Here is a 40,895-nt window from a genome sequence, read left to right on the forward strand (position 1 = left end):
CTTTATGACGCAAGAACAGTTCAAAGATCTGCATGATCTAAAAACAGATTGCCTCTATCTCAATCTTTAAAAGACATCTTAGTATTTTCAGAAACAATCCCTTGCAGTCCAATCTGAGTAAATAGTTATCTCTTAAAAACGCCAGTTCGACGTAAGAAAAGGCCAATGAATTTGTTTTCTGATTAGTGGTAAACGCCCAAAGAACGTGGATATTATGCTTGAAAAGCAGCGAATTATTTGTTTCTTAACAGTTAAAATCAATAAGATATGAACAAACAAAACGCTACTTTATGAAAACAAAATAACAATGTATAGTGCTACACTATCATAGAAAAGAGTTTGATTAGCGACTATCCCCTATTTTAATAAGAGCAATATATGAAATTAAAAATCAGTTTCTTGCTGTTATTTTTCACAATATCACAACAGCTGTCGGCACAAGAAATGGTCAAAGTAACAAGCCATTACGGAATTGGAAATGAAGAGATTCAAGATATAATCGACTTTGAAAACATTTATGTCGAAAAGCTGACCTTTCAAGGAAAACCGCTGAAAGGAAAATCTTATATAATAGATCTGGAAGAATACAAAGAGGGGAAACGAGTGAATACCTCTACCCTGTTTGACGGCACTGAAACAGACTATTTCCGGATCAAATCCGAGCATGAATCGATCAAGTTTTTCTTCAAAATCAATGAAGGGAAACTAAAAACTTATATTAGAGGAGCAAAATTTGCGAGCCAAAAGTTCTACTCCACCTTGCCCTATGATCCGGACAAATATGCTGTAAAAGATTTTTTCGGTGAAGAAAAAGAATTAACGGTCGATCTCGATAAACGAAATACCATTTTCGCCATTATCACTCCCACAATTCATGAAGACGGCTCCGGATCATACTGCGAAGTGGTGCAATCGGGTATTGCACCCGAAAAGTTAGGAGAACACTTTAGCATCCCCCATTACTATCTCGTCACGATACGATTCGAATAGATTAAATATTGGATCTCAATCCCTTTCAATATCACCTTATCGGGCTTATCATCTGCTTTCCCACGGGTGTTTATCAGGAATGAGTCCAAACCGATATTCCTTACTGAAGACTTCTTCGATATATGTGTCCGTAAGAAAGGAATAGGATTTATCAAACATCAATTTTTCGAGTAGCTCGTTTTACGATCCACTGCGTATGCTGGTTCTGTGAGGCCCTCCATCTATTTATAATAGGTTTTACCGCTTCCCTATTCACTTTCAGCCAATCCGTGAGGTGGTTGGCCACTGATTTTTTGACGAACAAAATCTCGTCCTCTTTCAAAAGCTCCAATATTTGGAAGACCGGTTCGGGATTGTTGATGAAAGTGTCCAATTTGGGTGCCCAAGGCAACTTGGGGCGTAGGCCCTCGCTTGCCAGTCTCCGCAGATGAAAATTAGGAGACACAGCCCATCGCTGCATCTTCTTCAGGGTTTCGGCCGGATACTTCCGAATGTAGGGACGAATAGCATATTCACCTGTATTTCTTTTGGTTACCTCTTCGATTGCATTGATGGAAAGCTCAAAGTGGTCGAGACCGTATTCCTGAATAAATTTCCCGATAGGCATGATCCAATAGTAATGGGTAAACATTCCCGTTTCGTTGGGATTTTCTTCTCCCAAAATACCTGTCAAAACGGATAAAGCCCTCTCATAATCTTCCGGAAGATGCTCTTTCAACAGTGAGGCGAAGATGGAGATTCGCTGGGTATATGTCTTTCCAATGACATGATTTTCAATACTTTGGACGAAGCTATCCCGATCGAAATCGGGATAGACTATCATGATCTTCTCTGATAATAATTCGGCCAAATTCCGGCCGAACATTTCGGTAATACTATACGTCGTTGCCATTTTGTTCGATATTGAATTCAGAATCTGCAACATTGGATGCACTCCAAAGAAGATCGAGATTCTGACGTCTATTTTCCCTAATCGGTTCCCCCTTTTATACAAACAAATATAAATATCATTTGCTCCTTGACAACTCCGGCTACCGACTTATTCAGCACGTACCGGTAGCTATAGAGTAAATAGAATTTCCCCTGTCGGCACCTTTGTCAAATTCAAAAAGGGCTGTAGCGAAAGTTCATTGCGGCACAGCCCACTGTCGTTCGTATTCGATCTATTCGGCCCTAACATATTATAGTACCGAACATCCCATACAACGAGGCAAGACCACCTGCACTCACCATGATGTCTTTGATTATGAGGCGTCCTACACCGGAGATTGAAGGAAATCCATGATGATGAATTGCAAAGGGATTCCTCCCCAAGCCGGCTACTCAAGCCCCGGGATTTACAATGAATAAATTTATTCAACAAAAAATTGCTTTTCACATTATTTTTTATCAGATTTGCGTAAAAGGAACCGATATTAGCAAGCTTATGGACAAATTAAGTTGTAGATTTTGTCTTATCCGGTATCATTTGCTACTGATGGTGATAATCATTGCCTGATTCACTTCGGATACAGCCACTGCTCTGAAAATTATTTTGACATCTCCTAAACGAAATTTTTCATTCAGAATTCGATAACTATTATTAATCAACTAAACGGAATAGGATATGAACAAAAAGAACATTATCATCGGATCAATCATCGCAGTACTCGCCATACTGCTTATCACCTCTTTCTTGTGGAATAGAAATGTACGTAACAAGCTGCGGATCGCTCAGCACAATGTGGAAGCAGCATTGGACTCCATTCGTTACCTCAAAGATGCCAATGGAAATCTCTATGCGGAAAAGAAATCGTTTATCGCCACTATCAGCGAATTGAGAGAACTGAACAATGAGATGTATGAGAATATCCGGTCATTGCAAAAGAAACTGCAAAAGAAAATTCTGACTGGTTCCGATATAGGCGTAGTCGTGACGGACACCATTTATCAGGACAAGATCATCGAATACACGTTAGACAGTCTGGTAAATATCCCCTTCTCCGATCAGACCATCAATGCCAACAGCCTCGTTCGCATACATCGGGACAATATCCGTCTGCAACAATTCACATACAACTTGGACATTCCGCTCGAAGTCTATTTCACAAAAGACTATCAGATCATCGCTCGCAGCAAGAATGAAAACGTGACATTCAGCAAGCTCAACAGCTTTATCGACCCCTCCATTACGAAGTATCGCAATCGCAAGAGATGGGGATTCGGTATTCAGGCCGGTATCGGCTTTATGCCGGGCTACGACCTCGTAAGCAAAGACATTGTACCTGCTGTAGGCCCCTACCTCGGCGTGGGCATCAGTTATCACATCCTACAATGGTAAGAGAGACCGGAAACCTCTTTAAAACAAGACTAAAAAAACAGGGCAACGCTAATTGATAGACGTCTGCCCTGTTTTTTTCATTAGTAGAGACCATTGCACGGCACTTTGCGTCTTTTAGGGGTTGTGGTTGTTGTATATCACTGATAAATAGCATATTTACACATAATTAACTGTATCAACATGGCAACTAAACCAACCGAACCGGCTCCCGGCTTCCTACAAGTATATACTCAGGTTCGTCGCGACCGTATGAAGCACTCCTTTCTCCGCCAAATCAATGCTTGTGTTGATTGGCGAGGTATCCGCACCCTACTGAACAAGAAGTACACCAAGACTCAGAATGCCGTAGGCAACCCTGCCTACGGTTTCGATATACTTATTTCATAACCCAATTAGGAGCCTAATCAAAAGGCTACTAAAAAGAAAAAGGAAAATACCTGACAGAGGTTCAACATGATAAAAGAAACGCCCCGAAATGCTGTATTTCGGGGCGTTTTCTTGTACACTTTCGTGTACTTGGTTTGTAGGTCCTTGGTTTTCAGGATTTATTGTGGTGCCACCAGGAATCGAATAAGATTGATAAGTGGCTGTATTTCTTTGAGTTTATATTCTACAAAAGACCTAATCTCCCGCTATTGCTCCACCGATTTTCTGCAATGCTTTGCTTCTTTTTTGTGGGTGATATTCTTATATATGCACAAAGGTAATAGGATCCACGGGAAGGAGCAATTATTTTCTGGTAGCAGTTCTTTCGGAGTTCTCCCTTCCTATTTCGCATAGTGACGGTAGTCTGACTTATGAAGAAATTTTGTGTTGATCTGTCTATTTGTATCCGACTCTAAGTTTGCCACGATATTCTTATATCGAGATCACTCTTTATTACTTATAATTTTATTCCGATGATAGCATGGTATGTAGTTTTATCTTCTTAATCTCTCTGTTACAACGGAATTTTATCTCCAAAACGTTGTAAGTTCCGAGCATGCAAGCGATAATATCATTCCCTTTTGTCTAAGGTTCATCATTGGGGAATAGTCCTATCAGTACTATAATGTTTTTCTCAGTCTTTCTTCTACTAATGGAGTGCGTAATGTTTATTCCCGCATTGCACATTTATTTTAGAATATTATGGTTCGGATAGAGAGAAAGTGTGGCGAGCTATGTGGTTGTTTTCAATAATAAAGATGCCACTCATGTATGTTGGAGGGAGTGGCAATGTCTTTTCACATGGCAAGACATTGCGATTTGTCTTTTCCTTTGAAAATGAATAGCTTACGGGGGTTTAATCTTGGCAGGCAACGATTTAGGAACGAGCTAAATTCTATATTCTATCTTGTTTTTCATTAAATCAAAAGAACACCTTTATGACTGCATAATGTATAAAAAAATCGCGAGGTACCTACATTAGTATAACGAAATACGTCCTAGAGTCCAATAACATACTTTTTTGTCAGTTGAAGAAAAACTTTTTCTATAATATCTGTGTATTCTCGCGTATTTGGTGTACCTTCGTGTGGTAAATTGGGTGTATTGGGCGTGTATAATGCCTGTATATCACATATGACTGAACTTAAAATATTATGAGTAGGCAAATATATCTACCAGAGTTGTTAAGTATAAACATTAAGAATTATACTTTATATCCTAATGGCTTGGATTACACCTTTGATTTTGTCAAAGGTGTAAATCTTGTGTTAGGCGGTAATGGTATGGGAAAAACAACTTTTGTCAATATTATTAGGTTTGCCATTCTTGGTTTATATAAAAAGCCTTTTGGATACACCCGTACTTACCAAGGGAATATTATAGAAAAACGCCAATTGTTTCCACAAAAGTATTTCAGCAATCGTATGGACGACAGTGTTCACACGGACGCTTCTCCTACCGTATCGATTAGCATGAAGATAAACAATGTCACAGTTGAATTGACGAGAGATTTATCTTCAATAACTTTGACCCAGCTAAAGGTTAATGGAACTGAAGTATCTGGGACCTTAGTCAATCAATTCAGCTACGAAAAATTATCGGATGCTGCAAAAGCTGATACGCTACCTTATAAATATGAGGAAATCATAAAGGTCAACACAAATCTGGAATTCGACGATTTAATTTTTTTTGTAAATGAAGTCCTTTTTTTTGGAGAAGACCACAAGACAATTCTTTGGAACGATGGCGACTTCTTTCCGGATGTACAAAGCGAACTGTTCAACAAATATTTTAACGATCCAGATCTTGACAAGAAACGGCAAGAGGCTATCAGAAAAGCTAAATATTTTGACAGTTTGTCTCGCCATAGTTCAGAAGATATGAGAGCCATCAATAAGGTTTTGAGCAAAATGAAGGACGCTCCAGTAACAGGCCACTCAATAACCAATAAGGAAAATACAGCACTTATTCTTATCGATTTGAAGGGGAGGCTTGTGGAAATGGATGCCAAACTGGCAGCCATACAAAAAGAACGTGCTTCGAAGAGTCAGGATATATCATTATTGCAGAATGATATCAATAAAATTAGCTTATCTACAAACGATATAGACAAGGAGTTAAAACAAATAGAGGATAAACTAAACAGCCATATATGGGAAACCCTTCACCCCTCATATCATGTTTTCATAAAGAATATTCAGCTGAACCGCATCTGTCCGATGTGCAATCAGCCGAATGATGACTTGGTTGCGAAAGTTACAAATGAACAAAATAACTGTTTCGCATGCAGTACTCCGATTAATACAAACACTGAGGCAGACATAATACTGAGAAAGCACTTTGATGAAATAAGCACACATAGAAAAACTTTGTATCAATCCATCAATAGCAAAAAACAAACGATACAAAATATTGAGCAGCAAATTATTAAATTAGACTCCGAGTTTTCCAAGATTGAATTGGAAAGAAGAACAATTCAGCAAAAAGTCAGGGAACTTGAGTATGAAAATGCCATGTCTGATAACAGTCAAAATTCCATTCAACCATTCTTGGATGAGGTAAATCGTCTGACACAACAAAAGGAGGCATACCAAAAACAACGTGACGAGCAGTATGATATAGTAACGTCCATCTCAAATGAGATAGAAGATGTCATAACAGCAAATGTTCATGTATTCTCTTCAATTTTTGCTCAATATGCAGGAAAGTTTTTAGGTGTATCTTGCGAACTGACATACATCAAACAGGCTGGAGATACCAACAAACGCTTTTATCCGGTTATTGACGGGAAAGTACGGTTTTACGAAGAAGAAATGTCGGAGTCACAACGATTCTTTGTAGACCATTCCTTCAGAATGAGTATTCTTACATTCTTCTATAGGACTCCATCTTTCTATATAGTTGAGACTCCTGATAGTAGTTTGGATATATCATACGAAAGGAATGCAGCAAGTGTATTTACTGAATTTCTCAAAAAGCCCAACTCATTAATTATAACATCAAATCTGAACAATAGTTTGTTCATAGAACATTTATTGAATCAGAAAGACATTGAACTTGGAATCGTTGGTTTATTGGAGATAGCAAAACAATCTACCATACAAAACACGAATGAGCAGTTAAAATCAATCTATCAACATATTAAAACCAGATTGGAATCATGTTAGAAAAGAATTTGATAAGAGCAAATGAAGATATAGTAACCGTCACAATCATAGCCAAAAGTATGGGTTGGGGGGCAGTTTCGGAACAATCTTTCCATCGGATATTGTATTTGGTCCAAATTCTCTATTCATTCAAACATGAAGGAGAAAACATATTCTCATATTACCATTTTACAGTAACGACTTTTGGCCCATATTCAGATTTGATACAACGAAGTTTAGTCTTTTTGAAAAGCCCTTCTATATTGCGTGAAGAAGAAGGAGGTTTGATTTTAAACTCTGAGAAAAAGTTTCCTTTGAATAAAGATAAAGTCGAATGGTTGAAGACTGTGATGTATATGTTAGGCAAGTACGGCGAGAAAAGGCTGTTTGGCTTTATTGTAAATGACCCTTCCTATGAGAATGCCACACAGACCAACAATATAGATGGCATTGATACTTCATCGCCTGATAGCGAAACTCTTAAAGTTCTGAAAGATTTCAAGGTGGCATTTGAACAGTCTATTGAAGACACATCGGCTATTAGTGATGAGAAATACATTGAACTGTATTTTGAATACATTTTTAGTGAAATCATAAAGTAGCAGGTTATGAAAAAAAGATTCAGCCAAAATACGAACTTTAAGGATTTGCTAAAACGAAATCAAAATGCAATAGTCAAAGCAGCATTGAACGGTTTAGAAGAGGATGAGAATTTTAAGCTAATTCTGTCCCTCATAAAAGCAATGTGCGATAAATATGAGGATAACAGTTTTAAATATATTGTCATATCAGAAGAAGATTTAAAGAATCTCACAAGTAATGCAGACAGTGCGATCGAACTGTTGTTTACTGCCCCATCGTTTATTCAGAATCGTCACATTATCATTGATTCTAATTTCAAGATTAAAGAAGTCAATAACGACCTGCACAATAATAACAATGAAACAAGACGTATGTTTACACAAATGTCAAAGGATGATGGTGTTGTTATATTCATGGTGTCACCAGAAGGCATTATTAATTATTTTGTCAACGGCCGCGATGGTGGAGATTCTATTTTTTACGAAAGTTCTACTTTGCATTCATTCATCAGCAAAAAGCCTATTTCTGAATTGAAGAACGTATTAGAAGAATATCGAAAGCGATTGAAAATCAGAGATACTTATTCTAAATTTTTTGTAGAAAAAAGTCATTTAAGATCTCTAAGAACCGATTTAAAATCAGTACTTAGTGAAGAACAGTTTATCAAAGCCAATAAGCAATTACTAAGGAATACCCCAGAAGATTGTTTCAGAGACGACCTACGTCTGTATTTGAAAGAAAAACTCAACATCTTCTTTGTACCCAAAGAAGGCATGCTGGAAAATTTAAAGAGGTTAGACATTGTTATGCTTGATGAAGATGGTCAGGGGCTATACTTTATAGAAGTCAAGTGGGTAGGTACCAGCATTCACCCCTTAGGTAAAAAAATAGGTATAACATACGATGCTAAACCGCGTATCGTGCCCGACGCATTCAAACAATCCACGGCATACATAAATGAGCTATTAACTGAAAACATCGATATAAAATTAGGATATTTAGCTGTGTTTGATGCTAGGAATGAAGACCTCCCCGACACAGGAAAAGAGATGTCTATCGACCTGATACCTGAAGAACACAGGACTGCATATAGCAGGCACATCAAATTAGATGATTTTAGGGTAATAAACGAACATCCAAATTAATTGCTGACACCTATGTACAGAGACTACAAATTCATAGATTGCACAGAAAAATACCATTCAGTTATGCAATTTGACAAAAACAAGAATGTTTTTGTACATCGGTGGTATCCTTTTGTAGAAGGATATTCTAAAGAATTCATTGAAGACATCTTAGGAGAATTACCTTTCGTACCAACCTGCGCATTAGAACCCTTCTGTGGTAGCGGAACAACTCCTGTAGAACTGCAGAACCACGGCATAAAGTGCTATTCCTTTGAGGTCAGTCCTTTCATGCATCTCCTATCAATAGTCAAATTAGTTAGAAAGTATAATGTGGACACCTTTGAACATTATGTTAAGGCTGTAACAAAGAAACTATCCTATACAAACCGGAATATACGCAGAATAGAATCATTACCTTTTGGTGATACGATTGTAAAAAGGGATCAGAGTAAGAAATGGAATTTTCACGCCCCTGCTATAGATGGTATCCTTGATATAAGACATGCCATTAGAACGATTGTTGACAATGATGATTATAAGAATTTATTTACAATCGCATTGGCTTCAATCATCATTCAAGCAAGCAATATGTTTCGTAATGGTAAGTGCTTGTCGTACAAGAAAGGATGGGAAACTAGAATCTTTAGTAGAAAAGAGATTCATAATTTTTTTCTAGACAAATTAAATTCAATTTTTGCAGAAGATATTAGAATTATATCCAAACAGAATCCATCTGTACATAATTCTGAGATATGCTATTTAGGCGATGTTAGAAAGCATATAGACCAAGTGCCCGATGGGAAAGTAGACCTAATTATAACATCACCTCCATATCTCAATTCTAGAGATTACACGGATATTTATATGTTAGAGCTAAAAGTTTTACAACTAATCAACTCTCATGAAGAACTTCGTGAATTGCGTAAACACACATTGCGTTCTCATGTTCAAATACCTTATGATAAAACACATCCGATAGAAAATGAAAGGCTTAGAAATAGCCTTTTAGAGATGTCAAATAAAGAATTAAACACATGGAATTCAGATATCACTAATATGATATGCGCCTATTTTGAAGATATACAATTTTTATTTTCAGAATTTGCCAAAAAGATGCACAAAGGTGGAGTCATATATTTCAATGTGGCTAATTCCGCTTATTATGGAGTTGAAATCCCAGTTGATTACATCATTGCTGATATAGCGGAATCTTGTGGATTTAAAGTCCGTGAAATAAGAAAAGCTCGGGATTTAAAAACTAGTCCTCAGCAGAGTGATAAAATTGGAAAACTTAGAGAAAGTGTAATAATTATTGACTACTAATGATTTTCTTCCAAGTTTATATTCAAATGACTTGGAAGTAAAGTTGACAATCTTTACATAGGTCTTATCATTGATTCCATAAATGAGATATCTTCTTTGGTTAGATGTATTTTACATAGAGTTATTCATCTATTTCATGTCTGTTTTTACTCTAATCAATACCACCTGATGAAATATATTTTATTTTTTTGTACTCTCCCAAACGATTCGGTATTTTTCTTAGATTTACCAAATACAGAGGGATGATTTAGCTACATATATTCTACAGATGGGATACGATATTTTTTGTAATTTAAAGCCTATTGCAAAGGTAGTCCTACCTATAGAGAAAGACGAAACTTTCTCTGTTTTTCTTCCCCAAAAGCCGTTTATGTAAAAATATTTTATAGCTTTTGCCATATATTCACATTGTCACAGTCATCTTACATGTGAAGACTGCGCTTTTTTGCTCTATCCTCTTCGACGTTATCCTCTAAGTTCAGATTTATGTTTTCGTATCGGTTCATTCATTCTCGTTTTCTTCGGCAAAGGTAGTTTCGGAGAACTGCGGGCAACAAGCTCAAGCGACAGACAAGCCGTTAGGGCAACAATCTCCACACTTCCATTTTATTACAGGCCGTATCTTGCCCTAAACCTTATTGCCCTTGACTCCTACCTCTTTATTGCCTCGAAACGAAAACGACCGACCCGACGGAAATACGCAAAAATGTCGATAACGCGAGGGCAGAGAAAAAGAAAAATGGAAACTCAACTCCCTCTTCTCTAGAATCCGCATAAAATCAAAACATCCGATTGGTCATTATTGAAGAGTAGCAGGATGTTGGCGAAAGGCGACTTACAATAGCTTCTTGAATTTCATCTCTGCCAATCTATTGATTTCATCCTTGTAGGTTTCAAGATGATGCAGGATGATGTTTTCCACATAGATGCCGATGGTCATATCTCTATTCCTCATCGACATGACTATCTCCGCCAATGTATCTTGCAACTCTTTGGCAATATAGATAGTCTTGCGATTTTTCAAAGTGTTACGGCAGATGAAAATCGACTCATAATCGCCCTTGTCGGACTTTCTCCTTTCTCTTCTTGGGACTCTTGAAAAATCCTTTGACATTGGCTCGTCATTTGGACGTTCCGATTCAACACACTGCTCTTCTGATTGAAAGCGTTTCATCTCACTCTCTTTTCTTTTCATGGGAATACCCTGTGAAATAAGTTCTCGGATGGTAACGGGATCTACCTTGCCGTTTTGATTCTCTGTCATACTTACTTAATTTTATTTTATACAATTCACTGTTCAGTTCGTTGCCAATACATTTATCAATGAAGATGAATACGTCCGCTATCACCCTTTTTGTGGAGATGTTCATTGGTGTCCATCAATACAATCGTTCGATTGCATCTGCTTTCGCACATTCCCACGTTCGAGTGAAAGAATCAAGGATATGCTCTTTGATATACACCCTCGCCTATATCGCTCATCGAAAAATGATGTTATCGAAGACACATACCATTACCAACATATTCGACAGTGCAAATATATGGCTCGGTGATGCTGTAATCAGCGTGATTTTCTTTAGTGCGTACTTGTGGCTTTGATTTGGTTATTTGTGGCTTCGTTTCACTCAATGGCTTTGGATACAAGAGATAGTAACTTTGCAGCGAGCGATAAGTCGGTATTTCATGGCTCTGAAAATATACATTTCAAGAAGATAAAGCACCGTCTTTCTGGGAGGATTTATTTGCGTCCGTGCAAATAGCAAGGTATGTTTTATGCAGCACGACTCCGTTTTTGCAGCATAAAACCCTTGCTCCCCGAGAGAGCTGAAGAACTCCGAAGTCGTTTTTCTTGAAAGAGAAAATGTCATGTTTTGAATACTGCTTATGCCGTGAAACACTAAAATCCAAAGTAAGAAATGAAAATGAAGAAAATTCGGAGCGCACGCTCCAAAGAAAAGACAGAAAAGCGTGTCTCGGTCAATTTCACACCGACGGAATACGCTCATTTCCTCACGATGAAAGAGGAAAGCGGTGTACCAAGTCTGTCACTATTCATCAAGGCAAGAATCTTTAATGAGACTTTTCGGGTGATAAAAGTGGATCGTTCGTTGCTTGACTATTATCAAAAGCTGACGACTTTGTATGGACAATTCCGCAGTGTGGGAGTCAATTACAACCAGACAGTAGTTGCAATGAAGAGCAACTTTACAGAGAAGAAAGCCTTTGCCATGCTCGCAAAGTTGGAGAAACTGACACTTGAATTAGCAATAATCGGAGGTGAAATCGTGCAACTGACTCGTGAATTTCAAGAGAAATGGCAACATCGACAATAGCCTTTTACTGTGTATTGTTATTCCTTAATGAAAAAAAATCAGGCTTCCCTTTTACTTTAGGGAGCCCTTTGCACGGCAATTGGCCTGCTTTTTACCTGTTAATTTGCTGTATAATAGGGTGTTATTTATCATGTTTGAGTATTAAAACCAGAATAATATTCTTCCCATGGCATACCAATCCAAGAACACCGATGAGCATGTAACATTTGCAGACGCACTCCTTTCAAAGCGTTATCGCAAGGCACAAAACGACTTCCTCAATCAAGCACCATCAGTCGATTTCGTTCGGCACTGACCGAGCTGGGCCTGATGGACAAACTGTTGGTGCAGTTTAATAAGCAACTTTCCCTGCATCACATTTCGATAAGGGAAGGGGTGCTTGTCGATGCAAGCCTTGTGCAGACGCCATATAAACCCAATGGAAGCATTACGATTGAAGTCGCAGACGACAGGGAAGACAATCGGAGCGAGCAGGAAAAAGAGGCGGAGGAGGATTATNTATAAACCCAATGGAAGCATTACGATTGAAGTCGCAGACGACAGGGAAGACAATCGGAGCGAGCAGGAAAAAGAGGCGGAGGAGGATTATCAAAAACAGCTTGTCCGTCAGCGTAAAGGGACGGATGCAGAAGCACGTTGGGTGTACAAACAAAAGTGTTATCACTATGGATACAAAAAGCATTGTTTGACCAATGTTCAAGGCATTGTTCAAAGGGTGATAACGACTGCAGCGAACCGCAGTGATACGAAGGAGCTTATTCCGCTATTGGAGAGTATAAACATTCCACAAGGCACAGCCATCCTGGCGGACAAAGGATATGCTTCTCGAGAAAATCGTTCGTACCTGCAAACACATCACCTTCAAGATGGCATTATGCACAAGGCACAACGCAACAGGGCATTGACCGAGCAAGAGAAGCAGCGAAACAAAGCAATCAGTCCGATACGGACTACCATCGAACGCACCTTTGGCAGTATTCGTCGGTGGTTTCATGGCGGACGATGTCACTACCGGGGGCTTGCAAAGACCCATACCCAAAACATTCTTGAGAGCATCGCCTTTAACCTATACAGAACACCGGAGATAATTATGTCCTCGTGTGTAGGATGAGACATAATTACCCTTGCGGAGCTCGTTTTTGTAGCTCCGCAAGGGTGATTTACAAGCCCTTTTATCCCCCTTGCCTCCTCCCAAATTCTTCACTCCTTTTATCCGAAGAATGCCTCTTGCCTACATCTCCTTATTTTTCAAAGGTCTCTTAGGAAGCCTTATTAACCTTTTGCATGCGATTACCGTTTCTTGAATTTTCCGCCTTTCAGGTCGCTCTCTACCATACGTTTATTGAGCTTCTCACGAAGTTCATCGAGAAAGTAGGTGCGGCTGTCATCCTTACGGCGTTTCATATTCATATAGACGTTGTAGCAGTTCCTGATTTCTACCCCGAAGATTTCAGAAAGGACATCTGCCAGTTCCTCTACACCTATTTCTCCGTTGTTAATACAATCGCAGGTGTCGAAAGCATAAAGGAGTTCAACTAAATCTGTTGCTTTGCCTGTCCAACAGAGTTTCTTGGCTGGCTTGACGGACAAAGCAGGAAGGAGCCCCTGCATTCGCATCTTCACTAATTCCAGCTCCGTGTCAATGACAAAGAGCAGTTTCTTTACATTTTTTCCCCTCTCCGTCCATCAGATACACCGCTTGCAAAGTTTGTAAACGAAAACGAGTATAGCGGAGAATACGGAACAAAGAGATGGCATCGTCTTCAGCATCACATAGGGCAATAATCCTCAGAATAAAGTTGTCTGACGCTTTTTGTATCTGTCCTTTTGTAGAGCATAAAGAGATTATTGTCTTAAAGTCTTCCGTTTGAGTAAGTCTTAGCATAATCATATCTTTTATGGTTCAACATTGCAGATTCTCTGTTATGAGATGTGATTTATGACCTATCTCCTTATGAATTTGGATGGCGAAGAACAGTGTCATCAAAGTTGCAAAGACGTCGGCGACAGGCTGGGCATAGAGTACTCCGTTCAATCCCCAATACGATGGAAGCAGCAATATGGCAGGGATAAAAAACAGACCTTGCCGTCCGATATTGAGTAAAAGGCTTTGCCTTGCCTGTCCGATTGCCATATATAGTGTGGAATACACAAATTGAAAACCGAAAGTGAAGAACATAATCGTATTGGCTCGAAGGGCTATCCTTGCGATTCCCTGCATTGTTTCGTCTTTGCCGAAACAACTGATGACAGGAGAGGTAAATACCATTATGAGTATGCTCCAAAGCACACAAAACGAGGTTGTAAGTATCAGGGAACAGCGCACCGCTTCCTTTAATCGTTGGAAATTGCCCGCTCCGTAGTTATAGCCTGCCATCGGTTGCAGTCCTTTGACAAACCCGAAGACCACGTTTGTTCCCAATGTGACGATTTTCAGGACGATACCCACAGCCGCGACAGCCTCTGCGCCATATTTCACGGCGGCTCTCTGCAACAGACTGATGGAGAGAGTTTGGAGCAATTGTAGAAAGAGCATCGAGATGCCTATCTTGATGATGTCCGCATACATTCTTATCGTGGGAGCGAACAGGGCAAACGACACTTTTACCTCTGCTTTCGAGAGGAAGAAGCGAATATAAATGATTGTCGTAATGATTCTTGAAAGGATGGTTGCCCACGCCGCACCTTCTACACCCCAATTGAAAACATAGATAAACAAAGGGTCTAATGCGACATTAATAACAGAGCCGATGATCATTGCCGATGCAGATGTTTTTGAAGCCCCCTGAGAAACGATAATATTGGACATCGACACATTCAATGTTCCTATGACACAACTGACGATGAACAGTCTGCCATATGCTTCTGCTAAATTCATCATTTCCTCGTTTGCCCCCATGAAAAGTAGAATTTCTGCCAGAAACGCATTGCATACAAGGGCTATGAGAGCAGCCAGAATCACGGAAGTAATCACCGAGACCGAAGCGACCTGACCTGCTTTGACAATCTGCTTCGCGCCCAACAAGCGAGATATATACACTCCGCCTCCTACACCAAACATCAGCCCTATCCCGAGAAACAACAGCGATAAAGGGAAAACAACCGATACGGCAGCGACAGGAAGGGTTCCCAAACGTGCAACCCAGAAAGTATCTACCACATTGTATATTGCCATAATCAGCATTGCGATGACAATAGGTATCCCCAATTTTGTTAGGGCTTTCATCATACTTCCTTCTTGCAAAATATTCACAGCGTTGTTCATCCTTATAATCTGTATCTTCTTAAGTAAATAAATTCCGCTGCAAAGGTACAGTGGGATACAGGTCGTCACAATAGACAAACAACGGTGATAATAGCACTATTCGTGGTAATTCTTTCTGAAAAGTGTTGGAGAAACACCTGCAACCTTGGTAAATAGTCGTGTGAAGTAGGAATAATCGTCAAATCCCAAACCTTGTGCTATCTCTTTCACAGAAGCTGTTGTATAGACTAATTGTCGCTTAGCCTGCAAGATGATTTCATCCTGAATATTCTGACTTACACTCGTTCCCAAAACAGCATTTATCGCTTCATTCAGGTAGGCAACCGTTATATTCAAACGCTTGGCATAGAACGAAGGAGCACGGTTCGTTCGGATATTGCTTTCTAACAAATCTCGAAACTCCCACGCAATTTCCTTATATCTGCTTATATTCTCCTTCTGTTCAGATTGAGCCTCTGTCGCACCTGCAACATCCCTTACAACCACCCCCACTATTACGGTTGTTAATCGTTGAATGATCGGTTTTGAAAATGAATTTTCGGTGCAATTAAGTCTGCGAGCAAGAATTGATAATAACTGTTTCAGTTCTGATATGTCAAATATTTGGATTTCTTGGCGACCATACCGCTCCAATAGTTGTTTTTCTTCCTTGTTTACCAATACCGAGTCGATAGTCAGAAAAATTGCAGACAGACTGTAAGCATCAATGATGCGATGTACCTGTCCCGGACGAATGATTGCAAGACTCCCCTTTTCAAAAGTACATTCCTTAAAATCTATATTTAAGCGACATCGTCCCTCCTCTATGAAACCAAAGAAATAATAGTCGTCAGTATGAGAAAAGGCATATCTGTCTGAAGATACTGATGTTTTAGATATAATCGTTTTCAGATAGACTCCAAAATCTGTGAGTTGTGAACTTCTATGGATTGGTAACTGGGGCATGTTTAAATATTTTCCACCAAGATTTCCCCAACGAACTCCCAAGCTTCCTCTATACAGTAGGATATTCCCGGACGGATGATGGCATACATGTCGGTGATGAATTCATTGTCTTTCAACTTGGTTTCCATATTGGCAAGGAACTGTTTGCGTGTGGGAGGCAGCTCCACTACAAATGCCATATATTGACGATAGCACTCCAATATTTTCGTTGCATTCGTATCATTATTCTTCATCGCCCAATAGAGATCGAAGAGGTCGCGCCCCTTACGGCGTTGATACAATGCCCGAAGTTTTGTTCCGAGCAGTTCTTCCAACTCATAGCAAGTTAAATCACATTTTCCTCTAAACCATGAATTGGTTACTTGAAAAGGAATCTGTTTCAGTCCCAATACACTGAAATGCTCACGGGTGTTGATTTCTATTTTCAGCCGCAGGTCGATGACAGGAGGAAACTCCGATTCAAAGCGATAAATGACAGTATTGTTATGGATATGCTGCTTGACTGTTCGTTTCGTTCCCAAGAATGCGAGCCGTTCACGTATTTCCTTCAATATCGGGTTAATCGGAGCCGGCTTTATCTGTACCAAGTCGATGTCTTCCGAATAGCGCACCTGTGGTTGTATGTAGAGTTTGTGCAGAGCCGTTCCTCCACGAAACGCCAAAGTCTCCCTGATGAGTGGCGAGGAGAACATTTCCACTAGTGCACGACTAATAACCAAATCCTGTTCCACTTGTGCCTCGTTCGTCCAAGGGGCTACGGATTTCCATTCGAGGATATATCGTTGAGGTATCATAATACGTCTGTTTCTATTTCATCGTTTACAATGACTTGCCATTTTTCGTCCAAGGTGCCATGCTTCTCTGCCGAAAGGGAAAGATGCTGGGGATATACAGTCCGCTTGGCAAGGACGGAAGACAAGCCCTTTGTCAGGTCTTCTTTTCCCAGCAACCTCTCAAAGATGTAGCCCAAACGCTGTATGATAGCCGTAGGGTAATAGATTGCAGTATGACGCAAAGAGGATTTGCGGATACATTCAGACAATTCATCGATGATGCCGACAGCCCGTGACAATCCGAAAGTACGTTGGTTTTCCACAAGGTCGAGCATTGTCGCCTCCGGAGTAGATACATTCACATACCCCGTTCGGGTCTTCATCTGTGTAACACAAGAGTTATCCCATTCTTTTTTTATGTTGAAAGCGATATGCAACCTGTCGTTCTCTATGTTTCTGACAGGAGGCATACTTGTGGTAACAAAAAAACGCATCGGTTGCTGATGGGCAGCCCCGTGAAGTGCGGCAGCCGACAGAAGAGAGACGTAATAATCTCTTTCTATGTACTTCATCAAGTCATTGATATACATAAGAGGCGGGACGTTTTTTTGCAGGGAAAACTCCGGAGTGATAATGACGTAAAAGCCTCGTCTGATAAGTGCAATCTCTCCATTTCTTACCAAACGGGATAAGGATACCTGTGCGATTTTTCTGCCATATCCGCTTTGCTTCATCACCTCCTCAATGGTAAACGAAATTCGCCCCACCGACAAGACCTGCCTGATAAAATCACCATAAGAGAATACTTTTTCTGTCATTTCCTTATTCTTTAATAGTAGCTGTAATGGCTACTATTTGCAAAGATAGACTACTCAAAAGAAAAGCCCAAAGAATTAAGTAAAAAAAAGCTCCATACAGTCTCTTTTGGGATTCAAACGAATTGTCTTTAGTTTACTATCCGAAGCTCCTAAGCTTTTTCTTGATTACTCCTAAGCTTTCGCTCGAAAGCTTAGGAGCTTTTATTTACAGAGTAGAGACGTTAATTCTCCCCTCTTTCTATGAGTGTTCTATTTCGGGAATTGCAACAAAGATAGGATATAGCAACACCAGCTATTCCTCCAGTACATCAAATTGCGTTTCGCTTTTTCTCCAAATGGCTCAAGAAAGTGATTTCTTGGATAAAGCAAGGGCAACATTTCTCATATCTTTCATTATACTTCTATCAAGGACTTTGGCATAATGTTGCGTCATTTTGATGTTGGAGTGACCGAGCATTTTCGCCACATTCTCAATGCTAACACCATTTGCCAAACAAACAGAGGTAGCATAGCTATGTCTTGCGGTATGCGTGGTTAATTTCTTCTGAATGTTACATAAGTCGGCTATTTCTTTCAGATAACTGTTCATCTTCTGATTACAGGGTACAGGAAGAAGTGTTCCCTTCTTGTGACGGAATGGATGGTTCTCATACTTCTTTAATATTTCCTGTGGTATATCCAACAAGGGAATATTGCACATATTTTTGGTTTTTTGTCGAGGTTTACGAATCCAAAGGTTTCCGTTATCATCTCGCACAAGATGTTCGGGAGATAATTGTTGCACATCAATAAAGGCAAGTCCGGTAAAGGCTGCGAAAATAAAGATGTCACGGACAAGTACAATTCGTTCTACGGTAAATTCTTTTTGGTAAATAGTTTTCAGCTCTTCCAGTGTAAGAAACTCTCGGATAACCTCTTTCTCATGGAATTTTATTCCGATAAAAGGGTCTTTTGTAATCCATTCGTTGGCAAGTGCAAGGTTGGTTATCTTTTTCAGACATTTCATGTAGCGGATAACCGTGTTTTGTTTGCATTCCTTCTCTGTCTTCAGATAAAATTCAAAGGCACGAACAAACTCTCCATTGATTTCAGTCAATAGAAGATCATCTTTATTGTATCTCCTTTGGATCAATTCCGCCAAGTAACGTTTGCACGTTTCATAACGCCGAACAGTAATCAAAGTATAATCCTTACCTATAAGAGCTCGACATTGATCATTGTGTTCCTGTATCGTAGCAAGGAGAGTTTTGGGTTGTTCTTTCAGAATATCTAAGCCGAAGAATTTTTCTTGAAGAATACGAGCACTTATTGTGCTCCCTTGTTCTTCTAACTCGGTAAAGATAGAGTGTAACTTGATTTTTGCTTCTTCTATGTAGCTATTCAATTCGTTGGCTTTACGACTTTTACCACGTACACACTCTTTGGCTTGGTTCCAAGAACTCGGATCGACACTTTTTCGGATATTAGTTTCGACACGTTGTCCATCAACGGTAATTCTCATGCAAACCGAGGCTTCTCCGTTTTTGAGCAGTTTTGTCTTCTTGATAAAGAAGAGCACATTGAATGAAATCCTTCTCATTTCGATACGTTTTTAGTTGATACAAAATTCGGAAATCACTCACGAGTTATCGGTACGCAAATCACTGCATATCAGTGGTAAAGAAACTTTTTCGGTGGAGATTTCATTCTGCTGTTTTTGCTCCACCTTTTGCTCCACCAAAATCGGTAATATTCTGCTATATTTTGCGTAAGTGGGAAAAATAAAAACTCCCGACTTCGCTTAGAAATCAGGAGTTTACGTCGTTTTGCTTTTCTTCAAAGTGGTGCCACCAGGAATCGAACCGGGGACACAAGGATTTTCAGTCCTTTGCTCTACCAACTGAGCTATGGCACCTTGTCTCTTGACGGGTGCAAAGATGAGCGTTTTATTTGATACCACCAAATTTTGGCACTGTTTTTTTCTTTCCCGATGCGGTATCAAGCATGATGTTACGATAAATTTAGGATTAAGACTACGAAAGGGTTTCTGAAGTTCCGGTTTCTTCCGAGTGTACGATTCTGGTCGGATCCGATTTTCTCGGTTTGAATTGCTTCAAGTCGGATCAACGATCCAATTTTACACAACTCGGTTCTACATGAAAGTAGAATTACAGGGTGAATGTGCATTCGAGGCCGAAGCGCAGCGGTTTGGCTTGCTGCTTGAACTTATTGCCCAAAGATTCGAAATAAAAGACGGTGTAGTCCGTATCCGTCAAATTGCGTCCCCAAAACGAAAGGGTAGCCATGCCCATGCCGATACCGATGCGTCCGTTCAGTGTCAGATAGGGCGGTTGGCGGACGGTATTGTCCTCTTTCCAATAGATGGAACCGGCTCCATTGAGATCCACCGTACAGAAGAGACGATCGATAAGCGAGCCGGAGAAGGCCTTATCGTAATGGAGCACCAAGGCATAGGTATGCAAGGGGATGAAAGGAACGCGTTTGCCTTTGTAATCGAATGAAACCACTTGTCCGCCTATTTTCTTTTCCACGGTGTAATCGACAAATTCGGCACGGGCAAAGCCGTAATTGGCCGTAACGGTCAGTCCCCGCATGATGAGGGCTTGGAGCGAAGTCTCCACGCCGATGCTACGTGAGCGTCCGGCATTGACGATCATGCGCCCCGTACCGTTGTCCACGAATCTGGTGAGCTGGAGGTCCCGCGTGTCGGTAAGGAAGAGGGCGGCATCGAGGGCAAGTCTTCGCTGCTGCGGCTTCCAGTGCAAGCCGAGCTCGTAACTGTGGCTGTATTCGGGTTTGAAGGAGATCGTCTGCTCCACGTTGTCCACCACGGGTTTGAGCGGTTGGTTCATGACGGCGGACATGAGATCGCTTTGCTGCTGTTGCATGATGAGGTCGGCAAAGACCTGCTCGTTGTATCCTCCGGCTTTGTAACCTTTTGCCATCGAAAAGTAAGTAGTCAGGTCAGCCGACGGAGCGTATTTGAGCGAGAATTTGGGTAGTAGTTCCCACGTGGCCTTCGACTCCCTGCCCTCCATCACACTCGGCACACTGAGGGGATAGGTTTGGCCGGTGGATTTCACCGTAACGAATATCGGAAAGGAAGCTGATTCGGAGTAGTCGAATCGCTGGTATTCGTAGTCCAGCCTAAGTCCGATGGTGGCGGAAAGAGAGCGAACGAACAGGTCGTCTATCGTGGACTGGTGGAAGAGGGCGGCACCGAGCGTAGGCCGATCGAAGTGTCCGGGAAGGGTGAGATCGCTCGACATATCCGCCATGAGGATGACGGGGATTTGCGGCATGGCATTGAGTTTGTCGAACTGCGTCTGCAGCATGGTGCGGATGCCATCTTTCTTGAAGAGGATAGGAACGTCGAGCGAATTGTAATCATAGAATCCGAACAGGCCGGCACTCCAATGATAGCGACCCGAAGAATTGTCCCGCAAGGCAAATTCCTGCGTCAGGCTATGGTTCTTTTGTCGCTGTGTAATGGCAAACAAATCGAGCCGGGTATAGTCCTGATCCATATTCATCTCATCGTTCAAGAGCTGGAAGCCCGTGGCGGAACTGATGGTGAAGGGGACAAACTTTTTATTCAGCAGGAATCGCGACGTCAGTATATGCCGGCGGTAGTGTCCTTCGTCATTATAGTCTACGGGGTGTAGCACGCCCGTGTTTTCGTCATATTTGCGATAAGGAAATGCGGCCTGATCGCCGAAGTCATAATCCGCGCCAAGCGACATTTGCAGGGTTTCGTCCGGGTGCATTTCCAACTTCAGACGTCCGCCGATATTGCTCTCCCCGTCAGCCCATTTGCCGGTGAAGTCGTTACGATTGTAGCCGTCCGCTTTGTCCGCATAGGCGGCATAAGCCAAGGCCATACGTTCCGAGATGTGCAGATTGCCTTTGGCCTTGAAGTTGTAGAAGCCATTCCTCCCTGCACCGCCTGTCAGCTCCGTTCGCTTGGGGGCAAACGGGGATCGGGTATGGACGTTGATCACGCCGGCCATGGCATTTCTGCCGTAGAGAGTACCCTGAGGGCCACGAAGGATCTGTACTCCCTGCACGTCGGCCAGCTCGAAGTTGAAGGAACTTCTATTCAAATACGGCACTCCATCCACATATATACCAATGGTCTGTCCGCTACTGCGAGCCCCTACCCCTCTTAAATACATGGCTGACGACATTTTGGAGCCGTATTCGGGTATATAAAGATTGGGCACATAGCTCGTCAATGCAGGAATGGACGTGATGCGGGACTGCTCCAGAAGACGGGTGTTCAGGATGGAATATGCCCCCGGTAGCTTCATCAGAGCGTTGGTCTCCTTGATGAATGTACCGGTAGAGAGGACAACCACTTTATCCAATATGTGTGAGTACAAACTATCCGTTTCTTTTTCGATCGCTTCGGTATGAACCGTGGAAGCCTGCATACAGGGCAGAAAACCGATCAAAGAGAGGCAAATGGCAAACAGCTTTTTCTTCATAAGGGAATAATCTATTGGAATTTGTCGGCCTGAAAATAGAGATTCGCCTCCTACACCAATTCGTTCGCAGCAAAGAGCGCGGAGAAAAGAGAATGGGTTGGCATGGCTTTGTATCAATAGGGTAAAATATCCGCTATCTTTGGTCTAATGATGACAGCTCCAAGCCAAGGATACAGAGAGTTCGGCGACTACCTCCGGCAGGTATTTCCACACTATAAGGTACAGAAGATTACCCTCAATGCAGGCTTCACCTGTCCCAACCGAGACGGACTGAAAGGATGGGGTGGCTGCACCTATTGCAACAATCAGACCTTCAGTCCTGCCTTCGCCATGAGACACCACTCCGTGTCGGAACAGCTAAGAGACGGGATAGCTTTCTTCGCTCGGAAGTATCCTCAGATGAAATACCTGGCCTATTTCCAAGCCTATACCAATACTTATGGAGAGCAAGCCGAGATCATCCGCAAGTACGAAGAAGCCCTGAACTACCCCAATGTAGTAGGCATTATTATAGGCACCCGACCGGATTGCATGCCGGATTCTCTTTTGTCCTATTTGAAGGATTTGTCGGAAAGAGTATTTGTTCTCGTGGAATATGGTGTAGAGAGTACGCTGGACAGCACTCTCCGGCGAGTGAATCGCGGACACCTCTGGTCGGATAGTATGGCAGCTATCGAGCGAACGGCTAAGGCGGGATTGCCGGTAGGTGTGCATCTGATCCTCGGACTACCGGGGGAAAGCAGGGTGGATATACTCAGGCACGCTGACGAGGTATCGGCATTGCCCGTGACCACGCTGAAGTTGCATCAACTGCAAATCATCCGAGGTACGGCCATGGCCAAAGAATACGCAGAGAATCCCTCAGACTTTCATTTTTACTCCGAGGAGGAATATATCGACCTGTGCCTTGATTTCATCGAACGCCTGCGTCCTGATATTGTGCTTGAACGTTTCGTATCGCAGTCTCCGGCCGAACTTCTCCTGATGCCGAAATGGGGATTGAAGAATCACGAGTTCACACACCTGATCCGTCGTCGCATTCAAGAACGCAATATCATACAGGGACGGCACTGGAAAGGATAATTTCCCTCCGCTATTTCTACAGGAAGAATCGGAACGTTTGCCAAAGGCTGATTAACGGGGACAATTATAGACCGTTCCATACAACAGTTTCGTTGCACTCTTCGCGTCAATCTCTCCCTTATTATAAGCCATCAAATACAGCGGCACTCCCCTACCGTCCTCTTCATACGGAGGCTGTGTATAGTCGGTATCAATAATTTCGAATCCGGCTCTTTCATAAAAGCCGATTCGTCGTCTGGCAATCTCCGTCAGGGGAGGCTCAGCTTCCAGCAGTACACATGAATCCGAGGACAGAGCCAATGCTGTCATCATTTCTATGGCAGTCTGCCCTATATTACGATTTCTCCATTCGGGAGCGATAGCAAAATGCTCGATAAAAGACAATTCGGGCGCCAAAGTCCAGCTAATGATAAAACCTTTGGTCTCTTCCGCTACATCACGCTCGCCGATCAGAAAGAGGCTGCAAGATGGGTCTGAAAGAACCGTACGTAAGAAATTGTCATACGAGCGTCTCTCCTCTGCAGGAAACGAAGTCGTATACAGCTCCCATACATATCGGATAACTGCAGATCGATCTGCATCGGAGAAAGACTTTAAGTCAGAAAATCGAAGCATTGTTTTTAGTACTAAAAATATGTATCAGGAATAGATAAGGCTGCACAGCAGGATACTGCACAGCCTCATTCTCTTTCCAGACTGAGAGGGGGCGGAAAGTTGCTCTTTAGACCTCTTTGATCAGCTCCTCTTGTAACTCCTTCTCTTTGAGCGGAGTCACCAGCTTATAGCCCTTTCCGTGAATATTCTTGATCTCGATTTGAGAATCACCTTTCAAGAGCTTGCGCAACTTCGTGACATAAACATCCATGCTTCTTGCATTGAAATAGTTGTCATCCGCCCATATCGTCTTCAGGGCATAGTTGCGCTCAAGGGTTTCATTAGCATTGGCACAAAGCAAGGCCAACAGCTCGTTTTCTTTGGTAGTCAATCGAGTCACCTGATCATCGATCGCGATGGTTTGCTTCTGAGTATCGAACAAGTACTTACCGATACGGTAGTAGAGCATATACTTGTTCGAACGTGCACCAGAGCGTCGCAGTACGGCTTCGATACGCATAGCCAACTCTTCCATACTGAAAGGTTTGGTGACATAATCGTCAGCTCCGATTTTGAATCCTTCGATAATATCTTCTTTCTTCGCTTTAGCACTAAGGAAAATAATGGGCATATCCGGATCGATCAACCGTATATCCTGTGCCAACGTGATGCCATCCTTACGCGGCATCATGATGTCGAGCACACAAATGTCATACGAATTCTTGACGTAGTTGGAATAACCCTCTTCTCCATCACCATAAAGATCGACGATGTAATCTTTCGTCTCGAGAAATTCTTTCAAGAGCGGTCCGATATTACTATCGTCCTCACAGAGAAAGATTCTTGTTTTTTCTTCCATCTTCTTCTCCTCCAAAAAAATAGTTATTTTTATATTAATGGGCTACAAAAGAAGCTCCAGTTTACTGGAGATTAGTGGTGCGCATGCTCTTTTTTCGCCTCAAATGTTCTATTCTGTTATATCCCCACTCTATAAGAACGAAAATTTACGTTTAATTGTTCTGTCCAAAGAAAAAATAAAACAATATATACTCTATAGACGGCTCTATCTTCATAAAGCAAAAAGACAGAATACTCTCTTCAGGACTGATCGCATAAGGTTTTTATAACAAGTTGCAAAATAAACGCTTTCTTGTGAATAATCTTGCTTTTAGAAACAAATTCGACGAAAAACAATCTGAAAAATCTCCTCCATGAATATGATTTCACCATTTTTTGTCGAAACAAACAGAATCCTAATCAGCAAAAAGCTTATGACAAAAAGCAAAAGGGCATGCCACAACGGCACACCCTTTTGTCTATACTTTTTTTGAACAGTCTTCTCTAAAACTCCGCGTTGTTCGGCGTCCGTGGGAAAGGAATTACATCTCGGATATTACTCATTCCCGTTACAAATAGCAGCAGGCGTTCGAAGCCCAAACCAAAGCCGCTATGCGGTGCAGTACCATAACGACGCGAGTCAAGATACCACCAAATATCTTTCTCCGGCACTCCCATTTCATTAGCACGAGCTATCAATTTGTCGTAGTCGGCTTCACGCTCGGAGCCACCGATGATTTCTCCGATCTTCGGGAAAAGTACATCCATACCACGGACAGTCTTTCCGTCATCGTTCAGCTTCATGTAGAAACTCTTGATCTCTTTGGGGTAGTCCGTCATGATAACCGGTGTCTTGAAATGCACCTCAACCAGATAACGCTCGTGTTCGCTGGCCAAATCTGCCCCCCAATAGATAGGGAATTCAAATTTTACACCATTCTTGACGGCTTCTTCCAGAATACGAATACCTTCCGTATAGGCCAAACGAACAAATGGTTTTTCGAGTACAAACTTGAGACGATCGATCAGCTCTTTGTCAAAGTGTTCAGAAAGGAAACTGATGTCATCCATACATTTATCCAAAGCCCACTGTACGCAATATTTGATGAACTCTTCCGCCAAGTCCATATTATCCTCTATCTCAAGGAATGCGACTTCCGGTTCGATCATCCAGAACTCAGCCAAGTGACGCGGTGTATTGGAATTTTCTGCACGGAACGTGGGGCCGAAAGTATAAATACCCCCCAAAGCCATAGCAGCCATTTCACCCTCCAATTGTCCTGAAACGGTCAATGAGGTATGACGGCCGAAGAAATCTTTACGATAGTCCACTTGCCCCTCTTCCGTTCGAGGGAGAGAATCAGGGTTCAGCGTTGTCACCTGAAACATCTGTCCGGCTCCTTCACAGTCACTGGCCGTAATAAGAGGTGCGTGGAAGTAATAATACCCTTTGTTATGAAAAAAGGTATGAATGGCGATAGCCATATGGTGTCGGATACGATAGATGGCACTGAAAGTATTGGTGCGTGGGCGCAAATGTGCAATCTCTCTCAAAAACTCCAACGTATGGCCTTTCTTCTGTAGCGGATAAGTAGCCGGATCAGCCGTACCATAAATCTCAATAGCTGACGCTTGTACCTCTACGGACTGGCCTGCTCCTTGAGATTCGACCAAAGTGCCTATAACACCGATGCAAGCACCCGTGGTAATCTGAGACATCTGTGCAGCATCGAAGGAAGCAAGATCTGCTACGATCTGCATATTATGAATCGTAGAACCATCATTGAGAGCGATAAAATTCACAGCCTTGTTGCCGCGCTTGGTGCGTACCCATCCTTTGATGTTGATTTCTCGGCCGACCAGCTCTCCATGGAGGGCGTCTGCGATTCTAGTTCTTTTCATCTTCTTATCCATTGTATAATACTATTCATTATTTATGTTTATATTATTCGAAAGCTCCCATTCTAAGATTATTCACCTCCTGCTCATTCAGATAGCGCCATTTTCCACGGGGCAGATTCTTCTTGGTCAGTCCGGCAAAATAAACGCGATCCAGTTTGACAACGCGATAGCCAAGATGCTCAAACAAACGGCGCACAATACGATTCCGTCCGCTATGAATCTCTATTCCTACCTGCGAAAGATCGTCTTCTTTTACATAACTGATGGCATCGGCATGTATCTCACCATCATCCAACTCCACCCCATCGGCTATTTTCTGCATGTCTTCAATGCTTACATCCTTGTTGAGCCACACGTGGTAGATCTTCTTCTTCTTGAAAGACGGATGGGTCAGCTTAGAGGCAAGATCGCCATCATTAGTAATCAGGAGCACACCTGTAGTATTTCTATCCAAACGACCTACCGGATATATTCTTTCAGGACAGGCGTATCGCACTATATCCATTACCGTAGTACGGCATTCGGGATCGTCGGAGGTAGTAACACAATTTTTAGGCTTATTGAGCAGTACATAGACCTTGCTCTCTATTTCCACTCTCTTATCCTTGTAGATTACCTCATCCTGACGTGTAATTCTTCTGCCGAGTTCGGTCACGACTTCTCCATTGACCGTGATCTCTCCCTTTTCGATCAGTAGATCCGCTTCCCTTCGCGAGCAAACACCGGCATTGCTCAGGAACTTGTTCAGCCTGATCGGCTCATTCGGATCGACCAGTACCTCACGATACTTTACAGGCACGATCGGAGCTTTCGGCTGTTTCTTTTTCTTCTTTTGCTGTGGAAGTGTCAGTGTTCTATTGCCACCCGAATACATCGATCTTTCCGTATCCCGAAACTGACGGGGATAAGATGATCCCGAACCACGCATACGCTCGCTATCCATAGCACGATTGGCATCGTATTCTTTCTCAAAATGCCTGTCGCGTCTCTGCCCACGCTCTTCATTTTGGCGGTATGAAGCCGGATAAGTCGTACGCTGCCCGTCCCGACCATATCGATTATTGTACGAAGGAGCTTCAGAGCGGTTATTTCCCTCCCCTCCGGAGAAATCATCACGTCTGTACGATTGTGGTCGGCTGCTCTGCTGCTCACCGATACGTACTCTTCGTTTACGCTGTTGCAATTGATCAGTCGGCTCGGGTTTGGATGTAGCCCCTACTCTGGGAGTAGGTCTGAAACCTCCCCCTGAACTCATTCTTGACGAACGGAAAGGCGTAGGTTTTTCTATGTGCTTTTCCGAAGGAGAAATATCATCCTTGCTCGTATCTGCGAAAATATCGCGTTCTTCAGTTGTCATCTTTGATAGATTATTGCTTAGATTTTACACATACAACCTCACGGTTGCAAACTATGAATTTGTCTTTTTGACTCTTTGGGTTACGAAAATATGAAAATTTCAGATTCCCACGTAATTAGAAGGAGATATGCGGCGCATTTCCTCCTTCACGGCTTCATCAATATCCAATGCTTCGATAAAACGTGCAATAGATTCGGCTGTCACCGCCTCATTCGTACGCGTCAGAGCCTTCAATGTTTCATATGGATTGGGATACCCTTCTCTGCGAAGAATAGTTTGTATAGCCTCAGCCACCACGGCATAGTTGTTCTGCAAATCCCGATCAAGAGCAGCTTCGTTGAGAAGCAGTTTGCCAAGCCCTTTGGCTATACTCGTGACTGCTATGAGAGAATGCGCCAAAGGAGTACCCACGTTACGGAGTACGGTGGAATCCGTCAGGTCCCGCTGCAAGCGTGAAATAGGCAATTTGCGTGACAAATGCTCAAATATGGCATTCGCAATACCCAGATTGCCTTCGGCATTTTCATAGTCGATAGGATTCACTTTGTGGGGCATGGCAGAAGAACCGACCTCGCCGGCCTTGATCTTCTGTTTGAAGTACTCCATCGAAATATACTGCCAGAAATCACGGCAGAGGTCGATCAGTATCACATTGATTCGACAGCAGGCATCAAATAAGGCTGCCATGTTGTCGTAGTTGGATATTTGTGTAGTGAGTTCTTCTCTTTCAAGCCCGAGAGAAGTTACGAACCGACGGCCAAAATCGCTCCAGTTATGCTCAGGATAAGCCACATGATGGGCATTGAAATTGCCCGTAGCACCACCGAATTTGGCTGAATGAGGTACTGCCAGCAACAGGCCGATCTGCTTACGCAAGCGATAGACGAATACTTCTATTTCCTTTCCTAAGCGAGTGGGCGATGCCGGTTGTCCATGTGTTTTGGCCAGCATCGGGACATCTTTCCACTGAAGAGCATAAGCATGAAGCTGCTCCACCAACTCCTGCAAAGCGGGCATGTAAACCTCGGTCATTGCCTCGCGTATCATCATCGGGAAAGCCGTATTGTTTATATCCTGCGAGGTCAGACCGAAGTGGATAAATTCTTTGGCATCTTGTATCCCCATGGCCGCGAACCGCTCTTTGAGGAAATACTCCACGGCCTTGACGTCATGATTCGTTACCGCCTCTATCTCCTTTACACGTACGGCATCCGTCTCGCTGAAATCTTGGTATATACGGCGCAACTCTTCCTCTAAAGACGGAGGGCAGACACCTTTCAGCGAAGGCAATTCATTGCAAAGGGCAATGAAGTATTCCACCTCCACCTTTACACGATAGCGAATTAGAGATTCCTCTGAAAAATAGCGACTAAGTGCTTCTACTTTGTTGCGATACCGGCCATCTATCGGAGAGATGGCTTGCAGGGCTTGGAAAGCAATCATTTGTTTTTGTTCTGATATAAATCGGATCGATGAAAGAAGACCGCATATTCATGACAGCCGATGCCGACATTAGGATGGGATTTCTTCCGATTTTGTAAGCAGCAAAGATAAAAAAAGATTTTTCTGACTAAACCTAATATCCGAAGCCTTTTCTCACTCCTTCTTATTAAGCTTCCAAATCGATTCTACAGTTTTTTCTCAATCGCAGGTCTTATCCCAAATAATTTCACCTCCGGTCGTACGCCAAACCTCTTTTCGAGCCAGAGCAAAGAAATAATCGCTCAGACGATTGATATAGCGCATCACGGGTTCCTCCACCAGTGCCTCTTCACTCAAGCGGTATATATGACGTTCGGCTCGCCGGCATACCGTACGGCAAACGTGCGCCAAAGAAGTAGAACGGCTGCCTCCGGGCAAGATGAAAGCCGTCATCTTGGGAATGGCATTGTCCAAACGATCTATTTCCTGCTCCACACGTTCTATCGTTTCGGGATGTACCCGACTCTCCACCATCAGCTCTCTGTTCTCCTGATTTGTGGCCAGATAGGATCCGACGGTGAAAAGCTTGTGCTGTATGGTACGCAGAAAATCCCGATCCTCTTCCGGCAAGTCCTCACTCATCAGCAGGCCGATAAATGAGTTCAATTCGTCTATCGTACCGTAGCACTCAAGCCTTTGGTGGTATTTGGGTACACGTTCTCCTCCGACCAAGCTGGTCGTTCCCTTGTCACCCGTGCGGGTGTATATCATACTTTTAGACATATCGCTTCTATCGTTTTATTATTTATAGAAACGCTTTATAGCTCCGCTTGTTCAGTCCACGATGAAAAATTACAATCAGCAATTCGCCCGTATCGATCGAAACCCGTGCTGCAGGATTCTTGTCAAGCTCTTGCCATAGGCGAAAAGCCTCTCCCCTGCGACGAGGACAGTACAAAATCGCCATAGAGCCATCCGGCAAAGAGCCGGACAAACATTGTCGAATAGAAGCAGACAGAGGAGCATCCCTTTCCACTACGAGAAGGAGCGGATCCGCCTGCTTCGAGTCCGTTATCGACCTGTCGCCATCTTCAGCCGAAAGCTCTATTTCCGGTCGTGCGGCAGAAAGATATTTCGGCAGTACGGAATCGCCCGTAGAAATGCATATTGCTCGCTTTGCCTTACTGAAGATCGTCAGGCGAAAGATCAGCTCCAGTACCTTGCGACGGCGAATCCCCCGATAATCGGCTGACTCCCGAAGTTCTTTTGTCTCCGATGCAAGACGGTCAAAACTGTAGTACGGTGTCTTTTCCTCCACCACCCGTGTCAGCAGGTGAAATACATAGGGAGAGTGAACATGGTGTCCACCACGATGCAGTAGATAGCGAACGCTGCGCAATGCCTGCAAGCGTACTCTATCGCTGACGGACAGGAATGAAGAGAAGAGACAAGACATTGGTAAGATCGGTCGGAGAATAACTTACTCCCGCTCCTGAGGCAAGATCAGATTGAGCACTACCCCTACTATGGCAGCCAAACCGATACCGGCCATTGTAAATCCACCGAACGAAACGACTGCTCCGCCGATACCGAGCGTAAGAGTGATGGACACGATAATAATATTACGTGTCCGACTCATATCCACTTTATGATTGACCAGATTGGCAATACCGGCCGAAGCTATCGTACCGAAGAGAAGCAGCATGATACCACCGAGAACGGCAGGAGGGATGGATTTGAGCAAGGCACTGACCTTACCAACAGCAGAGAAGACAATTCCCGTCAGGGCGGCTATACGAATCACCATCGGATCCGTCACACGAGTCAGAGCCATGGCTCCGGTTACTTCCGAATAAGTAGTCACGGGAGGTCCTCCCAGCAGACCTGCTACCATACAGGCCAGACCATCGCCCAAGAGGGTACGATGCAGCCCCGGATCTTTTACAAAATCTTTCCCCGTCACCGTATTTACCACATAGACATCGCCGATATGTTCTATCACGGGAGCGATAGCCACAGGCAGCATAAAGAGGATGGGAGGAAGAGAGAACTTGGGGAAAGAAAACTGAGGCAGACTCAACCACGCAGCTTCTCGAATAGGATTCAGATCGACCTCATAGAAAACAACGGCTATCACATAGCCCACCGCTATACCGCAGAAGATCGGGATCAGCTTGAAAAGCCCCCGAGCCAACATCGTCACCACCACGGCGGTAGCAAGCGATATGGTAGCCAGTATCCAGTTGGACTGTGCCATATCCACACCGGCTCCTGCAAGTGAAAGTCCGATCAGGATAATGACAGGGCCGATGACTACAGGCGGAAACAAACGTTGGATCACACGTACTCCCTGCCACTTGACCAAAGCACTCATCAGATAATAAACCAGAGCCACACCGACCATACCCGAAAGAGCACCGGACAGCCCATACATCTCCGTAGCCTTGATAATAGGAGCGATAAAGGCAAAACTACTACCAAGAAAAATAGGCACCTTCCCTTTCGTCACCAAATGAAAAATCAACGTGCCGATACCGGCCGTAAACAGGGCTGTCGAAGGGTCTAAACCCACAAGGAGGGGCACTAAAACAGTAGCTCCGAAAGCAACAAAGAGGAACTGTACGCCTACGATGCCTTTTCGGAGCGGAGAGAGTTGGGTTGTTTCCATATAAAAAAACGATTATAATTTGCTGGATTTTAAGCCCTGCAAATATATGGCATTTCCCTTTATCCCATTGAGTTGCACGCTTGTTTTACGATAGTTCGAACCTGTCGTTGTATAAGCAGGACACGATGCTCCTTGGGTATTATACTTAAAAGGCCACAGACTTGATACTATAAAGCCTCCCGGGTTTATACTTAAAACCCCTGTGGGTTTATACTGTAAAGTCTCCGGGGTTTATACTTAAAAGTCCTACCGCTTCATAGTATCAAGTCTCGAAGCAATCGAAAATAGACCCGACATAAGTTTTTTCATACATTTGTTTCAGTTTTTAGCCATTATAATTATATGGAAAGGTTAGACAAACTCGACAGGCGAATCCTGAGCATTATCTCCAATAATGCCCGTATGCCGTTCAAAGACGTTGCAGAAGAATGCGGCGTATCGCGTGCTGCCGTTCACCAGCGCGTACAAAGAATGATCGAAATGGGGGTTATCACAGGTTCGGGCTATCATATCAACCCGAAGTCTTTGGGTTTCAGAACGTGTACTTATGTAGGTGTTCGTCTGGAGAAAGCTTCTATGTACAAGGATGTACTCCCCCATCTGTACAACATTCCGGAGATCGTGGAGTGCCACTATACGACAGGGCCTTACTCTTTGCTGATCAAGCTCTTCGCCATCGACAATGACCACCTGATGGACATCCTGAATTCGACCATCCAAGAAATCCCCGGTATCGTCTCTACCGAAACGCTGATCTCTCTGGCCGAAGGATTCAATCGCGGCATCAAGATACCCGAAGGAGATCAATAAGCACATACCTATTATATATACCCTCACCGATCGGATACACTGAATGCCCTCCTATACGCTTACCCAGTTAGCCTCTGCTGTCCGAAATTGTCTCGAAAGCGGATTCCCCGGACGCTACTGGGTCAGTGCTGAGACCAGCGGTGTCCGCGTAGGCATATCGGGGCATTGCTACTTGGAATTGCTGGACAAGGATACATCCGGCTCGCAAGTGACAGCCCGTATGAAAGCCATGATATGGGCTTCGGACTATGCCACATTATCAGGACGATTTCGGAGAGAAACGGGCGAAACATTCGATTCCGGTCTCCACGTTCTGGTACTGGTAAGCGTATCCTACCATGAGCAATACGGGCTAAGCCTTCGCATTCTGGACATAGACCCCTCCTACACGATGGGGGCCATGGCCCGCAAACGCAAAGAGATCATCGAAGAACTGCGCCGGCAAGGCCTATACGACCTGAATCGCAGCCTGTCCCTACCCCGCCCCATCCAACGCATTGCCATAGTCTCATCCGGTGCGGCTGCCGGCTACGAAGATTTCATCGCACACCTTAGCCATTCGGCCGAGCACTTCTGTTTCTATCCCGTCCTCTTCCAAGCCGTGATGCAAGGCGCACAAACCGAAGCATCGGTGTTGGGAGCCTTGGAGCGCATCGCATACCATCGGGATTCTTTCGATATAGTAGTCATCATTCGCGGAGGAGGAGCAGTGAGCGAACTGGCAGCTTTCGACTCGCTTGCCATCGGACAGGGATGTGCACGCTTCCCCCTTCCTATCCTTACCGGCATCGGACACGACAGGGACGAGACAGTGGTGGATCTCGTTGCTTATCGCTCGCTCAAGACCCCTACGGCTGTGGCCGATTTTCTTGTGAACTGCCAGCGCGAAGAGTGGAAATTGATCGACGACCTCCGCTCCCGTGCAGCCGAAGGACTCCGAATGATGATGATGTACTGCCACGAACGGCTGACCCAGCTATCGCTCCGTACGCCCGCCATCCTGAAATCATCCGTTCGTGAAGAACACCATCGGATAAAGTCCGTAGAAGATCGCCTCCGATTAGCCACTAAACAGCGGATCGCCTTCGGACTTCAGCAACTCCAAATAGCAAGCGGCAGCCTGCCGGCCATGATGAAGAGCGAGCTGAAACAAAATACAGGCCGATTGCATCAGGTAGCCGCCCGACTGCCTTTGCTGGTGGTAGCCAATCTGAAAAGCTACAATCGACGCCTCGAAACCAACGAACAGGCCATCCGCCTGCTGCACCCCAATGCTACCCTGCGCCGTGGCTTCGCCATCGTTCTGAAAGACGGCAAAGCCATCCGTTCCCAATCGGAGTTGCAGAGAGGCGATCGCCTCGTTGCACAATTCGTCGACGGGTCTGTCTCTGCCGTTGTGGATCAGCCTTAAAAGGGGAAATACTACCCCACCTTATCACCCTCCCTTTATTTGATTGTGGCGAATATCTATACTCGATAATCGTCCTTCAATTTTTATTTTCACCCACTCTGACACTCATGAAGTGAAAAATTCGGAAAACTTTCCACAAAACCATAAAATCATAACACGCTAATATAAAGCGTATTATAAAATTATTTCGGAAAACTTTTCAACAACGAAGGTTTTCCCTATTGTCCATTTAATATATACTTCATAACATTGCAAACGCAAATAGAAGTTAATTACACAAAATACTATGTCACGCAAAATCTACACATTCGACGAGGCATACAAAGCCTCGCTTGCCTATTTTGAAGGCGATGAACTTGCCGCCAAAGTATGGGTAATGAAGTACGCGCTGAAAGATGCCCAAGGGAATATCTACGAAAAAAGCCCTGTGGACATGCACAAGCGTATAGCCTCCGAAATAGCTCGCATCGAGAAAAAGTATCCCAATCCTCTTTCCGAACAAGAGCTGTTCGACCTCTTCGATCACTTCCGCTACATCGTACCTCAGGGAAGTCCGATGACCGGTATCGGCAACGACTTTCAGATAGCCTCTCTCTCCAACTGCTTCGTTGTCGGTTTGGACGGCGATGCCGATTCCTACGGAGCTATCATCCGGATCGATGAAGAGCAGGTACAGCTGATGAAACGCCGCGGAGGCGTAGGGCACGACCTCTCCCACATTCGCCCGAAAGGTTCGCCCGTGAAGAACTCTGCCCTCACATCCACCGGTCTCGTTCCTTTCATGGAACGCTACTCCAACAGTACGCGCGAAGTAGCTCAGGACGGCCGTCGCGGTGCTCTTATGCTGTCCGTATCCATCAAGCATCCTGATTCCGAATCCTTCATCGATGCCAAAATGACCGAAGGCAAGGTGACGGGAGCCAACGTATCGGTGAAGATCGACGATGAATTCATGCGTGCCGTTGTCGAAGGCAAGCCCTATAAACAACAGTACCCCATCGATGCCAAAGACCCGAAGTGGGAGAAAGAGATCGATGCACGTACCCTATGGGGCAAAATCATTCACAACGCTTGGAAGTCGGCCGAACCCGGTGTACTCTTCTGGGATACGATCATCCGCGAATCGGTACCCGATTGCTATGCCGATCTGGGCTTCCGTACAGTCTCCACCAACCCTTGTGGTGAGATTCCTCTCTGTCCTTACGATAGTTGCCGACTGCTCGCTATCAACCTCTATTCCTACGTGAAGAACCCGTTCACGAGCGAAGCCTCCTTCGACTTCGAACTTTTCCGCAACCACGTTGTTTTGGCACAGCGCATAATGGACGACATCATCGACCTCGAAGCCGAAAAGATCGAACAGATCCTGAGCAAGATAGACAGCGACCCCGAAAGCGAAGAAGTCAAGACCTCGGAGCGCAACCTCTGGCACAAGATCCGCCGCAAGACCCTTGCCGGCCGTCGTACAGGTGTAGGTATCACTGCCGAAGGCGATATGCTCGCAGCGATGGGATTCCGCTACGGTTCGGACGAAGCCACCCAATTTGCCGAAGAGGTACAGAAGACCCTCGCACTCTGCGCCTATAGCAGTTCTGTGACCATGGCCAAGGAGCGCGGTGCCTTCGAACTGTTCGATGCCAAGCGCGAAGAGAACAATCCCTTTATAGCCCGTATACGCGAAGCCGATCCGTGGCTGTACGAAGAGATGAAGCAGTACGGACGACGCAATATCGCCTGCCTCACGATAGCTCCTACCGGTTCCACCAGTCTGATGACGCAGACTTCCTCCGGTATCGAGCCGGTATTCATGCCCGTCTACAAGCGTCGCAGAAAGGTGAATCCGAGCGACAAGAACGTACAGATCGACTATGTGGACGAAGTAGGCGACAGCTTCGAAGAGTTCGTTGTCTATCACCACAACTTCGTCACTTGGATGCGCACCAACGGTTACGACCCTGACCGCAAATACACGAACGAGGAGATCGACGACCTCGTAGCTCGTTCGCCCTACTACAAGGCCACGGCCAACGATGTGGACTGGGTAGCTAAGGTGAAGATGCAGGGACGTATCCAGCAGTGGGTAGACCACTCCATCAGCGTAACCATCAACCTCCCCTCCGATGTCACCGAAGAGTTGGTCAATACCTTGTATGTAGAGGCATGGAAGAGCGGCTGCAAGGGCTGTACCGTCTATCGCGACGGTTCGCGCAGTGGCGTCCTTATCACCGACAAACCGAAGAAGAAAGACAAGAAAGAGGAGCCGGCAGCTCTCCAGACCACGGTACAGAGCATGCTTATCTCCCGTCCGCGCGAGCTGGAGGCAGAGGTCGTTCGCTTCCAAAACAATCGTGAGAAGTGGATCGCTTTCGTAGGCCTCAAGGATGGACGTCCTTACGAAATCTTCACCGGTATAGCCGATGATGACGAAGGTATCATGGTACCGAAGAGCGTTACCCACGGCAAGATAATCAAGAACAGGGACGAAAACGGCGAACGACACTACGACTTCCAGTTCTGCAACAAGAAAGGCTTCAAGGTAACCATCGAAGGCTTGGACAGCAAGTTCAATCCCGAATATTGGAACTACGCCAAGCTCATCTCAGGCGTCTTGCGCTACGGTATGCCTATTGAGCAGGTGGTACATCTCGTACAGGGCATGTCGCTGAACGACGAATCCATCAATACATGGAAGAACGGCGTGGAGCGCGCCCTGAAACGTTACCTCCCCAATGGCACCACCCTCTCAGGACAGGTATGTCCGAGTTGCGGTCAGGAGACATTGGTTTATCAGGAAGGCTGTCTGCTATGTACCAGTTGCGGAGCTTCCAAATGCGGATAAAGCACAAAGCCGGCAGGGTATCGGTTCTATAACATAATACCTCTGCCGCCACTCTACATTTCCTTTACTGTTCAAGAGGGCATGTCCGGACCATGATTCGGCATGCCCTCTTTTTTATACCGTTTCTTTCCATATCATTTTGTATAACGCACGCTTATCTTTCTTTAGATTTGCAACTAATCCGGAAACATTTACAAGTATGATTACAACATTAGGCGAGTATGCATTAAAAGCAGCAATTAAAATCGGCTTGAATATCCACAGTTTTCATCGTTCCGAAGTCGATGAGCAGATTCGATCTACTTTCGAATATGCCATAAACGATTGGTCAAAACATGATGTGGTAACGAGCACACGAATCAACCTAAAACAAGCATTAGAAGCCTATGCCCAAAGCCCAGCTTCATTCGAGCCGGAGGATCAAGAAATACGAGATTTTATTGCCTGCTTTGAGAAACGACTTGCTGAATCCAAGCACCAAGCAGCTTACAACTACTTGTCCCGATTGGAGAATAGAGAACAACATACCCAAATCATGGCAACCATCAAAGAAAAAGACCTTGATCCACGGGATATTGAACGATACTTGAAACAACTACCAATTAATGATGGTCAAGCAAAAGCAGAACAGGCCATAGAAGATTTATACCACAGTCGAGAGATAGAACTTCCTTTGCGCGAGACATTGCAAATCATAGTCCGAAATCTGTTCGAACACTCGGCCGAGTTATTACATGTAATAGAGGAGTTGAAGAAAAGCGGAAATACCCTATTAGCCGATACTTTAGAATCCATCCGGCAAGTAGTGATCGGCAAAAGCGACAACAGCCTCACTCGGATTTACGAAGAGTATGAAGAAAAAAGGGATGAAGAGTCTATTAAAGTTTTAAGGGAGCTAATCGAAGCTGCCAAGACTAAGTTTTCATTTGACGAAGCATGTAACTTCTATGAGAAGCTGATCGCGATTGAACGATCTCCGGAAAACCTCTTCGGCTATGCCCACCTACTACATTCTCTCAATGACTTCACCAAAGCCAAACAATATTATGAAGAAGTCTTAGATGTATATAAAGAACTCGCGAAAAAGAATCCCGACACCTATAATCTGGACTTAGCCATGACATTGAACAATCTGGGGGTCTTGCTCAGCAATAACAACGAAACAAAGCAAGCCCAAATCTGTTATCAAGAGGCCTTGGATATATACAGAGTACTCGAAAAGAAAAATCCTCAGGCCTATAATCCGGACTTGGCTATGACATTGAACAATCTGGGTCTCTTGCTCGGCAATAACAACGAAACAAAGCAAGCCCAAATCTGTTATCAACAGGCCTTGGATATATATAGAGCACTCGCAAAGAAAAATCCTCAGGCCTATAATGCGGACTTGGCTGGGACATTGAACAATCTGGGTCTCTTGCTCGGCAATAACAATGAGATAGAACGAGCAAAAGACTGTTATCAAGAGGCCTTGGATATATACAGGGTACTCGCAAAGAAAAATCCCCAAGCCTATAATGCGGACTTGGCCATGACATTGAACAATCTGGGGGCCTTATTCCACAAACACAATGAGCCGAAGCAAGCCAAAGACTGTTATCAAAAGGCCTTGGATATAAGAAGAGAACTCGCAAAGAAAAATCCCGGTGCCTATAATCCGGATTTGGCTGGGACATTGAACAATCTGGGTCTCTTGCTCAGCAATAAAAACGAGACAAAGCGAGTCCAAATCTATTATCAAGAGGCCTTGGATATATACAGAGCACTCGCGACGAAAAATTCCGAGGCCTATAATTCGTACTTGGCCATGACATTGAACAATCTGGGTCTCTTGCTCAGCAATAACAACGAGACAAAGCGAGCCCAAATCTATTATCAAGAGGCCTTGAATATATACAGAGCACTCGCAAAGAAAAATCCTCAGGCCTATAATCCAGACTTGGCCATGACATTAAACAATCTGGGTCTCTTGCTCAGCAATAACAACGAAACAAAGCAAGCCCAAATCTATTATCAAGAGGCCTTGGATATATACAGAGCACTCGCGACGAAAAATTCCGAGGCCTATAATTCATACTTGGCCATGACATTAAACAATCTGGGTCTCTTGCTCAGCAATAACAACGAGACAAAGCAAGCCCAAATCTATTATCAAGAAGCCTTGGATATATACAGAGCACTCGCGACGAAAAATTCCGAGGCCTATAATCCAGACTTGGCCTCAACATTGAATAATCTAGGTCTCTTGCTCAGCAATAACAACGAAACAAAGCAAGCCCAAATCTATTATCAAGAAGCCTTGGATATATACAGAGCACTCGCGACGAAAAATTCCGAGGCCTATAATCCGGACTTGGCCTTAACATTGAACAATCTGGCTGTTTTATACTACCTAATCAATAATCGAAAAGAGGCAGCACAAGCATATAAAGAAGCATTTGCGATAAGAGAGATTTTGGCAAAAAACAATCCATCAGCCTATGAGATAGACTATGCACAGACTCTAACCTTTGGAATCCTTTGCTTAGGGAAAGATCCAAAGGACATACAACAAATAAAGGTGACACTGCAGAAACACCCTAACAACAGCCAAGCAGAAGCCTTACTTGAAGCAATAAAAAGGTGGGAAGAGAGGAATCTAAAAGCGTGATAGGAAGATAGGTACGCAAAATTAGGCTTCACCGAACTTAGTCTTTTTTCTTACATTTGTGGACTCAACGACTAAATGCCCTATATATGCTACGACTTCATATAATATCTACAAACGGCAAGGCCGATTTTGCTATCCCATATACCCACTCTCTCATCGTGGAAGGAGAGAAAAGAACGCTTATACCTATGACGAATAAGCAGGAATAAGGCTCTCAGTGGCCGGATAAAAGCATAAGGCACGCACCTGATTCGAGGCTGAATCGGGTGCGTGCCTTTCTTTTATCACCTTTCGAACGGATTTTTTTCACCTGCGATCTATATATAAATGGCATGACAATCTATATAGATAATGAAATCGATTTATATATAAATTGAAAACGATTTATATACAGATCGAAAATGATTTATATATAAATCGAAAATGGTCGATATACAAATCGTTTTATCACCTCTTAGAAACCCGAATCCGAGCTAAAGAAGTTCGTTTTACCATCTTTTGGCGTTCAAAAGGCTCTTCCTTTCAAGTGCTTATTTAGAATCATTCCAAACTCATCTTCGTTGTTGAAAACTTTTTTGGCGCGTATTTTTCAGTGTTCGCCATAAGTTCCGAAGAGCAGAGAAAAAGGCCTTCCACTATCGATTTTCTTCCTCCCTTGTCCTACCCCCAAAAACACCGCTATAGCTACTTATTTAGTCATCCCTTAAAAAGCATTTGCAAGAGAGAAGTCATTCATCGATGGTCTCTCGCTTAGCTTTTCGCTTATTATTTTGAGCAGATACAAAAG

General features: G+C 43.7%; 33 protein-coding genes, 1 tRNA gene and 1 pseudogene (1 of these 35 running past the window's edge). 15 read left to right on the forward strand and 20 right to left on the reverse strand.

The annotated features are described in order from the left end of the window. Window positions 1–70, forward strand: the 3' portion of a protein-coding gene (locus HQ50_RS04600; protein WP_152566863.1) for a hypothetical protein. Its footprint begins 584 nt before the window's first position; the window shows 70 of its 654 coding nt (coding positions 585–654); the start codon falls outside the window, past its left edge; the stop codon is at window positions 68–70. A 308-nt stretch (window positions 71–378) separates the two neighbouring features. Beyond that, a complete protein-coding gene (locus HQ50_RS04605) occupies window positions 379–990 on the forward strand; it encodes a hypothetical protein (protein ID WP_039428552.1) in 612 nt (203 codons plus the stop codon). Window positions 991–1,141: 151 nt separating this feature from the next. Here HQ50_RS04605 and HQ50_RS04610 read toward each other — a convergent pair whose 3' ends face one another. Together HQ50_RS04610 and HQ50_RS12530 are read right to left on the reverse strand one after the other, a co-directional pair. Continuing rightward, complete coding sequence (locus HQ50_RS04610) at window positions 1,142–1,882, reverse strand: DNA alkylation repair protein (RefSeq protein ID WP_039428687.1); 741 nt, start codon at window positions 1,880–1,882, stop codon at window positions 1,142–1,144. A gap of 281 nt (window positions 1,883–2,163) precedes the next feature. Then, window positions 2,164–2,304, reverse strand: a complete 141-nt coding sequence (locus HQ50_RS12530; protein WP_152566864.1) for a DUF417 family protein — start codon at window positions 2,302–2,304, stop codon at window positions 2,164–2,166. Between the two features lie 292 nt (window positions 2,305–2,596). Between HQ50_RS12530 and HQ50_RS04615 the strand changes: the two genes are divergently transcribed. From HQ50_RS04615 to HQ50_RS04640, 6 genes are all read left to right on the forward strand, one after another. Next, entirely contained in the window at window positions 2,597–3,310 is a 714-nt protein-coding gene (locus HQ50_RS04615) for a hypothetical protein (RefSeq protein ID WP_039417916.1), read from the forward strand. A gap of 180 nt (window positions 3,311–3,490) precedes the next feature. Further along, entirely contained in the window at window positions 3,491–3,697 is a 207-nt protein-coding gene (locus tag HQ50_RS11835) for a hypothetical protein (RefSeq protein WP_018964570.1), read from the forward strand. A gap of 1,193 nt (window positions 3,698–4,890) precedes the next feature. After that, window positions 4,891–6,903, forward strand: a complete 2,013-nt coding sequence (locus HQ50_RS04625) for an AAA family ATPase (RefSeq protein WP_036848655.1) — start codon at window positions 4,891–4,893, stop codon at window positions 6,901–6,903. Continuing rightward, the gene (locus HQ50_RS04630) at window positions 6,897–7,484 is read left to right on the forward strand and encodes a hypothetical protein (RefSeq protein ID WP_039428556.1); all 588 of its coding nucleotides are present in this window, start codon (window positions 6,897–6,899) and stop codon (window positions 7,482–7,484) included. Before HQ50_RS04625 ends, HQ50_RS04630 begins: the two co-directional genes overlap by 7 nt. A gap of 6 nt (window positions 7,485–7,490) precedes the next feature. Next, entirely contained in the window at window positions 7,491–8,609 is a 1,119-nt protein-coding gene (locus tag HQ50_RS04635) for a hypothetical protein (RefSeq protein WP_039428559.1), read from the forward strand. A gap of 63 nt (window positions 8,610–8,672) precedes the next feature. Next, window positions 8,673–9,914, forward strand: coding sequence for a DNA modification methylase (locus HQ50_RS04640; protein ID WP_235317930.1), 1,242 nt, complete (start codon window positions 8,673–8,675; stop codon window positions 9,912–9,914). Window positions 9,915–10,749: 835 nt separating this feature from the next. Here the strand turns inward: HQ50_RS04640 and HQ50_RS04645 are convergent. Further along, window positions 10,750–11,178 carry a DUF3408 domain-containing protein gene (locus HQ50_RS04645; RefSeq protein WP_036848641.1) on the reverse strand — a complete coding sequence of 143 codons (429 nt, stop codon included), beginning with the start codon at window positions 11,176–11,178 and terminating at the stop codon, window positions 10,750–10,752. Window positions 11,179–11,830: 652 nt separating this feature from the next. Here HQ50_RS04645 and mobA point away from each other — a divergent pair. Together mobA and HQ50_RS04660 are read left to right on the forward strand one after the other, a co-directional pair. Next, a complete protein-coding gene (gene mobA / locus HQ50_RS04655) occupies window positions 11,831–12,247 on the forward strand; it encodes a conjugal transfer protein MobA (protein WP_036848634.1) in 417 nt (138 codons plus the stop codon). 166 nt (window positions 12,248–12,413) lie between these two features. Next, a pseudogene (locus HQ50_RS04660) lies at window positions 12,414–13,358 on the forward strand (IS5 family transposase). Between the two features lie 179 nt (window positions 13,359–13,537). Here HQ50_RS04660 and HQ50_RS04665 read toward each other — a convergent pair. From HQ50_RS04665 to HQ50_RS04705, 9 genes are all read right to left on the reverse strand, one after another. After that, complete coding sequence (locus HQ50_RS04665; RefSeq protein ID WP_039428563.1) at window positions 13,538–13,864, reverse strand: RteC domain-containing protein; 327 nt, start codon at window positions 13,862–13,864, stop codon at window positions 13,538–13,540. A 22-nt stretch (window positions 13,865–13,886) separates the two neighbouring features. Continuing rightward, window positions 13,887–14,138, reverse strand: coding sequence for a hypothetical protein (locus HQ50_RS04670; RefSeq protein ID WP_039428567.1), 252 nt, complete (start codon window positions 14,136–14,138; stop codon window positions 13,887–13,889). Between the two features lie 12 nt (window positions 14,139–14,150). Further along, on the reverse strand, window positions 14,151–15,512 hold the full coding sequence (locus HQ50_RS04675; RefSeq protein WP_039428570.1) for an MATE family efflux transporter: 1,362 nt from the start codon (window positions 15,510–15,512) through the stop codon (window positions 14,151–14,153). A gap of 96 nt (window positions 15,513–15,608) precedes the next feature. Beyond that, a complete protein-coding gene (locus HQ50_RS04680) occupies window positions 15,609–16,457 on the reverse strand; it encodes an AraC family transcriptional regulator (protein ID WP_039428572.1) in 849 nt (282 codons plus the stop codon). Window positions 16,458–16,459: 2 nt separating this feature from the next. Beyond that, the gene (locus HQ50_RS04685; protein ID WP_039428575.1) at window positions 16,460–17,251 is read right to left on the reverse strand and encodes a nucleotidyl transferase AbiEii/AbiGii toxin family protein; all 792 of its coding nucleotides are present in this window, start codon (window positions 17,249–17,251) and stop codon (window positions 16,460–16,462) included. Further along, entirely contained in the window at window positions 17,248–18,048 is an 801-nt protein-coding gene (locus HQ50_RS04690; protein WP_052074895.1) for a type IV toxin-antitoxin system AbiEi family antitoxin, read from the reverse strand. The genes HQ50_RS04685 and HQ50_RS04690 overlap by 4 nt, the downstream gene beginning before the upstream one ends. A 340-nt stretch (window positions 18,049–18,388) precedes the next feature. After that, window positions 18,389–19,627 (reverse strand): site-specific integrase, encoded by a 1,239-nt coding sequence (locus HQ50_RS04695; protein WP_039428578.1) that lies wholly within the window; start codon window positions 19,625–19,627, stop codon window positions 18,389–18,391. A gap of 242 nt (window positions 19,628–19,869) precedes the next feature. Beyond that, window positions 19,870–19,942 (reverse strand) — tRNA-Phe (locus HQ50_RS04700). Window positions 19,943–20,195: 253 nt separating this feature from the next. Further along, the gene (locus tag HQ50_RS04705) at window positions 20,196–22,535 is read right to left on the reverse strand and encodes a TonB-dependent receptor (protein WP_052074896.1); all 2,340 of its coding nucleotides are present in this window, start codon (window positions 22,533–22,535) and stop codon (window positions 20,196–20,198) included. A 147-nt stretch (window positions 22,536–22,682) separates the two neighbouring features. Between HQ50_RS04705 and HQ50_RS04710 the strand changes: the two genes are divergently transcribed. Further along, window positions 22,683–23,618: a TIGR01212 family radical SAM protein gene (locus HQ50_RS04710; protein ID WP_018964568.1), complete on the forward strand. Its 936-nt coding sequence runs from the start codon at window positions 22,683–22,685 to the stop codon at window positions 23,616–23,618. A gap of 51 nt (window positions 23,619–23,669) precedes the next feature. Here HQ50_RS04710 and HQ50_RS04715 read toward each other — a convergent pair whose 3' ends face one another. From HQ50_RS04715 to HQ50_RS04750, 8 genes are all read right to left on the reverse strand, one after another. Continuing rightward, a complete protein-coding gene (locus tag HQ50_RS04715) occupies window positions 23,670–24,233 on the reverse strand; it encodes an N-acetyltransferase (RefSeq protein WP_039428579.1) in 564 nt (187 codons plus the stop codon). Window positions 24,234–24,339: 106 nt separating this feature from the next. Then, window positions 24,340–25,071 (reverse strand): response regulator transcription factor, encoded by a 732-nt coding sequence (locus tag HQ50_RS04720; protein WP_026292103.1) that lies wholly within the window; start codon window positions 25,069–25,071, stop codon window positions 24,340–24,342. Window positions 25,072–25,553: 482 nt separating this feature from the next. Next, window positions 25,554–26,963 carry an asparagine--tRNA ligase gene (gene asnS, locus HQ50_RS04725; protein ID WP_039417921.1) on the reverse strand — a complete coding sequence of 470 codons (1,410 nt, stop codon included), beginning with the start codon at window positions 26,961–26,963 and terminating at the stop codon, window positions 25,554–25,556. Window positions 26,964–26,994: 31 nt separating this feature from the next. Beyond that, on the reverse strand, window positions 26,995–28,308 hold the full coding sequence (locus tag HQ50_RS04730; protein ID WP_039428580.1) for a pseudouridine synthase: 1,314 nt from the start codon (window positions 28,306–28,308) through the stop codon (window positions 26,995–26,997). 99 nt (window positions 28,309–28,407) lie between these two features. Beyond that, complete coding sequence (purB, locus tag HQ50_RS04735) at window positions 28,408–29,751, reverse strand: adenylosuccinate lyase (RefSeq protein ID WP_039428582.1); 1,344 nt, start codon at window positions 29,749–29,751, stop codon at window positions 28,408–28,410. Between the two features lie 198 nt (window positions 29,752–29,949). Further along, a complete protein-coding gene (locus tag HQ50_RS04740; RefSeq protein ID WP_039421345.1) occupies window positions 29,950–30,513 on the reverse strand; it encodes a cob(I)yrinic acid a,c-diamide adenosyltransferase in 564 nt (187 codons plus the stop codon). Between the two features lie 22 nt (window positions 30,514–30,535). Beyond that, window positions 30,536–31,186, reverse strand: a complete 651-nt coding sequence (locus HQ50_RS04745) for a hypothetical protein (protein WP_039428584.1) — start codon at window positions 31,184–31,186, stop codon at window positions 30,536–30,538. Between the two features lie 24 nt (window positions 31,187–31,210). Then, window positions 31,211–32,398 carry a uracil-xanthine permease family protein gene (locus tag HQ50_RS04750; protein ID WP_018965673.1) on the reverse strand — a complete coding sequence of 396 codons (1,188 nt, stop codon included), beginning with the start codon at window positions 32,396–32,398 and terminating at the stop codon, window positions 31,211–31,213. Between the two features lie 342 nt (window positions 32,399–32,740). Here HQ50_RS04750 and HQ50_RS04755 point away from each other — a divergent pair, with 342 nt between their 5' ends. The 4 genes from HQ50_RS04755 (at window position 32,741) to HQ50_RS04770 (ending at window position 40,108) form a co-directional block, all read left to right on the forward strand. Beyond that, window positions 32,741–33,208, forward strand: coding sequence for an Lrp/AsnC family transcriptional regulator (locus tag HQ50_RS04755; RefSeq protein ID WP_018965672.1), 468 nt, complete (start codon window positions 32,741–32,743; stop codon window positions 33,206–33,208). 43 nt (window positions 33,209–33,251) lie between these two features. Further along, the gene (gene xseA / locus HQ50_RS04760) at window positions 33,252–34,619 is read left to right on the forward strand and encodes an exodeoxyribonuclease VII large subunit (protein WP_039428585.1); all 1,368 of its coding nucleotides are present in this window, start codon (window positions 33,252–33,254) and stop codon (window positions 34,617–34,619) included. A 286-nt stretch (window positions 34,620–34,905) separates the two neighbouring features. Continuing rightward, the gene (locus tag HQ50_RS04765; RefSeq protein WP_039428586.1) at window positions 34,906–37,458 is read left to right on the forward strand and encodes an adenosylcobalamin-dependent ribonucleoside-diphosphate reductase; all 2,553 of its coding nucleotides are present in this window, start codon (window positions 34,906–34,908) and stop codon (window positions 37,456–37,458) included. Between the two features lie 199 nt (window positions 37,459–37,657). Continuing rightward, window positions 37,658–40,108 carry a tetratricopeptide repeat protein gene (locus HQ50_RS04770; protein WP_081960047.1) on the forward strand — a complete coding sequence of 817 codons (2,451 nt, stop codon included), beginning with the start codon at window positions 37,658–37,660 and terminating at the stop codon, window positions 40,106–40,108. Window positions 40,109–40,895: the final 787 nt, after the last annotated feature.

The sequence above is a fragment of the Porphyromonas sp. COT-052 OH4946 genome (assembly GCF_000765965.1).
Lineage (GTDB): Bacteria > Bacteroidota > Bacteroidia > Bacteroidales > Porphyromonadaceae > Porphyromonas > Porphyromonas gulae.

Coding starts and splice junctions, on each gene's coding strand:
- HQ50_RS04720 (WP_026292103.1), bottom strand. CDS start 25,071: ATGGAAGAAAAAACAAGAATCTTTCTCTGTGAGGACGATAGTAATATC.
- HQ50_RS04730 (WP_039428580.1), bottom strand. CDS start 28,308: ATGACAACTGAAGAACGCGATATTTTCGCAGATACGAGCAAGGATGAT.
- purB (WP_039428582.1), bottom strand. CDS start 29,751: ATGATTGCTTTCCAAGCCCTGCAAGCCATCTCTCCGATAGATGGCCGG.
- HQ50_RS04605 (WP_039428552.1), top strand. CDS start 379: ATGAAATTAAAAATCAGTTTCTTGCTGTTATTTTTCACAATATCACAA.
- HQ50_RS04615 (WP_039417916.1), top strand. CDS start 2,597: ATGAACAAAAAGAACATTATCATCGGATCAATCATCGCAGTACTCGCC.
- HQ50_RS04610 (WP_039428687.1), bottom strand. CDS start 1,882: ATGGCAACGACGTATAGTATTACCGAAATGTTCGGCCGGAATTTGGCC.
- HQ50_RS04685 (WP_039428575.1), bottom strand. CDS start 17,251: ATGATACCTCAACGATATATCCTCGAATGGAAATCCGTAGCCCCTTGG.
- asnS (WP_039417921.1), bottom strand. CDS start 26,963: ATGGATAAGAAGATGAAAAGAACTAGAATCGCAGACGCCCTCCATGGA.
- HQ50_RS04750 (WP_018965673.1), bottom strand. CDS start 32,398: ATGGAAACAACCCAACTCTCTCCGCTCCGAAAAGGCATCGTAGGCGTA.
- HQ50_RS04755 (WP_018965672.1), top strand. CDS start 32,741: ATGGAAAGGTTAGACAAACTCGACAGGCGAATCCTGAGCATTATCTCC.
- HQ50_RS04665 (WP_039428563.1), bottom strand. CDS start 13,864: ATGCGAATGCAGGGGCTCCTTCCTGCTTTGTCCGTCAAGCCAGCCAAG.
- HQ50_RS04635 (WP_039428559.1), top strand. CDS start 7,491: ATGAAAAAAAGATTCAGCCAAAATACGAACTTTAAGGATTTGCTAAAA.
- HQ50_RS04745 (WP_039428584.1), bottom strand. CDS start 31,186: ATGTCTTGTCTCTTCTCTTCATTCCTGTCCGTCAGCGATAGAGTACGC.
- HQ50_RS04715 (WP_039428579.1), bottom strand. CDS start 24,233: ATGCTTCGATTTTCTGACTTAAAGTCTTTCTCCGATGCAGATCGATCT.
- HQ50_RS04645 (WP_036848641.1), bottom strand. CDS start 11,178: ATGACAGAGAATCAAAACGGCAAGGTAGATCCCGTTACCATCCGAGAA.
- HQ50_RS04770 (WP_081960047.1), top strand. CDS start 37,658: ATGATTACAACATTAGGCGAGTATGCATTAAAAGCAGCAATTAAAATC.
- HQ50_RS04640 (WP_235317930.1), top strand. CDS start 8,673: ATGCAATTTGACAAAAACAAGAATGTTTTTGTACATCGGTGGTATCCT.
- HQ50_RS04675 (WP_039428570.1), bottom strand. CDS start 15,512: ATGAACAACGCTGTGAATATTTTGCAAGAAGGAAGTATGATGAAAGCC.
- mobA (WP_036848634.1), top strand. CDS start 11,831: ATGAAAATGAAGAAAATTCGGAGCGCACGCTCCAAAGAAAAGACAGAA.
- HQ50_RS11835 (WP_018964570.1), top strand. CDS start 3,491: ATGGCAACTAAACCAACCGAACCGGCTCCCGGCTTCCTACAAGTATAT.
- HQ50_RS04695 (WP_039428578.1), bottom strand. CDS start 19,627: ATGAGAAGGATTTCATTCAATGTGCTCTTCTTTATCAAGAAGACAAAA.
- HQ50_RS04670 (WP_039428567.1), bottom strand. CDS start 14,138: ATGATTATGCTAAGACTTACTCAAACGGAAGACTTTAAGACAATAATC.
- HQ50_RS04740 (WP_039421345.1), bottom strand. CDS start 30,513: ATGTCTAAAAGTATGATATACACCCGCACGGGTGACAAGGGAACGACC.
- HQ50_RS04710 (WP_018964568.1), top strand. CDS start 22,683: ATGATGACAGCTCCAAGCCAAGGATACAGAGAGTTCGGCGACTACCTC.
- HQ50_RS04705 (WP_052074896.1), bottom strand. CDS start 22,535: ATGAAGAAAAAGCTGTTTGCCATTTGCCTCTCTTTGATCGGTTTTCTG.
- HQ50_RS04690 (WP_052074895.1), bottom strand. CDS start 18,048: ATGACAGAAAAAGTATTCTCTTATGGTGATTTTATCAGGCAGGTCTTG.
- xseA (WP_039428585.1), top strand. CDS start 33,252: ATGCCCTCCTATACGCTTACCCAGTTAGCCTCTGCTGTCCGAAATTGT.
- HQ50_RS04680 (WP_039428572.1), bottom strand. CDS start 16,457: ATGCCCCAGTTACCAATCCATAGAAGTTCACAACTCACAGATTTTGGA.
- HQ50_RS04630 (WP_039428556.1), top strand. CDS start 6,897: ATGTTAGAAAAGAATTTGATAAGAGCAAATGAAGATATAGTAACCGTC.
- HQ50_RS04625 (WP_036848655.1), top strand. CDS start 4,891: ATGAGTAGGCAAATATATCTACCAGAGTTGTTAAGTATAAACATTAAG.
- HQ50_RS04765 (WP_039428586.1), top strand. CDS start 34,906: ATGTCACGCAAAATCTACACATTCGACGAGGCATACAAAGCCTCGCTT.